Source organism: Marinomonas transparens, assembly GCF_016463975.1.
Taxonomy (GTDB): domain Bacteria; phylum Pseudomonadota; class Gammaproteobacteria; order Pseudomonadales; family Marinomonadaceae; genus Marinomonas; species Marinomonas transparens.
In genome coordinates this window covers 1-46487 of record NZ_JAEMNX010000029.1, presented here as the reverse complement: position 1 = coordinate 46487, position 46487 = coordinate 1, and the positions used below count along the sequence as shown (strand labels likewise).

The 46487-nt window shown below is 43.4% G+C and carries 48 protein-coding genes and 1 pseudogene; 36 read left to right on the top strand and 13 right to left on the bottom strand.

Translation table 11 applies throughout. The annotated features are described in order from the left end of the window. The 3 genes from I8J31_RS18725 to I8J31_RS18715 form a co-directional block, all read left to right on the top strand. On the top strand, positions 1–552 hold a 552-nt coding region (locus I8J31_RS18725; protein ID WP_199470109.1), incomplete at its 5' end, for an IS110 family RNA-guided transposase. 561 nt (positions 553–1113) lie between these two features. After that, entirely contained in the window at positions 1114–1836 is a 723-nt protein-coding gene (locus I8J31_RS18720; RefSeq protein WP_199470108.1) for a Coq4 family protein, read from the top strand. A 2-nt stretch (positions 1837–1838) separates the two neighbouring features. After that, a complete protein-coding gene (locus tag I8J31_RS18715) occupies positions 1839–2348 on the top strand; it encodes a DUF4442 domain-containing protein (protein ID WP_199470107.1) in 510 nt (169 codons plus the stop codon). A 359-nt stretch (positions 2349–2707) separates the two neighbouring features. Here I8J31_RS18715 and I8J31_RS20935 read toward each other — a convergent pair. The 4 genes and pseudogenes from I8J31_RS20935 to ppsA form a co-directional block, all read right to left on the bottom strand. After that, positions 2708–3280, bottom strand: a pseudogene (locus I8J31_RS20935) (transposase); the annotation flags it as partial. 12 nt (positions 3281–3292) lie between these two features. Continuing rightward, entirely contained in the window at positions 3293–3613 is a 321-nt protein-coding gene (locus I8J31_RS18700) for a VOC family protein (RefSeq protein ID WP_199470105.1), read from the bottom strand. A 103-nt stretch (positions 3614–3716) separates the two neighbouring features. Then, entirely contained in the window at positions 3717–4169 is a 453-nt protein-coding gene (locus I8J31_RS18695) for an RDD family protein (RefSeq protein WP_199470104.1), read from the bottom strand. A gap of 1070 nt (positions 4170–5239) precedes the next feature. Beyond that, positions 5240–7639: a phosphoenolpyruvate synthase gene (gene ppsA / locus I8J31_RS18690; RefSeq protein WP_199470103.1), complete on the bottom strand. Its 2400-nt coding sequence runs from the start codon at positions 7637–7639 to the stop codon at positions 5240–5242. A 204-nt stretch (positions 7640–7843) separates the two neighbouring features. On the opposite strand from ppsA, the gene I8J31_RS18685 reads away from it, so the two are divergent. The 16 genes from I8J31_RS18685 to I8J31_RS18610 all read left to right on the top strand — a co-directional run bounded on the left by I8J31_RS18685 (position 7844) and on the right by I8J31_RS18610 (position 20837). Then, entirely contained in the window at positions 7844–8683 is an 840-nt protein-coding gene (locus I8J31_RS18685; RefSeq protein WP_233402905.1) for a pyruvate, water dikinase regulatory protein, read from the top strand. A 403-nt stretch (positions 8684–9086) separates the two neighbouring features. After that, complete coding sequence (gene rnr, locus I8J31_RS18680; protein WP_199470102.1) at positions 9087–11687, top strand: ribonuclease R; 2601 nt, start codon at positions 9087–9089, stop codon at positions 11685–11687. A 31-nt stretch (positions 11688–11718) separates the two neighbouring features. After that, a complete protein-coding gene (gene rlmB, locus I8J31_RS18675; RefSeq protein WP_199470101.1) occupies positions 11719–12486 on the top strand; it encodes a 23S rRNA (guanosine(2251)-2'-O)-methyltransferase RlmB in 768 nt (255 codons plus the stop codon). A 13-nt stretch (positions 12487–12499) separates the two neighbouring features. Continuing rightward, entirely contained in the window at positions 12500–13561 is a 1062-nt protein-coding gene (cobT, locus tag I8J31_RS18670; protein WP_199470100.1) for a nicotinate-nucleotide--dimethylbenzimidazole phosphoribosyltransferase, read from the top strand. Positions 13562–13590: 29 nt separating this feature from the next. Then, positions 13591–14364, top strand: a complete 774-nt coding sequence (locus I8J31_RS18665) for an adenosylcobinamide-GDP ribazoletransferase (protein WP_199470099.1) — start codon at positions 13591–13593, stop codon at positions 14362–14364. Further along, a complete protein-coding gene (locus tag I8J31_RS18660; RefSeq protein ID WP_199470098.1) occupies positions 14361–14951 on the top strand; it encodes a histidine phosphatase family protein in 591 nt (196 codons plus the stop codon). The genes I8J31_RS18665 and I8J31_RS18660 overlap by 4 nt, the downstream gene beginning before the upstream one ends. A 26-nt stretch (positions 14952–14977) precedes the next feature. Beyond that, positions 14978–15592: a trimeric intracellular cation channel family protein gene (locus tag I8J31_RS18655; RefSeq protein ID WP_199470097.1), complete on the top strand. Its 615-nt coding sequence runs from the start codon at positions 14978–14980 to the stop codon at positions 15590–15592. 3 nt (positions 15593–15595) lie between these two features. Further along, positions 15596–16219 (top strand): cob(I)yrinic acid a,c-diamide adenosyltransferase, encoded by a 624-nt coding sequence (gene cobO, locus I8J31_RS18650; RefSeq protein ID WP_199470096.1) that lies wholly within the window; start codon positions 15596–15598, stop codon positions 16217–16219. Further along, positions 16209–16691, top strand: coding sequence for an endonuclease/exonuclease/phosphatase family protein (locus I8J31_RS18645; protein WP_199470095.1), 483 nt, complete (start codon positions 16209–16211; stop codon positions 16689–16691). The genes cobO and I8J31_RS18645 overlap by 11 nt, the downstream gene beginning before the upstream one ends. A 118-nt stretch (positions 16692–16809) precedes the next feature. Further along, on the top strand, positions 16810–17253 hold the full coding sequence (locus I8J31_RS18640) for a DUF2753 family protein (RefSeq protein WP_199470094.1): 444 nt from the start codon (positions 16810–16812) through the stop codon (positions 17251–17253). 24 nt (positions 17254–17277) lie between these two features. After that, positions 17278–17499, top strand: a complete 222-nt coding sequence (locus tag I8J31_RS18635; RefSeq protein WP_199470093.1) for a hypothetical protein — start codon at positions 17278–17280, stop codon at positions 17497–17499. After that, positions 17489–17992, top strand: coding sequence for a superoxide dismutase, Ni (gene sodN / locus I8J31_RS18630; RefSeq protein WP_199470092.1), 504 nt, complete (start codon positions 17489–17491; stop codon positions 17990–17992). Before I8J31_RS18635 ends, sodN begins: the two co-directional genes overlap by 11 nt. A 92-nt stretch (positions 17993–18084) precedes the next feature. Further along, positions 18085–18399: a S24/S26 family peptidase gene (locus I8J31_RS18625; RefSeq protein WP_199470091.1), complete on the top strand. Its 315-nt coding sequence runs from the start codon at positions 18085–18087 to the stop codon at positions 18397–18399. Positions 18400–18533: 134 nt separating this feature from the next. After that, the gene (locus tag I8J31_RS18620) at positions 18534–19154 is read left to right on the top strand and encodes a YitT family protein (RefSeq protein ID WP_199470090.1); all 621 of its coding nucleotides are present in this window, start codon (positions 18534–18536) and stop codon (positions 19152–19154) included. A gap of 410 nt (positions 19155–19564) precedes the next feature. Further along, positions 19565–20203 carry a LysE family translocator gene (locus I8J31_RS18615; RefSeq protein ID WP_199470089.1) on the top strand — a complete coding sequence of 213 codons (639 nt, stop codon included), beginning with the start codon at positions 19565–19567 and terminating at the stop codon, positions 20201–20203. Between the two features lie 463 nt (positions 20204–20666). Next, the gene (locus I8J31_RS18610; protein ID WP_199470088.1) at positions 20667–20837 is read left to right on the top strand and encodes a hypothetical protein; all 171 of its coding nucleotides are present in this window, start codon (positions 20667–20669) and stop codon (positions 20835–20837) included. Between the two features lie 18 nt (positions 20838–20855). Here I8J31_RS18610 and I8J31_RS21240 read toward each other — a convergent pair whose 3' ends face one another. The 3 genes from I8J31_RS21240 to I8J31_RS18595 all read right to left on the bottom strand — a co-directional run bounded on the left by I8J31_RS21240 (position 20856) and on the right by I8J31_RS18595 (position 22034). Beyond that, on the bottom strand, positions 20856–21071 hold the full coding sequence (locus tag I8J31_RS21240; protein ID WP_199470087.1) for a BrnA antitoxin family protein: 216 nt from the start codon (positions 21069–21071) through the stop codon (positions 20856–20858). Between the two features lie 171 nt (positions 21072–21242). Further along, the gene (locus I8J31_RS18600; RefSeq protein WP_199470086.1) at positions 21243–21683 is read right to left on the bottom strand and encodes a helix-turn-helix domain-containing protein; all 441 of its coding nucleotides are present in this window, start codon (positions 21681–21683) and stop codon (positions 21243–21245) included. A 9-nt stretch (positions 21684–21692) separates the two neighbouring features. Next, the gene (locus tag I8J31_RS18595; protein ID WP_199470085.1) at positions 21693–22034 is read right to left on the bottom strand and encodes a DUF4258 domain-containing protein; all 342 of its coding nucleotides are present in this window, start codon (positions 22032–22034) and stop codon (positions 21693–21695) included. A 775-nt stretch (positions 22035–22809) separates the two neighbouring features. On the opposite strand from I8J31_RS18595, the gene I8J31_RS18590 reads away from it, so the two are divergent. Genes I8J31_RS18590 through I8J31_RS18575 form a run of 4 tightly spaced genes read left to right on the top strand, consistent with a single transcriptional unit; the run spans position 22810 to position 25145 of the window. Then, complete coding sequence (locus tag I8J31_RS18590) at positions 22810–23340, top strand: GNAT family N-acetyltransferase (protein ID WP_199470084.1); 531 nt, start codon at positions 22810–22812, stop codon at positions 23338–23340. Between the two features lie 27 nt (positions 23341–23367). Then, on the top strand, positions 23368–24057 hold the full coding sequence (locus I8J31_RS18585) for a pseudouridine synthase (RefSeq protein WP_199470083.1): 690 nt from the start codon (positions 23368–23370) through the stop codon (positions 24055–24057). Positions 24058–24101: 44 nt separating this feature from the next. Continuing rightward, a complete protein-coding gene (locus I8J31_RS18580; protein WP_199470082.1) occupies positions 24102–24473 on the top strand; it encodes a DUF2750 domain-containing protein in 372 nt (123 codons plus the stop codon). Positions 24474–24518: 45 nt separating this feature from the next. Continuing rightward, on the top strand, positions 24519–25145 hold the full coding sequence (locus tag I8J31_RS18575; protein WP_199470081.1) for a TetR/AcrR family transcriptional regulator: 627 nt from the start codon (positions 24519–24521) through the stop codon (positions 25143–25145). Positions 25146–25166: 21 nt separating this feature from the next. Here the strand turns inward: I8J31_RS18575 and I8J31_RS18570 are convergent, their stop codons facing one another. Next, on the bottom strand, positions 25167–28637 hold the full coding sequence (locus I8J31_RS18570; RefSeq protein WP_199470080.1) for a PAS domain-containing hybrid sensor histidine kinase/response regulator: 3471 nt from the start codon (positions 28635–28637) through the stop codon (positions 25167–25169). Between the two features lie 308 nt (positions 28638–28945). On the opposite strand from I8J31_RS18570, the gene I8J31_RS18565 reads away from it, so the two are divergent. From I8J31_RS18565 to I8J31_RS18545, 5 genes are all read left to right on the top strand, one after another. Then, positions 28946–29320 carry a DOPA 4,5-dioxygenase family protein gene (locus I8J31_RS18565; RefSeq protein WP_199470079.1) on the top strand — a complete coding sequence of 125 codons (375 nt, stop codon included), beginning with the start codon at positions 28946–28948 and terminating at the stop codon, positions 29318–29320. A gap of 7 nt (positions 29321–29327) precedes the next feature. Beyond that, the gene (locus I8J31_RS18560; RefSeq protein ID WP_199470078.1) at positions 29328–29765 is read left to right on the top strand and encodes a GNAT family N-acetyltransferase; all 438 of its coding nucleotides are present in this window, start codon (positions 29328–29330) and stop codon (positions 29763–29765) included. A gap of 144 nt (positions 29766–29909) precedes the next feature. Then, complete coding sequence (locus I8J31_RS18555; protein ID WP_199470077.1) at positions 29910–30218, top strand: DUF1272 domain-containing protein; 309 nt, start codon at positions 29910–29912, stop codon at positions 30216–30218. A gap of 249 nt (positions 30219–30467) precedes the next feature. Beyond that, the gene (locus I8J31_RS18550) at positions 30468–30950 is read left to right on the top strand and encodes an FKBP-type peptidyl-prolyl cis-trans isomerase (RefSeq protein ID WP_199470076.1); all 483 of its coding nucleotides are present in this window, start codon (positions 30468–30470) and stop codon (positions 30948–30950) included. Between the two features lie 224 nt (positions 30951–31174). Then, positions 31175–32017, top strand: a complete 843-nt coding sequence (locus I8J31_RS18545; RefSeq protein ID WP_199470075.1) for a DUF6279 family lipoprotein — start codon at positions 31175–31177, stop codon at positions 32015–32017. Positions 32018–32127: 110 nt separating this feature from the next. Here the strand turns inward: I8J31_RS18545 and I8J31_RS18540 are convergent, their stop codons facing one another. Next, entirely contained in the window at positions 32128–32499 is a 372-nt protein-coding gene (locus tag I8J31_RS18540) for a glutathione S-transferase N-terminal domain-containing protein (protein ID WP_233402904.1), read from the bottom strand. Positions 32500–32572: 73 nt separating this feature from the next. Between I8J31_RS18540 and I8J31_RS18535 the strand changes: the two genes are divergently transcribed. From I8J31_RS18535 to I8J31_RS18525, 3 genes are all read left to right on the top strand, one after another. Beyond that, complete coding sequence (locus I8J31_RS18535) at positions 32573–32926, top strand: TRAP transporter large permease subunit (RefSeq protein WP_325101225.1); 354 nt, start codon at positions 32573–32575, stop codon at positions 32924–32926. Further along, a complete protein-coding gene (dctP, locus tag I8J31_RS18530; RefSeq protein WP_233402903.1) occupies positions 32874–33896 on the top strand; it encodes a TRAP transporter substrate-binding protein DctP in 1023 nt (340 codons plus the stop codon). Before I8J31_RS18535 ends, dctP begins: the two co-directional genes overlap by 53 nt. A 641-nt stretch (positions 33897–34537) precedes the next feature. Further along, positions 34538–36253: a hydrogenase maturation protein gene (locus I8J31_RS18525; RefSeq protein WP_199470074.1), complete on the top strand. Its 1716-nt coding sequence runs from the start codon at positions 34538–34540 to the stop codon at positions 36251–36253. A 345-nt stretch (positions 36254–36598) separates the two neighbouring features. On the opposite strand, the gene I8J31_RS18520 is transcribed toward I8J31_RS18525, so the two are convergent. Then, the gene (locus I8J31_RS18520) at positions 36599–37012 is read right to left on the bottom strand and encodes an acyl-CoA thioesterase (protein ID WP_199470073.1); all 414 of its coding nucleotides are present in this window, start codon (positions 37010–37012) and stop codon (positions 36599–36601) included. A gap of 140 nt (positions 37013–37152) precedes the next feature. Between I8J31_RS18520 and I8J31_RS18515 the strand changes: the two genes are divergently transcribed. Next, entirely contained in the window at positions 37153–37779 is a 627-nt protein-coding gene (locus I8J31_RS18515) for a uracil-DNA glycosylase family protein (protein WP_199470072.1), read from the top strand. Here the strand turns inward: I8J31_RS18515 and I8J31_RS18510 are convergent. Beyond that, complete coding sequence (locus I8J31_RS18510) at positions 37761–38228, bottom strand: GNAT family N-acetyltransferase (RefSeq protein ID WP_199470071.1); 468 nt, start codon at positions 38226–38228, stop codon at positions 37761–37763. The two genes, I8J31_RS18515 and I8J31_RS18510, sit on opposite strands and share 19 nt — an antisense overlap. A gap of 64 nt (positions 38229–38292) precedes the next feature. Between I8J31_RS18510 and I8J31_RS18505 the strand changes: the two genes are divergently transcribed. Next, on the top strand, positions 38293–38649 hold the full coding sequence (locus I8J31_RS18505; RefSeq protein WP_199470070.1) for a MerR family transcriptional regulator: 357 nt from the start codon (positions 38293–38295) through the stop codon (positions 38647–38649). Positions 38650–38709: 60 nt separating this feature from the next. Then, positions 38710–39090, top strand: coding sequence for a carboxymuconolactone decarboxylase family protein (locus tag I8J31_RS18500; RefSeq protein WP_199470069.1), 381 nt, complete (start codon positions 38710–38712; stop codon positions 39088–39090). 302 nt (positions 39091–39392) lie between these two features. Here I8J31_RS18500 and I8J31_RS18495 read toward each other — a convergent pair whose 3' ends face one another. Both I8J31_RS18495 and I8J31_RS18490 read right to left on the bottom strand, forming a co-directional pair. Next, entirely contained in the window at positions 39393–42653 is a 3261-nt protein-coding gene (locus tag I8J31_RS18495; protein WP_199470068.1) for a LamG domain-containing protein, read from the bottom strand. 594 nt (positions 42654–43247) lie between these two features. Then, a complete protein-coding gene (locus tag I8J31_RS18490) occupies positions 43248–43460 on the bottom strand; it encodes a hypothetical protein (RefSeq protein ID WP_199470067.1) in 213 nt (70 codons plus the stop codon). A 360-nt stretch (positions 43461–43820) separates the two neighbouring features. Here I8J31_RS18490 and I8J31_RS18485 point away from each other — a divergent pair, with 360 nt between their 5' ends. Both I8J31_RS18485 and I8J31_RS18480 read left to right on the top strand, forming a co-directional pair. Next, positions 43821–45530, top strand: coding sequence for a ShlB/FhaC/HecB family hemolysin secretion/activation protein (locus I8J31_RS18485; RefSeq protein ID WP_199470066.1), 1710 nt, complete (start codon positions 43821–43823; stop codon positions 45528–45530). A 32-nt stretch (positions 45531–45562) separates the two neighbouring features. After that, on the top strand, positions 45563–46487 hold a 925-nt coding region (locus tag I8J31_RS18480; protein WP_199470065.1), incomplete at its 3' end, for a filamentous hemagglutinin N-terminal domain-containing protein.

Below are 46487 nucleotides of genomic sequence, written 5' to 3'. Positions count from 1 at the left end.
TTTAAGCAGCATGTTTCCCTTTTACTTGACCCAGCTGAATCACGTTTAACGTCTCGTATGAAATTGCAGTTAGCGGAGGCCAAAGAAGAGTTTGATAGTCTGAGTCGACGAAGTTTATCGATAGAAAAAGAGCTGAAAAACTACGTACAAGATAACCCATTGTGTCAACATTTAATGACCTTACCCGGTATTGGTGTTCTTAATGCTACAGCCTTATTTTCCTCCATTGGTAACGGCAGCCAGTTTGGTAAACCAAGAGATCTGTCTGTTTGGCTTGGCGTCACACCTAAACAATATGCCAGTGGAGAAAAGTCATTTAATGGTGGAATTACGAAACGAGGAAATCGGTATTTACGCAAACAACTGATTCACGGTGCTCGTACCTTGCTGCACAGAACAAAAGGCAAAACAGACAAGCTGTCCGTATGGATTCAACAGATTGTTGAGCGTCGAGGAAAAAATAAAGCCGTTGTCGCCATTGCCAATCGCCTTGCTCGATTAGCATGGATACTACTTCAACGAAACGAAGATTATCGAGCTACCACGGTTTAATGATCATAAATAAAAAAAGAAATAGATAAACTGAAAACGATTTACCTATGTCGATGAAAGCATGATGTAAAAGCGGGTTTTCCGCACTTAGCAATAGTCTGTACAGGCCAAGACTCTAGTAAGTCGAGTGGGTGTTTGAGACAGCTAAGTACGGATCTCATTAGGGCCAGAAAACCGACAAAAAGGTGTTTTCATAAATAGGCCGGATATATGGCAGTACGACCCTTCATCAACGATGATCGACTAGAAAAGATCCAGATCGGTTAATAAGAAAACAAAAAAAATCACCCTAAAAAGAGTGATTCGATTGAGTGCGGCCTTGACCTAGCCGGAGCATCCATATATGGCCTGTTTAAATACCAGCCTGTTTAAATACCATTCACTCACTCTTCAAAAGAAAAACGACTTAAAAGCACAAAGTAACGCATGAATAAACACACAAGCGGCGGACTTTAAACAGGGGTTGACGGAGTATAGAATTTGATGTAGCGTTTTAATGGTTCTATTAACACATAAATAACACACAAATCAACTCTACATTTTGAAAATAGAAGTATTAAAATGAGCGACGCGATAAGTGCTATACCAAATAGAATCTTTGCCTATATAAAGCGGACTATCGCTTTCTTTAAACTATATAAATTTATTTTTCGAGAAACCTCAGATTTTTCAAATGCACTGGGTAATTTTATCTTGCCCCATACATACCCAAAATGTAGGAAAACATTTATCGATTGGCTTCGGCAAGACGACAGAATGGCCGATACTATACGTTCAAAGAAGAATATTGATATCGATATCGAGGCATTGAAAAAACTACCAGAAAACACTCTTGGTCATCATCTGTATAACATACTTAAAGACAATGAAGATTCAGTTGATCAAATACAATCATTAAAATCTAATTCTGATTATTCATACTCAGTTAAAAGAATAGTACTAACCCATGATATTTACCATGCATTGCTAAATGCGGATACTTTATACGTTGGTGAAATTAAAGTAGCGGCATTCACAACGGCTCAAATTGAGCACTATTACCCTTCTACTATTTCCATCTGTACCGGAATTTTGTCAGCCTGCTTCACAAAACAGCATTATTTACATAGCATTTTTGAAGCCCTCATAGAAGGCTTTTACCTAGGAAAGAGTACTAAACAACTATTTATAATTGATTGGGAAAAATACTGGGATAAAGATATAGAGGAAGTCAGGAAAGAGCTGAATATCGACCTTAACGCTGCAAAGGAAGTCATGTGTTCAAAATTTAATTATAAGGGTTGATAATGAAAAATAAGGACGCGATATCTAGCTTTAATTTCTTTGAAAAGCTATCAGACAACCTAAAAATCAAATTATATAGTTTTTTTACAACCCCGTTATTACTCAAAGTGTCACCAAGAATTGATAGCTTTGACAAAAACGTTGCCATTGTTAGCATCCCCCTTAACCGATCCACAAAAAATATATACAAATCAATGTATTTTGGCGCCATTAATATAGGTGCTGAATTATGCGTTTTTTATATAATTCATAAACTAACTAAGAATCTAAAAACCTGCCGGGTAATTAGTCAGCACTATTCCATCGATTTTATTAAAAAGCCAAAAGGCAGAGTTTTCTTTTATTGTGATGAAGTTCAAAAAGTAGCGCAAACGATAGATAACACCATTAAAACCGGCAAAGAAAGTTCTGTTGCCATTAAGGGGCATGGCTATGTTCTAAGCAATGCAGAAGAGCAAACAGTATGTAGATTTACAGTAAATATTTATTGCAGTGTTCAAGTAAAAATCTAAAAACACGCTATCTGCCCACTAATAAAGCCCAATAACACACATCAAAACTGCTGAAATTTTACATGTTTCAGGCATAGGATTCAGCTGCAGAATCCCTCTATCGCTCACCATCTTTTTTTACTCATTCCCCCGAAAAAAACTCCCTCTTTGTAGTGGAAGTCGGTAGGGAATTAGAAAGCCCCCTACGACTAGGGGTGAAAGGTAGTTGTCCTGCTCAGCATGTTAAGAAAAGCCCCTTCCCAATCAATCTGAGCAGTCATTAGTGGCCACCACTTCTTTCTTTTTTGATTGACTTGTTAAGCGATTTTTTGCGCCACTATATATGTGTGTAACTCTGGATGCTGGTCAAACTCGGCACTTCACCTTTCATAGTGGGTTGGCTCCATTGCTAGTCCTCCAAAATGGAATAAGATGGCTCTCTTAAATCGCTCCTTATTCCGGTAACCATAAGCCTTCACCCGCAGTATTCGGATTTTGCTATTGATCGCTTCTGCTAAGGCATTGGAAACTTGGAAACGCATCGCATTCAATATCCCCCAAAGGTGCTTTTCTACCTGTTCGGCTGATGCTTAAAGCGCTGGAATCTTGGCCGCTTTTGCTAAGCTAATCCACTCTACCCATGACGATTTGGCCCCTCTGACTCTGTTTCCTTTCCAGATACTTCTAGCTCGCTCTTTGAAGTACCAGAAAAGAGTCGTGTTCACAAAGCTGTCCTTTAACTCATTAAGCTTTTTCCAATGATGTTCCTTCAAGTTCGCTGGATTCTTAAGCCAGTAATATCGTGTTTGATAAGCTTCTTTCTTCAAATTTTGCTCTAGCTTCAATAATTCTGCTTTGCGAGTTTCGTTCAACGCATCGGTCAAAGATTGAGCAATATGAAAATGATCAAAAGCAATCTTCTTTTCTGCGTGAGGAATATGCTGTTTTGTGGCTTTTTGATAGCTTTACTCACTGAGCTCAACCTTACGGCCATCAGGATCTGTGACTACAATAATAGTGTTACCCAAAAAGTCATATGAATCAGTGACCGTTATATTATTAATTATCTCTGTACGATTTAACACTTTAAAACCCAAACGGTTTCTGTCTTCAGGTGGTTCGCCTTTGTTAGGGTACAGTTCAAATACACAACCATCATATTCACATGAATAATGTGCGGGGCCACTCCCGTGCTTCTCTTTGACAAAAGTTAGTCCCAGCAATTGATAGAAGTCTTTACTGATTTCAATATCTTGGCATCTGAGGACTAGGAGCGAAATCTTCACTTTACCTCCATGAGGCTATAACGCCTAACATCACCGGAAGCAAAAAGCAGAGCGAGGAACGAGCGGCGCTTTTTGCTGTCCGAGTGCATGTGATTGTTATACCTTATTCTTCGAACCTTACTGGTTCTGATTCATTGCTTTTAATGACAACAGTGCCAGCCAATTTGTCATGCCACCCCTGCTTTTTTTTGTCTATACCAACCCAGATAAGCCCCAGACCCAAGGGCAACATTGCTGGAATATAGGCAAAGTATCTACCTATTGCTTGCCCCAGAGAAAGCTTTTTTCCAGTTTTTGCATCAACGACTTTTAGTTTCGTTGCCATTTTTCCTGGTGTGCCGAAAAACCGTAGCCAAAACCATATTGTCGCAACAATGGGAACAATATAGCCTAGCAGTACATCCCAAAAACCATAGATGATCTGCTCACCCAACCAATAATCTTCACCATAAATAAACGAAAGCGGGACATATAAAACGATAATCATTATCACTAAGTCGATTAGTAGTGCTCCAAATCTAATCCAGAATCCTGCGTACTCTTGCTCATTTTTCATGCTACTCAATTCTCCTTATGGGTATAACATTTTTAATAGTGCGCATGCGTGTTTAGACATTTTTCAAATCCTCTAAATAACCTTATAAATAATTGAATAATAATGGTTTTATAAAGCTAGTCACAAATTCAAGAACTGGAAAAACAAGCATACGCGTTTACACATTTATCCACAGCGCGTTATTTCTGGTACGCATATTCTTATTCATTGATACTAAAAGACTTTTCTATTTCCTGCCAGTGTAAAACGCGCGCAATTGGGTTATTTAAAATAGCTAAACGCGCACAAAAGCAACTTTTTGGAAAATAAACTGTATATCCATACAAAAATAGAAAGGTATCATTTAAAGGGGTCACCGCTTGCTGCCCCCGCAATACAAAACCCCATCTTCTGTCTTCCCCTTACTCTTTAATTCAGGTAACAGAAACAAGGGAAAGAAACTTTGGCCTTTGGTGTCATCACTTGCAGCACTTTATCCTCAACGAAAAATATTCGATTCAATCCTGATTGAACGACCATTATCACCTCACGTAACACAGTAAATTCGAACCTCAAAACACATGAAGAACGTATCAATACTTTACGTACTCCATCGTTGTGCTAAGAATCATGTTAAACAAAGCCAATGACACGTTTTGGGCTGAAAGTCCGACAAGCGAATTTTTGGTTACTTTTTGGGCGCTAGCAAAAAGTTACACGCCCAGCAGGGCGGAATAAAACCCATGGCTCAAAGCATTTGAATGGAACCCCAAGAAACTAGACAAAACTCCATCTTCCGTCTTGGAGAAAGGGGAAGAGGCTGACTGTCGGGGTCAAAGCCCTTTTTGATAAGCATTGTTAGTGTTTGATCTGCCTCAGGTCAAAAAGGGGTTCGACCCCTGAGGCGGCATTGGTGCGCTAGCACCAAGCAAAAAAAAGCCCCGCAAAGCGGGGCTATAAAACTAGAGAGTGACATTCCAATAAGGCAATGTCGCCGCTGTGACACGGCATTCTGACTTAATCGGATATGAAACATACCCCATTAAGGTGCAGTCGGTTTCCATCGAGTCTTGGCTCGTTTGGAAAGTTGGTTAAACCGCTTTATTGTTTAAAGCGGTGTTTTTCAATACTTCATCAAGGTGTAGCCAAGTTTCGACGACGGTGTCTGGGTTAAGGGACATGCTTTCGATGCCTTGTGCCACTAACCAGTCAGCGAAGTCGGCGTGGTCGGATGGGCCTTGGCCGCAGATGCCGACATATTTACCTTGTTCCAGACACGCGGTGATGGCCATTTTCAATAGTTTTTTCACCGCTGGGTTACGTTCGTCAAACTTGTCGGCGATGAGTCCAGAATCACGATCTAGCCCTAGGGTTAATTGGGTTAGGTCGTTGGAACCGATTGAGAAGCCATCAAAGTACTGTAGGAACTCGTCTGCCAATAGGGCGTTGGATGGCAGTTCGCACATCATGATGACTTTCAGGCCGTTTTCACCGCGTGCTAGACCTTGTTCCGCGAGCAGTTCTGTGACCTGCTGAGCTTCTTCTAGGGTACGCACAAAGGGGATCATGATCTGTACGTTGGTTAATCCCATTTCGTTACGAACGCGGCGGATGGCTTCACATTCTAGGGCGAAGCAATCACGGAAGGAGTCGTCTATATAACGGGCCGCGCCACGGAAGCCAAGCATTGGGTTTTCTTCATCTGGTTCAAACAAAGGGCCGCCAACGAGGTTGTGGTATTCGTTTGATTTGAAATCAGATAGGCGCACGATGACGGGCTTTTGTGAGAAGGAGCACGCCAGTGTGGCAACCCCTTCTACCAGTTTATCGACGTAGAATTCTACTGGGCTGTTGTAGCCTGCGATTCTATGGTCAATCTCTTCTTTTAAGGCTGGCGCCATGTCCGCGTAGTTCAATAGGGCTTTCGGGTGAATGCCGATCATGCGGTTGATGATGAATTCTAATCGCGCTAAGCCAATGCCTGCGTTTGGCAGCATGGCGAAGTCGAAGGCGCGGTTTGGGTTGCCCACGTTCATCATGATTTTTACTGGTAGGTCTGGCATGTTGCCGACTTCAGACGTGATGATGTCGAATGCTAGTTCGTCTTGGTAGACGAAGCCCATGTCGCCTTGCGCGCAAGACACGGTGACTTTTTGTCCGTCTTGCAATACCTCTGTGGCATCGCCACAACCGACCACGGCTGGAATGCCTAATTCACGGGCGATAATGGCAGCGTGACAGGTACGTCCGCCGCGATTGGTGACAATCGCAGAAGCACGTTTCATGATGGGTTCCCAATCTGGGTCGGTAATGTCGGTCACCAAAATATCACCCGGTTGGATGCGATCCATTTCAGCGATAGAAGACAAGACTTTGACTTCGCCGGTACCGATTTTGTGACCAATGGCGCGGCCGGTGATCAATACATTGGACGTTTCTTTTAGGTTGTAACGCTCCATGCTTTGGGCGTTGCCTTGGCTACGGACGGTTTCTGGACGCGCTTGAACTATGTAAAGTTTGCCGTCGATGCCGTCTTTCGCCCATTCAATGTCCATCGGACGCTGGTAATGTTTTTCGATGATGCAGGCTTGACGAGCAAGATCTTGGATCTCATCGTCGGTCAGGGCAAAGCGGTTTTGATCGTCTAGTGGAACCGGTACGATTTTGACAAATTCGTCATCACTGCCGACTTCGGCGTATTCCATTTTTTGTGCCTTGCTGCCTAGGCTCTTACGAACTACGGCTGGGCGGTTGGCCGCTAGGGTTGGTTTGTGAACATAGTATTCATCTGGGTTGACCGTGCCCTGTACAACCATTTCGCCGAGACCGTAAGCGGCGGTGATGAAAACCACTTCGTCAAAGCCAGACTCTGTGTCGAGTGTGAAGAGGACGCCAGAAGCGCCAATGTCGCTGCGTACCATTTTTTGAATACCAGCGGATAGCGACACGCCTTGGTGTTCAAAGCCTTGGTGAACGCGGTAGGAAATGGCGCGGTCGTTAAAGAGGGAAGCAAAAACCCGTTTGATAGAAGCTTTGATATCTGCCAAGCCAACGACGTTTAAGTAGGTTTCTTGCTGCCCGGCGAAAGACGCGTCTGGTAAATCTTCTGCGGTAGCAGAAGAGCGAACCGCGAAAGAGGTATCGTCTGCGTTGTCGTCGCATAAGGTTGCGAAAGCAGCTTCGATCTCTTGGTCAAATTCCGCAGAGAAAGTTGCGTCTTCTATCCATTGGCGAATTTTTATACCGGTTTCTGCCAAGGCGTGAACGTCGTCCACATCCAATGCGTTGAGTGCTTGATGGATTTTTTCGTCTAGGCCACTTTCTGTAATGAAGCTTTGATACGCATAAGAAGTAGTCGCGAAACCATTTGGTACTTGAATACCAAGGTCTGTCAGGTTAGAAATCATTTCTCCCAAAGAGGCGTTTTTACCGCCCACTTCACCGACATCTTCCATATGAAGATCTTTAAACCACTTAATAAACTTGCTCACAAGAGACTCCAGTTGTTGTTTTTCTTTTATTAAAGAATAGCAAAAAAATAGTTTTTTACGGGCTGTTTGCCCAAGGACATCAGGCTAGGGACAAGTTGCTGTGAGAGCTTGTCAAAGTGCTGTGTCTGGGTTCATTGTATGTAGGCTGGTTGCTTTGAATAAAATCGATTATTCGATGTAGTTTTATTTCAATCGAAAAAATAAATGTCGTTAGATAACAACAAATTGGGTGAAAAACGAATGAAAGTGTATTTTGTTTCGGATGGGACAGCGATCACCGCTGAAGTGTTTGGTTCGGCGATGTTGTCGTTTTTTGATGTGGCAGTGGAAAGAAAAAGTGTGCCATTTTTGATCACCAAGGACCAAGCCGAAGGGTTAAAGCAGCAGATTAATCTAGAAGTACAGCAAGGTGTTGCTCTGTTGGTTTTTTATACTATCGCGGATGCTGGACTTCGAGATATTGTGCAGTCCTGTGATTGCCATTGTTATAACTTGTTTGGGGAATTGTTGCTTCCTATTGAAAAAGCTTTGGGTGTTAAAGCGCAGCCAACGGCGCAAAAAGCCCATGGCATGAAAGAGGGGGTTTATGATGGACGCATAGACGCTATCAACTATGCACTGGCCAATGACGACGGCGCCTCTATCAAGAATTTTGATGAGGCGGACATTATTTTGTTGGGGGTTTCTCGTTCTGGTAAGACACCGACCAGTTTGTATTTAGCAATGCAGTACGGCATTAAAGCGGCGAATTACCCCATTACGGAAGATGATTTTTCTTCTCCCGGTGTGCCCAAAGTATTAAAAGCCCATAAGAAAAAGTTGTTTGGTTTGACCATAGAGGCCCAGCGATTGCACGAAATACGTACAGGACGTATGGCAGCAAGTAAATATGCGTCTGCTCGTCAATGCCGTTATGAAGTGGATGAAGTGGAGTCTTTATACCGTCAAGAACGTATTCCGTTTTTGAATTCGACAAAACTGTCTGTGGAAGAAATTTCCACCAAAGTGATGGATGAGATGCAATTGGTACGTCATCGCCAGTGATTTTGAGGCTAAAACCTATCGAGTAATTCGATAGGTTTACGGTTTTTGTTTAAAAAATAGTCTGAAAAGGTATAAAAAATTTTTGCTTAGTCTGAAAACCTATCTAAACCATGGGGTGAAAGGTCAAGATAACCTGTCAGTTTGGTTATTTTGTTATGAAATTACATAATAAAAGGCACGGAAGTGTGCTGATATAGGTGAACAAGGCCTGTTACTTAAAGAGTATTAGAGCGGAATGCTCTATAATGTCGGCTAATTGAACGATTTAGCGACTTGGCTTAGCGTGACGGTAATAGGCTTAGAGTGACGACAGGGCGCTGCAAATGTTCGAAATAGTAGAGTGTTCATAACTCCATCATATAAAGAGTGCATTCTATTAAAAAAAACCAAGGAAAATTAAACATTGAGTAATAAAAAAATTAACGACCCACACAAGCAGCGCGAAGCGTCCAAGTACGATAATCCCGTCCCGAGTCGTGAGTTCATTCTAGAGTTTCTAGCCAGTCAAAATAAAAGCCTAGGTCACCTTGATCTGTGTAAAGCATTTTCCCTAGCGGGTGAAGATGAAATTGAGGCATTACGCCGTCGTCTTATCGCCATGTGCCGTGATAGCCAGTTGGTCAGCAATAGGCAAGACGAATATACGCCACTATTGGAAAGTGACCTGATTGAAGGGTATGTACAGGGTAATAAAGAAGGCCACGGTTTCTTATTGCGTCAAAGTGATGACGATATCTTCTTATCGGCTCGTCAAATGCAAAATGTCATGGATGGTGACAAGGTCAAAGCGCGTCTTTCAGGCCGTACTGTAAAAGGTCGTCTTGATGGGGTGGTGGTGGAAGTTTTAGAACGTAAGCACAGCCAGCTTGTCGGCAGATTTTATCAAGAAAGTAATACCGCTTTTGTCACCCCAGAAAACCCTCGCATTGCCCAAGATCTCCTAATCACGAAAGAGTCTGGCTTAACTCCGACCCACGGCCAATATGTGTTGGCTGAGATTGTTTCCTACGCGGAACGCGGTAAGCCAGCGCAAGGTATCGTGAAAAAGATCCTCGGTGACTTTATGGCGCCGGGTGTCGAAATTGACGTGGCCATGCATCGATACGAAATTCCTAACGAATGGCCTGCGGTGGTTGAGACACAAATTAAACACTTCACCGCAGAAGTAGCGGAAGAAGATAAAGCTCATCGGGTCGATTTGCGTGATACGCCCTTCGTTACCATTGATGGTGAAGATGCCCGTGATTTTGATGATGCTGTGTATTGTGAAAAAACGCCGGGTGGGTGGAAGTTATTTGTAGCCATTGCTGATGTTTCTCATTATGTGAAAAAAGACACGGCCTTGGATGAAGAGGCGATTGTTCGTGGTAACTCTGTGTACTTCCCGGGCAAGGTGATTCCTATGTTGCCGGAAGTCTTGTCGAATGGTCTGTGTTCTTTGAATCCTGATGTGGATCGTTTGGCCATGGTGGCGGAAATTTCCTTGACCACCAAAGGCAAGATGCGAGGCTATAAATTCTACGAAGGCTTAATCCGCTCCCATGCTCGTTTGACCTATTCTAAGGTCGCGAAAATGATTGCCGCTGAACCAGAAGAACAAGGTGTAGAGTTGCGCGAGCGCTATGCCGCCATCGTTTCTCATATCGATGACTTGAACGGCCTTTATCACACCTTAAAAGGTGCCCGTGATGAGCGTGGCGCGATGGAGTTTGATACGGTTGAAACCCGTATGGTGTTTGATGAAAACTCTAAGATAGAACATATCATTCCGGTTGAACGTAATGATGCCCATAAATTGATTGAAGAATGTATGTTGTGTGCCAACGTGGCCACAGCAGAGTTGTTGATCAAGGCGGATCTACCGGCCTTGTTCCGTGTTCATGAAGGGCCAAAAGAAGATCGCTTGTTAACCCTGCGAACCTACTTGGGTTTATTGGGCTTGGAATTAACAGGGGGCTTGAAGCCAACACCAGACGATTACGCCGCATTAGCGGAACAGTTAAAAGACCGTGCCGATTCTCGCAGCATTCAAACCATGATGTTGCGCTCCATGTCTCAGGCGGTGTATCAAGCGGATAATATGGGCCACTTTGGTTTGAATTACCCAGCTTATACCCACTTTACTTCGCCCATTCGTCGTTACCCAGATCTGCTGGTGCATCGGGCGATTCGTTACCTGATTCGTGGGGAAGGACGCCCTGTGGTTCGCCAAGCGCATCGCGTGACCGGCAGCCCAACGTTGAAACAGCGCAAGATTTATGGCTATGACCACGCGGACATGGATAATTTCGGTGATTCTTGTTCGATGACGGAGCGCCGAGCAGATGAAGCCACCCGTGATGTGGAAGCTTGGTTGAAATGTCAGTACGTTGAGCAACATTTGGGTGAACCCTTTGATGGTGTGGTGACGGCAGTCACTTCGTTTGGTTTGTTTGTCGAGTTGCAAGGTTTGTTTGTCGATGGCTTGGTGCATATTTCGGGTCTTGGTCAGGATTACTTTGTTCATGACATAGAGCATCAGGCGATTATTGGCGAACGCACTGGCCGTGTTTTCCGTTTAGGAGACACTTTGAAAGTACGTGTTGCCAGTGTGAATCTTGAACAGCGTAAAATCGATTTGAGCTTAGATAATACTGGTGCTTCCCGCCCTCGTAAAAAGGTTGAGCGTAATGATCAGACGGAACTGGAAATGCAATTGGCTCAGCTTCCGCCGATTGAATTAGGTGGTCGTCGACCTAAACCTAAAGCGCTAGTAAAGGCCGAAGGCAAGGGCGAAAAAGCGGCCCAAGAAGGTAAGACAGCCAAAGATGCGAAAGAACCAGATGGCAAGGCGAAGAAAAAGCGTCGTTCTCCTATTTCGAAAGGCAAACGTATTAGACAGAAAAAAACGGCTTCGGCCGCAGCCGCAAGCGGTAAGCCTAAGTCTGCTTCTGCTGCAGCAAAAAAGCCTAAGAAGCCAAAGAAAGCGAAAAAGAATAACGCTAAGCCGAGAGCGAAAGATTAATGAACGACTTACTGAATTTATAGAGTAAATAATGTCAGATTTAGAATGGATATACGGCATGCATGCCGTGGAAAATGCCTTGTCACAACAACCAGATCGCGTTAAAGAAGTACGCTTTCAGGAAGGCCGTGACGATAAGAAAAGCCAGCGTTTAATACAGCTTTGTAAAACCAATAAAGTACGTTATAGCACGGTTGCCCGTCGCGATTTAGATCAGTTGTTTACTAAAAACAAAGAGCGTGTCGTGCATCAAGGTGTGGTGGCGTATACCACCATGACCAAAGCCGGTAACGAAGCGGACTTACATAGCCTAGTTGAAGGCTTAGAGCAAAATCCGCTGATTATCATTTTGGATGGCATCACAGACCCACATAATTTAGGGGCTTGTTTACGCAGTGCGGACGCCGCCGGTGCCCACGCTATCGTCATGCCAAAAGACAATTCAGCGCCCCTTAATGCGACGGTCAGTAAAGTGGCCTGTGGCGCGGCAGAAAGTATTCCTGTTTATTCAGTGACTAACCTTGCTCGCACCATGAAGAAGCTGCAAGACCAAGGGGTGTGGATCTTCGGCACCGCAGGCGAAGCGACGCAAACTGTCTACGAGCAAGACTTCACCATACCAACGGCGATTGTTATGGGAGCAGAAGGCGACGGTATGCGTCGTTTGACCCGTGAACAATGTGATTATCTAGTAAAATTGCCCATGGCTGGTGTGGTGTCCAGTTTGAATGTGTCGGTAGCGACTGGGGTTTGTCTGTACGAAGTGGTACGTCAACGTGCTGCTAAAGTATCCGCTTAAGGGGTAATAACCGGTGTTTAAGCAGTTTAGCATCTCGGCGCCGTCCGTTTCGATTAAGGTAGATTTACAGCATAAAATTGATAATAAAACCAAGCCACTCGGCTCGTTGGGCCAGCTAGAAAGTATCGCCCTTCAACTTGGGCAAATTCAAAATACGCTTATGCCTGATGTGTCTAAGCCAGCGATGATCGTTTTTGCGGCAGATCATGGTGTTGTCGAACAGGGCATTAGCCTGTTTCCCCAAGAAGTGACACCGCAAATGGTGATGAACTTCTTAATGGGGGGCGCCGCTGTAAGCGTTTTTTGTGAACAACATAAGGCACCATTGCGTATTGTGGATGTGGGGGTGAAAGTTGACCTTGAAGATCACCCTTTATTAAGTCAGCGTAAGGTGGCGTATGGCTCGCAAGACTTTAGTCAGCAAGCGGCGATGAGTTCTGCCGAGTTGGCCATGGCGATTGAAGCGGGTGTCAACGAAGCGAATTTAGCTATTGATGAGGGTGTGAATTTGTTGATGTTTGGTGAGATGGGCATAGGCAACACCTGTGTATCTTCTTGCATGATGACAGCAATCACAGGCATCACAGCACAGCAAAGCGCAGGCCGTGGCACGGGGTTAGACAATGCTGGGGTTTCCCATAAGGCGCAAGTGATTGAAGCGTCATTGCAGCGCGCTGAGCGAGAAACAGGGCAAGCGATGGCGGACTGGAGTCCTGAAACCCTTGCCCAACAAGTGGGTGGTTTTGAGATTCTTGCTATGGCAGGCGCCATGTTGCAATCCGCACAACGTCAAACCGCCTTTGTGGTGGATGGCTTTATTTGCACCGTGGCTTTGTTGTTTGCACAAAAAGTGGCGCCACAGGTGCGTGAATACGCGATTTTCGCCCATCAATCCAATGAAAGCGCTCATCGAATTCTGTTAGATAGCCTGAACGCGGAGCCTATATTGTCACTGGATTTACGTTTGGGGGAAGGGTCGGGTGCTATTTTGTCCTATCCTCTTATTCAAAGTGCGAGCTTGTTTTTGAACAAGATGGCGAGCTTTGAAAGCGCTGGAGTGAGCGGCAGTAACTAACCTTGTCATTCTAAAAAGGTATGTGAAATATGAACTCTTACTATCTACAAGGCTTTAAACGCAGTCTTGTGACCTACACCAGAATCCCCCTAAAAGTGGATTGGAGCGACCATATAAAGCACACCCCAGCGGTGTGCTTTTTACCATGGGTTGGTCTGATAGTGGCTTTGCTTAGCAGTTGGCCGCTGTGGTTTGCTTGGTCTGCGCCCCTGCAAGCCTTGTTTATGCTGTTAACCGCTGTGCTGATTACCGGTGGTTTCCATGAAGATGGTTTGATGGATGCCTGTGATGGTTTAGTAGGGGGGTGGGATAAAGAGCAGCGCTTAACCATTATGAAAGATTCCCGCCTTGGCAGTTATGCTGCCTTGTCTATTTGGTTTTCCTTGGCCATTAAGTGGTTGGTGTTAAGCGAGTTGCTGGCGGCCTTGGACGATTCTGTCTTTGGTTTGCTGTATGCATTAATAGGCTGGTGTGCGGTCCATAGCATTGCTAGATTTGTGCCACTGGTATTGATGAATACCTTGGACTATGTGAGTGCGGGACAAAGCAAAGCTTCTAGCATGATCACGAAATTAGCATCACAAGAGCTGGGGCTTGCTGCCTTACCCTGTGTGCTGGTTGGCGTGTTGGCTTTTGGTATGTTTGATTTGATCGGCGCCATATTGTTATTGGCCGTGCTGGTTTTTTTGCTGCGTTTGTATTTGCTGAAAAAGATAGAAGGCTTTAATGGCGATACGCTTGGCGCCAGCGAGCAAGTAGCTGAGGTGTTAATGCTTTTGTGTTGGCTGGGTAGTTATACGTGAAGTTATATTTAGTTCGTCACCCCAAACCGGATGTTATAAAAGGCCTGTGTTACGGGGATCGAGATGTGCCTTTAGCGGATGGTTGGCAAGTTCCGGCGCAGTCGTTAAAGAAAGCTTTATCTAAAGATGGTGATGGCGCGTCAATGACTTATTATCACAGTCCATTAAGCCGTGCCGCTCAGCTTGCTGAGTTTATCAGCGATGGTCAATCTGTTGTTGTCGATGCGCTAACCGAGTTGGACTTTGGCGAGTGGGAAGGCTTGTGTTGGCAAGACATTCCAAAGCAGGAGATTGACCTGTGGATGGAGGATATTGTGCACTCGGCACCCTACCATGGTGAGTCTCTGCAAGTGGTGGCGGATCGCGTTTGGCAATGGTGGTTATCGATTAAAGATAATCCGACAGAAGCTTGTGTGGTGGTGGCTCATTCGGGGGTGATCAAGGTATTCGTCAGCTTGTTATGTCAATGGCCTCTGGCGCAATGTCATCGCATTGATGTGGGGTTTAATAGCCTGACCGAGCTTTATGTTCAGGGTGATTTCGTGACCTTGAAAAGGTTAGGCGCCGGAGATTGGGTTCTTCCTTAATATTTTTTATAGAGATTGAATAAATAATGTTGCTATACATTTTAGGCATGATAGGTATTGCTGCCTTTGCTATTACTGGGGTTATCTCCTCGGGCAAAAAGGATATGGATCTTTTTAGCTTGGTATTTTTAGGTATGGTGACTTCCCTTGGCGGCGGTACCATTCGCGATACTGTGTTGTCTGTCGAGACGGTTTATTGGGTAGAGGATACCTCTTACCTTTGGGTTGCCTTTGCCTCTTCGGCGTTTGCTTTTTTCACTGTGCGCCTGATCGAAGATAGACAGACGGTATTTGAATATGCCGATTCTTTTGGTTTGGCCTTGTTTACCGTGGTGGCAACGGAAAAAGTACTGAATTTAGGGTTTCAACCGACGATTGCGATCACCATGGGCATAGTCACTGGAATTGCAGGTGGCATTATTCGCGATGTATTAAGCCATCGTCCGCCTTTGGTATTAGGGAGAGAGTTCTATGCAACGCCTGCTTTTTTAGGGGCTTCTCTGTTGGTTTTGCTAGAAAAAAATGTGCCTTCACATGAATTTAACGCGATTTACGCGGCGGCACTAGTCTTTATACTAAGGGTGGTTGCTATCCATAAGGGCCTTTATTATCCAAGTTGGCTCCTCTACAAAAAGAGGTAAAAAATGACCGAATTATCGCAAGAAGAAAAAGCACAACAAGCGGCAAAAAACGAAGCGCGTTTGTTGAAGAAAAAAGCTGTGGTGGATGGGCGTATTGCGGCCGCGACGCAAGAGCGGGGCGTGACCATCTTGCTAACAGGCAATGGTAAAGGCAAAAGCTCTAGCGCTTTTGGCACCATGGCGCGGGCTTTAGGGCATGGCCAAAAATGTGCCGTTATTCAGTTTATTAAAGGCCGCAAAGCCACGGGTGAGCAGTTGTTTTTTGGTGAGCACCCGCAGGTCGATTTTCATGTCATGGGCCATGGCTTTACGTGGGAAACCCGTAACCCTGAATTGGAAAAAGAAGCAGCGGAACAGGCTTGGGCGTTAGCGAAGAAAAACCTAGCTGACCCTAGTATTGACTTTGTCCTATTGGATGAAGTGACCTACATGTACAAATACGGTCATCTCGATGAGGCGGATTTGGTCGCGGCGTTAGCGGCCCGTCCCGCCCATCAAAATGTAATGATGACAGGGCGAACCGCACCTCGTGTTCTGCTTGATAGTGTGGATACTCACAGCAAAATTGGCAACGAACGCCATGCCTTTGCTAATGGGGTAAAAGCCCAAGCCGGTATTGAATGGTAGTTCGCGTTGCGAGCTACATGATGGGGCAGAACAGCGCAATGTTTGCCGTAATCATGATGAAATTCGTTTTTGGTCAGACTACCTTTCAGCAGCGGATTATCTTGTGGATGATCAAGGTCGTGGTGGTGGATTGGGTGAGTCGCCTTTTGTCCTACTAGGGGATTTGAATGCTTCACCCTATGAAGGGGATGCTTCTCGTACTGCCATTACGGGGTTATTGCGGCATCCGAAAATGGCGGCGATTGATTTCCCTCAAAGTCTTGGTGGTATTGAGCATTCCCCTAAAGTGAACCAGCAGCATAGTGCTTTGCATACGGCAGTATGGCGAATGCAGGTGGACTACGTGAGACCAAGCCGTGCATTACCGATATTGCAACAGGCGGTGTTTTGGCCGCACTCCAATGATAGTCAATTCTCTCTTCTCAAAAATACCTCTGATCATCTTCTTGTTTTCCTAGATTTAACGCTTTAACAGAATTTCTAATACATAATGAGATTTATTCTCAAATAAGCTGGATTTATTTCGCTTTCTTTACGATAATGATTCTCATTAGTTTTCTAATTTAATCACTTGTGGTGATGGAGGAGATATGCAGAACTGGGAACGCTTAACAAGACAGGCAAACAGAGCTTATTCAAATCATGCTTTTTCTGATGCAGTAGAGTTAAATCAACAGGCATTAACGCAAGTTGAGCAATCGTTTGATGATGACTTTCATCGAGATGCTGAATCTGCCGTTGCAGCGGCTACCGTGAGTTTTCTAAATATCGCTGAATCCTATACCGCACTGGGGGATTTTATTTCCGCCAATACTCAGTATGAAAGTGCCGTTAATTTTTTACAGGCCGCGATTGCGCGCCCTGATGTCAATGACGAGCAGCGTGGTCTTATTATGCGAACCGCCACTCATATTCGTTTTGAATGGGAGCTGTTTACGCAAAGTCATGGCAAGGAATTTTCTTCTCAGAGTCGAGCCTTGATGCAAGCGTTGTCTCAGGCCGTGTCTTATTCAAAGTCTGCAATACATCATTAATCAAAGATAACTAAGGATAATGCAATGAAACAAATACTAACGACTTCTATTCTATTGGGTCTGCCATTGGCGTTTAGCCAAGTCGCTCAAGCTCACCCAGGTCATGACCATAGCCATTGGACCAGTGAACCGATTCATATCCTTACTATGGTTGCCATTGGTACTGTGATTGTTGGTGGCTTGGCATACAAGCATATGACTCGCCGCAAAAACTTGAAACAAAAGGAGATGAACCATGATGCATAGCCTCATTAAAACCCTAGATAAGGTGATTGGTTTTCAAACGGCGCAAGCTCACTGTGATATTCCGTGTAAAATTTATGACCCTTCAACGGCTCAGCTTGCCGCGCTAAGTTGCGTTCGCTTGATGGATTTAATTAAAGAGATTGAAGACAAAGGCACCTTGAGTGTGGCGGATTACGCGCAACTTGCTCGCCTAGTGGGTGAAAAAGAATCCGCTAGTACCGAAGTGAAAGACGCAGTTCGTGTTATTTGGGGGGATTACTTTAAAGCCCCACAATTTGAACAGTTACCTAACGCCAATGAGCTGACCCACAGCATCATGCTGCAAGCATCAAAGTGCAAACAAAGCATCGATCGCGCAGAAGGAGAGAAGCTAGTGGCTTTGGTCAATGAATTTGCTGAGGCTTTCTGGTTAACAAAAGGGGTAGCGACATACCGTGCGGCTTGCCCTTATCCTCCAATGTTAGAGGCGGTTTACCCAGACCTAAAAGGTTAATTGCTAACAAGCGACCTTTGCACAAACGCTGTACTCATAACGGCATGGTGTAAAGAGTGCAAAGGTCTCAATGACAAGGAGGAGTAACGATTATGTTCCGTCTGATTAAGGTGAAAGGGGATAGCATGGTCCCTAGATTACAGGATGGGGACTTTGTGTTTACCAGTCGTTTTTATCGCCAGTTAACGGTTGATCAGTTGGTGGTAGTCGACCATGCTTTGTATGGTTTTATCGTTAAGCGAGTGCTGCATATCGCCCCAGATGGCCAGCTTTGGTTGGGCGGTGAAAACAACAAAAGTCTGCAATCTGAACGCATTGGCTGGGTTTCACCCCGTCGGGTGGTGGGCAAGGTGATTTGGTGTATTCGATCTAGTGTGAGTCGTAGTGATCAGGCACACATTAAATAACTGTACAGAAAACGAGACACTTTTAATAAATACCTTCAAAATGCTTATTCGCTTGCTATTGGTCTCGCTCTTCGTTTTCTCTAAAATCCACGCCCAATGAAATTCTTATTATTTTAGCGTTAATAGAGAGCATTATGTCGACAGAAATTCCAGCCACAGTAAAAAAACACACACGTCTTGAAGACATTCAAGCCATCATATTAGGCACCATGATCATCGCGCTTGGCGTAAACTTTTTTACTCACACTGGATTATTAACAGGTGGCTCCGCTGGATTGGCGTTTCTTATTCAATACTCCACGCCTTTTACCTTTGGTCAGGCTTTCTTTGTGATTAATCTTCCTTTCTACCTTTTGGCGATACTGCACTTTGGTTGGGAATACACACTTAAAACCTTCATCTCCGTTTTTTGTCTTTCGGTATTTGCAGACTTAACGCCGGTGTTTGTTACTTTTGATACCTTAAACCCTATTTATGCGAGCATATTCGGCGGCTTCTTAATGGGCGTGGGTTTCTTAATGCTATTCCGTCACAATGCTAGCCTAGGCGGTTTAAACATATTGGCACGCTACCTTGCGGAAAAATACGGTATCTCAATGGGCAAATTCCAAATGGTCGTAGACTGCGGTATCGTACTGCTCTCTATCTTCGTTGTAGACTTCTACCTAATCGCCATTTCCATCGTCGGCGCCGTTGCTTTAAACATGATTATCGCGGTCAACCACAAACCTGGACGATACATGGGGAACATCTAGTTTTTCTTTAAAAGAAATTTTGAGAAGGCGGCTTAGGTCGCCTTTTTGTTATCTTTAAAGACAGTTTTTATTGTCTTTTTTAAATAATATAAATTGTTATTTTAGCGCTTAGGAATCATCGACCTTGTTCCCTGTCTTTTCTTCAAGGGGAGATACAAGGGCTAGGGGAGGTTTATGGTGTGTAATCCATTCTTTTGTACAGCGTTGTCGAATTGACTTTTTGGGGAGGTATAGGGTACAAAGTGTGGGGAAATGTCGTTATTTATGAAAAGTACACCATTATTTTTTGACCTGAGCAAGCCAAAAGGACAGGTCAAAGTTGGCTTTCGTTTGCTTCTCACGAATGTTGGTTAGCTATTTTGTGTCGTTAATGACGACGTTGGATTTCTTTACAGTAGGATGATTGTATTATGAGTTTTGAAACTTGGTTATTATTTTTTATTGCTTACCTAGTGGTGACCTTGTCACCAGGGCCAAATGTCTTATTGGCGATAAAAAATGCCGTTAAATATGGTTATAAAGTAGCAATTATCACCATCCTAATGAATCTTGTCTGTCAGCTTTTGATTATCACCTCTGTAGCATTTGGCGCTGGTGCATTATTAGAAAAATCCCCAATGCTGTTTTTTGCTTTAAAGCTCATTGGCGGAGCGTATCTGATTTATCTTGGTATTACAGGCCTTCTTAAAAAAACACCAACCAGTCATATAAAGGGCGTTGAAGAGGTATCAGCTGTACCGTTTTCCTATATTCAAGTCTGTAAAGAAGCTTTCCTCGTTTCCGCTAGCAATCCTAAAACGGTTATTTTTCTTTCGGCTTTTTTACCGCAATTTATATCAGAAGAGGCCGCTATTGGTTGGCAGTTTACAATAATGTTTTTAACAATTTGTTTGATTGTTATGTCTGTGCATTTAGTCTATTCATATATCGCGAAAAATATAAATAAAAAATGGTCAGGGCTAAAAGCAAAACCTATATTTTCTAAAATAACAAACAGTGCGTTTATCGTTTTTGGTTGTGGTGTGCTATCAAGTAGTCGTACCGCGTAAATAGAGTGAAACCTTTGCACTTAATAAAGACAGTGTTAGAAATAGACTCAAAATGCTCAACCTCATAAACGTGGCTGTGACGGTATATGGGGAGCGTGTAGATTTTTTAAGAAAAGCTTTAAGAAAAGTTTTGAGAAGGCGGCTCAGGTCGCCTTTTTGTTATCTTGAAATACAATTTAAGTTGTTATTTTGGGTTGAGAAGTTGTGCCTTTCACTCAAACGCTTTGTATCCATGAGCTTTATTCCGTCCAGCGGGCGGGTAACTTTTTTCAATCGATGCAAAACTTTTGTTTAAAGGAAAGCAAAAAATCTCTTGTCGGACTTTCAGCCCAAACGTGTCATTGGCTTGGTTTACCGTTGCGTTTAGCAAGACGCTAGATAGCGTAAGGTGTGGAATCGCTTTTGTATGATTTTGGGAGGGGATTTTGAAAGGATCCTGAGACTCTGAGTAGTCGAGCAATCAGTGACTTTCACTGGGTTAAGTATCAGTGCAAATTCAACTACTGTTGATAATATTCCGTGTTTAGGCGAAATAGAGTCGATTACTGAATCGGATCTAGGTTTTAGCTTTGAAGGCGATATGGGATTTATTGAAGTTAAAGCAAATCAACACAGTGTGGAAAAAGCCTCTTAACGAGGCGTTAGCATTTCATCATGAATTCCGGCTTTCTTTAACATCATTGGCAAGCCAAGATTTGATGAGAGCCTGATAAGGCATCCCCCGCTTATTCGCTTCAATTTTAATGTTATCCAATAATCCTTCGGGCAGTCTGAGTGAAATGGTTTTAGTTGAAGGCTTTAGGTTTGGCATTGAAACAGATTGGGCTAGCTTCCAGTCTAGGTAGTTACTGGAGTCATGTTTTCTCAAAAAGCTCGTTCCTCGGCTTCAGTTTTAAATTTAGGTATGGTTTTAATTTTGCTCATAAATGTTCCTCTCTTTCCGGTGCATGTCACGAGCGGAAATAACACGTATTAATGTTTCATCGAAGCGCAAGGGCAGTAGTCTGGTGGAATCCATCCGCCTATCAGGGTGGAGTCGTTAAACTGCTATTCCCCAATGGTTTTCTATTTCCTCCAGTAGTATTTTCTGTGCCGCTTGTTGAGCTTCGGCATCCGATAGTAGGTCTAGGAAGTAGCTTACAGAGCTATTTTTTTCTAGTTTTTCCATATACAAAGAGCGTAGCGCAGCGTCAGTTGTTCGTGGAATGTCGGATTGTCCTTTTTCGTAGCGGGCGATGGTTTGCTCGGAGACGCCAAAACGATGGCCGAGCATTTTTTGCGATAGGTTTAATTCGATCCGTAAAAATTTGAATTCAACAGAGCGCAATCCCAAAGGGCTATCGGTAATGGCTTGGGCAATGGTTTGATGAAGGTCGTTCATTGCATCAATGCTGGTATATTCTTCCCCATCTATCTGTTCAACTTTAAAGCCGTTTTTTAGATAGACATTAGGTAATCCGCATTCTGAATAGTGGTACATGGTTTACTCCTAATGAACCCAAACTGTTATTAATACTGAGCTTGGACTATCGTGGTGATTCTTGAGGGCGACGGTTAACTCAATAATAGAGCCTGCCGCCATGCCTTTTAAGTTAAATTTCCAGTCGCCATTTGGTTCAGGGTAAGGCCCTTCGCGAAACACAGAGCGTTTACTTTTAAGTAAGGTTAAAACTTGGCTAGTGGTAATACCTCGTTGAACCATCCTTGCTTTAATATGATGACTCCAGCGAATTCTATCCGTGTAATTTTCTGCGAGATCATTGATGATCTTTCTCGCTGTGAACTCGCTAAGAGGAATTTCCATTATTCCTTTAGGTTTATTTTCGTCCATGATGTTCATCCATTGTTACATCACCTATCATATTGATAGGTTGTTCGTTTTCTGTCAATCAATTTGTATGTTTTATATACATTTTGAATAGATGGAAAATACGATTTTAACTCTGCTGTATTTCCGATCGTTATAAGGCCAAAGCTAATTCACACCTTCGGAATTCATATTTTCAAAGAACAAACTTTGATTTACTTTTATGAAGGAACGGATTGAACGACTACGAGAAACTTCTGAGTCACGGTAATACAGAGCCTTTATATCTAGAAAACTAATTCCATTTTCCGAATTATCAACGTTGAGAAAGTGGCTTCGACGACTTTTTATAAAAGAATGGATTGCGCGACCATGAGCAGTCTCAGAGTCCGTTAAAAAGACCCTTGCTAGAAAATACAAAAATATTTCTATACCTTACGCTATCGAGCGCCTTGAGAAACCTTGCGTTTAACAAAGCCAATGAGACGTTTGGGCTGAAAGTCTGACAAAAGATTTTTTGCTTTTTTTTAAACTAAAGTTTTGTGTCTCTGTTCTTTATTTCAAGGTAAGAAGTTACCCGCTCAGCTTTTCCTGAATTAAAAAGCGGAATAAAACTCGCAGCTCAAAGCATTTGAATGAAAGCTAAAAGCTTGTAACCCCTCCTTAATCCTCCCCTTGAAGAAAGGAGAGGATACTAAGCCCGTTCAGTAGGACGAAAGGCATCTGATTGGAAGCTCCGGTTCCTAAATTTTCCCCTCTCAGGTATGATTACGCCAATTAAAATACTGAGGAAATACGTTTGGAGTTACTTAAGGTAGACAATCTTAATCCTTACCTAGAAGACTTAACGGAATTGTTGTGTGATGCGGTGGATTCCGGTGCGCCGATTGGTTTTTTAGCACCGATCAGTGAGCCGGAAGCTAAGGCGTATTGGTTGTCGGTGAATGATGATTTGCTAGAAAATGCCCGCCAAGTGTTGTTGGTCCGCGAGGATGAAAAGATCGTTGGCAGTGTGCAAATTAGTATGTCGCCAAAGGCGAATGCGTTGCATCGTTGTGATGTAGAAAAGCTGATGGTGCATACCCAAGCGCGTGAGAATGGCCTTGGTGGTATATTGATGCAGGGCGTGGAGCGGGTGGCCGCTTCGATGCAAAGACAGCTGCTTATCCTGGAAGTCAGAAGCGATGATATTGCCCATGATATGTATGTGAACATGGGTTATGTTCCTTTCGGTGAGGTGCCGGGGTATACCCGTAGCGCGAATGGTATGTTGCACAACTCTACTTTTTTCTACAAAGAAATTGAAACCACCCACGAAGTTTTCTCTTAATCGACACTAAAGCCATAGGCGACTCTCTTGAGACTTGATTTTTATTTATCCCATGTAACGGATTTAGCACGTAAAGCGTCGAAAATTGCGGCATCTAAAGGCCGTGTTACGGTGAATGGCGAGGTTGTTAAAAAAGCCAATCATCCCGTGGTAGAAACCGATGTTATTTGCTTGGATGACATGCGTTTGGCTTGGCCATCGGAAGGGTATTATTTGCTGCATAAACCTGCGGGTTACATTTGTGCAAACCAAGATGCTGAACATCCGACTGTATTGGAACTGCTGCCTTCGCATTTAGGTCAGTCGTTGAATATTGTCGGGCGTTTAGATAAAGACACCACAGGTTTGCTGTTGTTGACCACAGATGGGCAATGGTTGCATCGCATTACTTCACCTCGTAATAAATGTAACAAACGTTATCGTATGCTATTGGCAGAAGCGATTAGTGACGACGCACTAAAGCAGTTAGAAGAAGGCGTTATGCTGAATGGTGAGGCGCAGCCTACCTTGCCTGCGGTGGTAGAACGCATTGCTGAAGGTGAGATCTATTTGACCATTCAAGAAGGCAAGTACCATCAGGTAAAACGCATGTTGGCGGCGGTGGGGAATAAGGTCGAGACCTTGCATCGCGATCAAATTGGTCCCTTGTCATTGGATGGCGAGTTAGCCGCAGGCGAGTTTCGTGAATTGACCGAAGAAGAAGTGGCCTATTTTTAAAGCGATGGCTGGCGATAAAGATTAACCTATTTAAGATGAGATGTATGATGAAAGAATTATCGATGGACGAGCGCGTACAATTACTGGTCGCACCTGACAGCGAGCGTTTGAGCTATTTTGTTGAGCAAGCAAAAGCCACTGACTTGGTTTGGAGTTTGAGCAATGAAGAAGGTTTTGTGATGGTTGAAACCGATGACGGCGATTGCGTGATGGTTTGGCCTGATGCGGAGTTTGCCAGCCAGTGGGCCATTGACGATTGGGATGATTGTGAACCTGTTTCTGTTTCTCTCGAGGTCTTTAAGAGTGAGTGGTTACCAAGCCTAACGGCAGATAAGATTACCGTGGCAGTATTTCCTAATATCGAAGACGAAGGCAAGTTATCTACGGCGGAAGAATTAACGGCATTATTGGCTTAATCGTCTTTCACTGAATGCATTTATTAACAAGGATTGAATAAGAAAATGAGCAAACGTCAAAGTAACCGTGAAGAAGTCGTCGGAAATATTCTGGCAGCGGCAGAGGTTGAGTTTGGGTTAAAAGGGTATTCTGGTGCTAGTTTGCAGTTCATTGCAGAGCGTGCGGGTTTGCCCAAGGCCAATATCATTTACTACTTTCAATCGAAAGCGAATTTATACAAGCAGGTATTAAATCAGATTTTAACCGGCTGGAACGATTTATTTGACCGTGCCACGGTTGAGGATGATCCAGCGGTTGTGCTAGACAGCTTTATTCGTGAAAAGCTAAAGCAAAGTTTTGAAAACGGTCGTTCCTCTCGTATATTTGCCATGGAGGTGATTGGTGGTGCGAACCATATTAGCGAGTACCTTAGGGAAGAGTTGAGACCTTGGCTTGTTTCTCGAATTGCGGTTGTTCAAGCTTGGATAGACGCAGGAAAAATGCGCAAGCTTGACCCTCAGACTTTGATTTACATGATCTGGGCAACCACTCAGCACTATGCGGATTTTGAGGCGCAGGTTTTTGCTTTAAGCGATATGACTCAATTTGATGCAGAGGATCTTCAGCGTATTGGCGATACAGTGAGTGCCATTATTCTTGGCGGTTGTGGCCTGAGCTTAAACACAGATTAGCCTTCTGTAATTCTACTCAGCTTAAAGAGTCGTTTCGTCTTGATTTTCTCTAAGCTGATGTATGTGTTGGATCAGGGCTCTTAGCTTTGCGGGTTTGGCGGGCTTTGCCATATAAGTCACATTTTCTCTTTTACATTCTTCGACTAAGCTTGCATCACGCATGGCGGTAATCAATACCGCTGGAATGTTTTTCTCCGCACGGGTTCTTAATTCACGGATCAAAGACAGTCCATTTTGATTGTTATCAAGGTGATAATCCACTAGCAATAATTCCGCTTCCCCTGTGGCGTTTAAAGCCTCGTCAAAACGACCAAAGGTGCGACAATCACATTGCCAGTGGGTTAATAATTCGCTCATGGCGGTGAGGTTATTGACTTCATCATCAATGCACCAGACGTTGCAATGGGATAGTTTATCGTGGCTTTTGGCTGAGTTTTTTGGTGTTGGTAATGCGGTAACAAGATCACTTTTTGCCAAGGGAATGCAAATACTAAAACAGCTGCCTTTACTCGGCGTTGAGTGGATTTCTGTCGCCAAGCCTAATTGTTTTTGCATTCGGCGTACTAGGCCAAGGCCCAACCCCATGCCCGGTTCTTGAGTGTTTTCCCAACGGTAAAAGTCATCAAAAATCTTTTTTTGTTCGGTGAGCGGAATGCCGACGCCGGTATCCCATACCTGTAAATAAACGACTCCGTTTCTAGGCCTTGTACTTAATAATACGCGGCCTTTTTGGGTGTACTTGACGGCATTTGAAACAAAGTTTTGGATGATGCGTCGTAAATAAATAGGGTCTGTATGCACCCTGAAGGATCTTAAGCGAGTCGTGAGCTTCAAGTTCTTATTTTCGGCAATGACACCAAATTCGGCGATGATAGGCGCAAGAATGTCCTGCAAGTCACAATCAATTAGCTTAGGAGTCACTGCGCCTTGATCAAGGCGAGCAATCTCTAATAGGGTTGAAATCAGCGCCTCGGTGGACTCTAAGGTATCAGATAATTTATTGATGACTTGGCCTGTCTCTGGCGGTAACTGAGTGGATTGCAGCACGCCCATATAAAGCTTGGCGGCGTTTAATGGCTGTAGAATGTCATGGCTGGCAAGGGCGAGAAATTCCGTCTTCGACGCATTGGCGCGCTCGGCTTCGGCCTTGGCACTGGTTAAGGCTTTTTCGGCCTGATTACGGCGTTCGATTTCTTGCAGCAGTTCGTGGTTAACGCTTTGTACTTCTTCGCTGCGTGCTTCGACGCGCTTTTCTAGGTCAATATTGGCATCTTTTAAGGCCTGTTGGCTTTCAATGTGATCGGTGACATCGGTAAAACTAGTGACAAAACCGCCGTCTGGTAATGGGGTGCCAACCATTTCTATCACTCGACCACTGCCTCTACGGCGTAGGAAACGATGGGCGGTGCCTTTGCGCAAGTGATCTAAACGTTTATGGATCAGCTCTTCGATTTCTCCCGCACCACATTCGCCACGCTCTGCATTAAAGCGAATAAGTTCTTCAACTGGCAGGCCAACCTTGAGTAGGCCTTCTGGATAAGGGTAGAGAGAAGAATAGGTTTTGTTCCAGGCAACAATACGTAGATCTTTGTCAACCACGCTGATGCCTTGGTCCAAATTTTCCATGGAAACAAATAACAGGTTTTGGCTGAACTGGATGGCTTGGGTGGTTTCGTCCAAATAGGTCATCATTTCTTCTACCTTGATTTGTTTATCGATCAAGATGGAATTAATGATGGTACGGGCGGAAGAACCGCCGAGTACACCGCCTAATATTCGTTCGCAGTAATCGACAAAAAGGCGGTTTGGCGTGGTGCTACTGGATAGAGTTTGGCTGTAGTCCTGTTCAAAACTGTGCAGTACCTGTTGGCATTTTTGCTTGCCTAAAAAGGTTTCTAATAGCACAAAAAAATCACCATTTGTCGCCTTGCTTTTGGGCTTGAAGAAACGATTTTCTAACTCCGCCGTTGGGCTAACAAAAGCAGTGGATTGGATGCGATCAATTAACCGTTCGGTGGATAATAAGGAGCCCACCACATAACCGATGACATTTGCCAATAAACTAATAAATGAACCGTAGCTAATGAGTTCAGAGCGCGATTGGGCGTCTTCTATTCCCCAGCTCATGTTGCCGGTGAGTGGCATCATCATTAATAATACCCAGCACAGAAAGCCGAGGGTTAATCCCGTATAAACCCCATAGGCATGGCCGCGTTTCCAGTAGAGTCCACCCAATACCGCTGGCATGAGTTGTAAGACGAGCGAAAAGGCGACCAGCCCTGTTCCCGCGAGGGGTTCGTTATTGGCCATTTTTTGATAATACAAAAACGACAGGGTCAAAATCCCCATCATGGCTAAGCGGCGAATCATTAATATACGACGGCGATATAATGGCAAACCCTGTTGCTGTGCGCTGGCTCTGGCTAACATTAAGGGGAGTATCACATCATTACTGATCATGATGCTTAGGGCAAAGGTGGCGATGATGATCATGGCGGTGGTTGCTGACATACCGCCAAGGAAAATGAGCATCTGCAAGGGCAGATTGTCCGAGGCAAGGGCGAATTGAATTACATAGGTGTCGGCATTCACATCGGCAGAAAATAAGCTTTGTCCTGCAATGGCGATGGGCGGAATAATCACCGCAAAAATTAATAGGTATACGGGAAACAACCAACGCGCCATATTGGACTGTCGATTATGCTGATGGTCGACCACGGTGACATGGAATTGGCGCGGTAAGCAGATTACGGCCGCCGCTGACATAAAGGTTTGCATGAGGAAGGTGAAAGACAAAAACTGCTCAGGTTGCCAGACACTCAAATCCACACTGCTACCAATGGACTCTAAACTGCTGTCTCTGGTCATAATGATCGCCACCAGACCCACAGCAATAATGGCGATAAGCTTGAATAAGGACTCGGCTCCAATTGCCAACATCATGCCGGAACGGTACTCAGTGACTTCGACTTTGCGAGTACCAAAGAGCATGGCAAATATGCCGATCAAAACGGTAGCACTAAGTACGACAAGGCTGGTGGCGGATTCATCTTGATGAACAAATAGGGCGAAGTTTGAGCCGATGGCTTTCAGTTGTAGGGCAATATAAGGGATGATGGCGAGCATGCAAATTAGGATGACTAGGGGCGCAGTCATTGGGCGTTTGCCGTAGCGTGAAGAAATAAAGTCAGCGATGGAAGTGATGTTTTGCTTATGGCTCACCGTGATCATCTTACGAAGAAAAGGGAAAGCGAACAGGTACAAAAGCACCGGCCCTAATAGAATGGGCAGATAACTCCAACCATTTCGGGATGCTTCACCAATGGAGCCATAGAAGGTCCATGCAGTACAGTAAATCGCTAACGACAAACTGTAGACTAGTGGATGGTGGGTAAGCTTTTTAGCAGTTGGGCTTTCTTTATCTCCCCAAATGGCGATCCAGAACAGTCCTAAAACATAAAGAATCGCTAACAGAACCCAGAAAACCGTCATTGAATTATGTACCTGAATATCAGCTTGTTTGTGTATGAGCCCCTTGCACGACTATTGGCTAGTAACATTAACATGGCAGGCTTCATTGTTAAGTAAGACCTTTTTGTCGCAAGTATCAATAGCTTGGCCTCACCATGAATGTAGCACAGCTAAGTCGGTAATCCTCTACGACTTAGGTCTTGTTGGGCAAGCGGAGATTCTTCACTATTGTAAAAGAGTGCTTTTCAGAAGGTGCTGTCTCTATCTTTTGAGTCTAATGTTAAACTCTATGACATAACGTAGACGACAGAACGAAGAGACGGATTATTATGAGCCAATTTTCTTACAGCGAAAATATTAAAGCCTTCCATGCGCACCTTTATTATCGTGATGAAGCAGGTACCGAGCTTGCCAAACAAATTGCTAAACAAGCAGAAGCGTTATTTGAAATCAAAGTAGGGCGCTTTCATCAAAAGCAAGTTGGTCCCCATCCACTTTGGAGTTGTCAATTGTCTTTTGCAGCGGAAACGTTTGGTAAAATTATTCCTTGGCTAATGTTTAATCGCCAAACACTCGACGTATTTGTGCACCCATTAACCGGTAACGATTACGTGGATCATACCCAAGGCGTTAGTTGGTTGGGCAATTCGCATACCCTTAATACGGCTCAATTTACCCCTCCTAGTGACTACCCTTCAGAGTAAAAAAGCCATGCTGATTCGTAACGCTAAGATTCAAGATACTCAAGCGATTGCTAGAGTGGCGGAGGCATTAGGCTATAAAAAGACACAAGAGAGTCAGTCTGATGGTATTTTTCATCAACGATTAACGCATTTACTGGATTCCATTAATGACCAAGTTTGGGTCGCAGAATTAGATGGTCAGGTGATAGGTTGGCTGCATGCGCAACACGCTTACCGCGCCGCATCTGCTGACTTTATTGAAATATTGGGACTGTCGGTGGACTCAAACGCTCGTCAACAAGGGGGCGGTCGGGCTTTAGTTGAAAAGGCAAAGCACTGGGCAGAGACCGAAAACATCACCTTGCGAGTACGAACGAATGAAACCCGCGAGGTAGCGAAGGCGTTTTATGCTGCCCTTGGCTTTTCTCTCTCTAAAAAACAGGCCGTGTTTGAGGCTGGTGCATGATTTTTTCTGAGGTAATGGCCATTAGATTGGCGTTTTTCACCCTTTGACCGGTCGTTGAATGCCCTGTTGCACTGCTCGCATATGCCATAAAGTGGAGAGACTTATTATGAGGTTCTCTTAACCGGAATAGTTCAGGAGCAAGCCATGTTAGACATTCGACCCAACTGTGAATGCTGTGACAAAGATTTACCGACAGACTCAACAGAAGCCATGATTTGTTCCTATGAGTGTACCTTCTGCAGAGACTGTGTGGCGGACCTACTCAACAATGTTTGTCCCAACTGTGGCGGTGGTTTTAGCTTAAGACCCGTTAGACCTAGACACAGTTATCGTGACGGTGTCAGTGTCATTCACCAACCGGCTTCTGAAGAGAGAGTCCATACCCGTTACTCAACACCGGAATTGCAATCTTTTAGTGATGACATTAAGCATATTAGTCCCGCAGAAAGGTAGTGGGGTAATGGCGACATAAGGTTTAAAACGACTGAAATACGATTTCTTTTTTTAATTAATTTAAAAACTCCCCTATAAAAATCGTCGATCATCCCAAACTTGATGCTGTATGGTAGTTATTGTGTTTATGGGACGTTATCATGACACCACAAACTATCGCTGGGTTCGTACCGTGTCGGTGTTACATAACATCTGCTGGCTTTTATTAAGCGCTCGTCCCCTCACTCATTATTTTAGCTGGAGAACAGGATGCAAATCGCAGAAAATACCGTTGTAAGCATGCACTACACATTGACCGATGAACAAGGAGAGACGCTAGACTCTTCAATTGGTCAAGATCCTCTTGTGTTTTTAAGTGGAGCGCAAAATATTATCGACGGTCTAGATAAAGCGCTTCAAGGTAAAAAGTCAGGTGAAAAACTCACCGTTGCGGTTTCTCCAGAAGAAGGTTACGGCGAAATTCACCAAGAACTTATTCAAAAAGTACCTCGTGAAAATTTCCAAGGCGTTGATGATATCCAAGTAGGTATGCAATTCATGGCACAAACGCCAGATGGTCAACAGCCAGTGACGGTTATCGAAGTTGAAGAAGACGGCGTTATGTTAGATGGTAATCATCCTCTAGCAGGAAAAATGTTGAACTTCGATGTTGAAGTGCTTGAAGTGCGTGAAGCGTCTGCGGAAGAGTTGGAGCACGGGCATGTACATGGTGAGGGCGGTCATCAGCACTAGGCTCCATAAGGCCTCTTTGAGTCATTAAGAACAACCTAAAAAGCGGCTTCGACTTGTTTTAGATGCAAGTAGAAGCCGTTTTTTTATGTTGGAAGAAAGTAAATCTGACGTGAGAAAGGGGTTCTAGCTATATCTCTTATAAAATAATCCACTTGACGGATAAGCCCGTACAACCTCAATATAAAATTCTCTTATAGAATACAGTTCAACATTCGGAGCCGGATATGAAGAAGGCAAAGATTACACTGATACTATTGCTTAGCTTTTTTTTGAACGCCTGTACGTCGTCCTTTGTGTATAACAATATTGATTGGCTACTCTATTGGTATGTTGGTGATTATGTTGACCTAACGTCTGATCAAAAGGCAACCTTGGATGAGTATGTCGCGTCATGGCACCATTGGCATCGCTCCACGGAGCTTAAAAAATATCAGGCTCAACTCAAAAATCTGCAAGCAAAATTGCCGTCTTCACCGCTCAATCAGGAGCAATGGTTAACCGAGTTTTATCAAGCACAACAGCACTTCTATCGCTTTCGTAATGAAATTGCCCCTGAACTTGCGGCGATGGCACAGCAATTATCCGCTCAACAGCTAGAAGGATTATTGGTCACATGGAAGAAAAAAAACCTAGAAAGACAATCTGAGAATGGAGGGGAAAGTAAGGACGAGCGGTTAATCAGCCGACAGAAAGATCTCGCAGAACAGCTTGAGGAAAACATCGGCAAGCTAACGCCATTGCAAATAAAAATGACTCAGCAGTATGCGCAGCAATTTGCCTCGACTTCCGAGCAACGAATGCTTTACCAATCGACGCTTCAACAGGTTGTTAGAAAGCTCTTTGCGAAGCAAAGTGCACCAGAGTTTCAACAGCAACTCACTTCTATCATTAGCAACCCTGATCAATACAAAACACCAGAATACAAAGCAGCTTCTGAGCAGAATAAACGTTTATATGCCCAAATGCTGGCAGACCTGAATCTCTCTCTCACTGAAAAGCAGAAGCAAACGCTCAACGCCAAGCTCGAAGACTGGATTCGTCTTATTGATAAATTAATTTTAGACTAGTATTCCACGGTAATAATCTTTCTAGGGTGAGCAAAGATAAAGAAACGGCTTCGGGCTTGTTCTCAATGCAAGTCGAAGCCGTTTCTTTATGTGCAGGAGTTGAATCAGTGTTAAGCAAAGCGTGTTTGAAGGTAGCGGATAATCTCTGTGGAGTCATATAGCCATTCAACTTTGCCGTCTTGTTCGATACGTAAACAGGGGACTTTTACTTGGCCACCACCGGTCAATAACTCGTCACGAAAAGGCGAGCCTTGTGAAGCACTGCGCTTGTCAATCGGTAGGTTCAGCTTGTACATCGCACGGCGAGTTTTGATGCAAAAAGGGCAGGCAAAAAACTGGTAGAGCGCTAGGCTTTTTACTTCGTCATTAACTTGCTGCTGCTTTTCTAGCGAACGCTTTAACTTTGTTCCCCGTGTTGCCAGATCCATGATCGCAATAATGACGCCCAGTAGATTACGGATAAATTTAACCAATATTTTCATTTATAGCGCTCGATGATGATTTTTGGAAGATTAATAACAAGGCTATTCTAACGGCAAAGAGTGGACTTTTTAAGTGCTTATTTTGGGGGCAGCGATTGCCTTCAAAACCGTGGTTAGCTTGTCACACAGTGCTGAGATTCTGGCAAATTGGGTATTAACCATCAGTGAAAACCCACTGTTTCTTTTGTTTTTGATTAACATTTTGCTGTTCATCGTTAGTATGTTTCTTGACGCTGGTCCAGCCATTATTATTTTGGGACCCATTCTAGGTTCTATCTTTATCAACTTTGGTATCGATCCTATTCATTTTGCCATCATTATGAGTGTGAATTTAACGGTTGGTTTAGCAACGCTGCCCATGGGGCCGGTGTTATTTGTGGCCTCCAGTGTGTCTGCTGAGTGGAGCGGTACAGGCCGAAGACTTTAATCTGCGTGCGGTCGCCAATTCGAATGAAAACGATGAAGATTATGATGGTTTGGTGGTATTCAAAGACTTCATTGAGTCTCACTCAAATGGTCGTATTGCTGTTGACATTTATATGGGGACGCAACTTTGTGGTAAAGGTGTGGAATGTCTTGAAGCATTGGAATACGGCTCTGTCGACGTTTATATCTCTACTTCTGGTAGTGCCGCTTCCATGCTCCCTTATGTGCAGGTATTGGATTTGCCCTATTTATTACCGGATGACCGAGTGGCAGAAAAAGTCTTGGAAGGGGATTTTACCCGCCAGCTCCGTACACAGATCTTAGAAGACTCTGATAATAATGTGCGCTTGATGACAGTGGGTAATACTGGCGGCTGGCGTAACTTTGCGAATACCAAGCGTTCGGTGAAAACACCGGATGATTTGAAGGGCTTGAAAATACGTACTGTGGTAGCAGATTTGCCACAGGAGCTAGTACGCTCAATGGGAGCGAGCCCAGCACCGATTCCATGGGGGGATTTGTTTACTTCATTCCAAACGGGGGTTGTAGAAGGTTCTAAAAATGGCATCACAGATATTATGGGCATGAAGTTCACCGAAGCGGGTTTGAAGTATCTTACGCTAGATGGCCATGCGTATATGTCGGCGCTTTGGTATATGAATAACGAGGTCTTTATGAATATGCCTAAAGACTTACGTCGTGTGATGGTGGATGGCTTTAGTGCTTTGCAACAGGCTACGTTTGCTTCACCAAAACCTAAGTCAATTAAGGCTTACCAAGAGTTTGTGAAACAGGTGGGACTACGTATGTTCCGACGCCAGCTGAAAAAGCGGAATTCAAGAGATCTGCTGAGCCAGTTTATCGCTGGTTTAAAAATAACATTAAAGATGGAGATAAGTGGTTCAACTTGTTGTCTGCATCGGTTAGTAAGGCAGAAAAAGAAATTGCAGCAGAATACGAGCAAGACTTGAATTCGCGAGTGATCAAGACTAAAGAGGCCATTTGGTCTCTTTTTTTGACAAATTTTTATTGAATTATTTTAATAAATTGGCGGTGGCTACAGCTTTATTTTATTTTGGCGCTAAGGAGGGAGAGCGGGTTTGATATTTTTTAAAATGAATAAGATGATATTTTAAATAGTCTTTGTTTATCTGATTTGATTTATTTAATAGGGTTTCATTATTTTAATTTGTCTCAATTATCTCAAATGTCTCTTAATTTTTAATAATTTCTATTTATTTTTTATTGATAAATAGACAGCCTATATTCTGGTTGTTACTATTTTTCCGTTTATTAATATATAGAAAGGATTTGTCTAGCCTTACCCTCATTTGTTCGTTTTTACTCTTTGGTTATTTTTTAACTCATTTTATATTTAAATGATAAAGTCCTGTCAATTTATTTTGTAAAAAAGAGTTTTTTATTTAGACTGATGTGTTTTATATATTATTATTTTTAGGCTTTTCATAAAACCATAATGGTTGATGGTTAAGGAAGGTGATGGGTTTAGTAAATTTAAGAGAATGGAAGTGAAAGGTTGTTTTGGCGTTTTTGAAAACTTAAACCTTTATACGATCATCGTATGAATGGTTAAAATGGAGGATGGAAAAGGATGAGAATATTATTTATTACAACGAGTCATAATGGGCTGAGTCAAAGAGCATGGAGTGAACTTCTTGCGAAAGGACATGATATAAAAATTCAGTTAGCCACATCGGATGACGCAATGCTTGATGCGGTAGAAGCATTTAGACCTGAGCTGATATTAGCGCCATTTTTAAAGAAAGCTATCCCCGATATCATTTGGAAAAATCATACGTGTTTAATCGTTCATCCCGGAATTAAAGGGGATCGTGGTCCATCATCATTGGATTGGGCAATAATGCGAGGCTACAAGGAGTGGGGAGTTACGATATTGCAAGCCGCAGAAGAGATGGATGCTGGAGATATTTGGTCTTCTAATAATTTTCCTATGCGGGATGTGAGCAAAAGTAACCTGTATCGACACGAGGTAACAGCGGCAGCTCTTAAGGGAATACACGACGCCGTGTCTAAATTCGAATCATTGGATTTTGTTCCAGAGGCGTTGAATTACTCAAATCCTGACGTGAAAGGGTGTTGGAATGATCCAATAAAAAGAGTGGACCGTGCAATTGACTGGGCTTCGTCATCACAAGATATTATCGCAAAAATTAAAGCCGCTGATAGTACCCCCGGAGTCTTAGAAAGCCATATTTTTCCTTTCCCTTGTTTTATGTATGGTGCACACCTTGAAGATAAGCTAAAAGGAAATGCAGGCGAGATATTAGCACAACGAGATAGCGCTATTTGCATTGCAACAGGAGATGGCGCGATATGGGTTTCGCACCTTAAGAAAGAACTCTCAGGGGGCTTTAAACTTCCTGCAATGAAGGTTCTTGCAGGGCATATTGCTGAGCCAATGTTTTCTGCTAGAGATATTTTCAATGACGATTTATCGATAAAAACATTTAGGGAAATTTGGTATCGAGAAGAAGACAATGTGAGTTACTTATATTTTGATTTTTACAATGGCGCAATGAGCACAGAGCAATGTCTTAGGTTGAGAGAGGCATTTTGGAATGTTCAAAGTCAAAGAAAAACTCAAATCATTGTATTAATGGGGGGGCATGATATTTGGTCCAATGGAATTCATTTAAATGTGATTGAAAATGCAATAAGCCCTGCTCAAGAGTCTTGGGATAATATTGTTGCCATGGACGATTTTGTATGTGATGTGGTTTCCTGTACGTCCCATTATATTATTTCTGCTTTGCACGGTAATGCCGGTGCTGGAGGTGCTGTCATGGCGTTAGCCGCAGACGAGGTAATTGCCAGAGAAGGGGTGGTTTTTAATCCGCATTATAAAAAGATGGGATTATTTGGTTCGGAGTATTGGACTTATTTACTACCCAAAAGAGTTGGTGTGGATAAAGCGAATCAATTAACCTCGGAGTGTTTACCGGTGGATACAAAAAAAGCCTTAGAAATTGGGCTTATTGATGCGGCATTTGGTCAAAATGTGAAAGCGTTTCGGGATAATCTCAGCAAGAGAGTGGAGGCAATAAAAAATACAATTGACTTTGAAAAATTTACTTCTGAAAAAAGAAAAAAATTATTAAGTGAGGAAGCGATAAAAAGTTTAAATGATTACCGAAATGATGAGTTGAGAGAAATGTGGGTGAATTTCAATAGCCTTAATAGTCCATACCATATTTTACGCTACTCATTTGTACATAAAATAGATTGTGTAAATCAACCAAAAACTTATCAGCCTGATCGTTTAGAGTCTATTCCGAATGTCAATTAAAATGGTGTTCACATAATTTAGAAAGGTATTAACTAGGGAAGGTGCGAATAAGTCTACTAAACCTCACAGGGCATGACCTAGAAGCTGAATTCTTTGTTGAGTACCTCGAAAGTAGGCCAACTATTTACATTCGGTACTCACCTCGAATAACTGGCTTTTATCTACGTGCTGATGCCTATATGGATATAGGCTATTAGGGCAATGCAGGAGCAATTGCCGAGATAAGAGGACTTGTTCGCACCTTCCCTAGAGGGAATCTAAGCGTCATACGCCTACATGGATATAGGCAATGTAGAACAGGAGATAAGCTAGTTTTTTTATGCCTTACAAGGCCTTCTCCTTGTTCTATTCTAATGGCTCGATGGCTGCTTCAACCTTGATTTTATAATCCTCAGGTAGAGGAATGGCTGACTTTAATGTTTTTGAAAAACATACATAAGTTACTTCTGCGTCAGCGACTAATGCCTGTGTATCGGCGTTAACCACTCGCTGCTTCATAGTGATGCTACGATTACCCAGTTTGGCAAAGGCAGTTTGTACTTCTAGCGTATCGCCAAAATTACCTTCTGAGCGAAAGTTAATATTGATATTCACCACAGCCCAAGCGAACCCTTGCTTCATCATGTCAGAGTCAGCACTAAAATCATCAAAAAATGCCCACCGCCCTTCTTCTAAGAACTCTAAATAGCGGGCGTTATTGACGTGTTGAAAAACATCTAGATGGTAGCCCCTAACTTTTATTTGTGTTTTGTTGATCATTGGCTGCTTCTTCATGATTGAGAGTTTAAAGAGATTACTTATCCTGATGGCAGAAGCAAAGAACAAATTCATTCAATTCTACTGGCATAAAGTGGGTGAAAGCATTTGATAATCGGTAGTTTGTTTCATAGGCTGGGTAGATGATAGAAGACACTTTTACTGTATTACAAAGCAAAATTTTGAGCTGTCAGTACTGTGCTGATTCTCTTCCTTTGCCTCCCAAACCTATTATTCAGATCCATCCAGAAGCGAAACTATTGATCGCAGGCCAAGCACCGGGACAAAAAGCCCATGATATGGGGAGACCGTTTGATGATTTGAGTGGCGATCGCTTACGAGATTGGCTAGGTATTACAAAAGATGTTTTTTATGATGCCGAGCAGGTGGCTATTGTGCCCATGGGCTTTTGCTTTCCCGGCAATAGTTTTTTTAAAAACGGTAAATCAGCCAGCAATAAGTCAGGTGATTTACCGCCGAGACCTGAGTGTGCCATTCAGTGGCGTGAGGACCTGTTGAGTCAGTTGAGCAAGATTGAACTGACCATTGTATTGGGCGCTTATGCCCAAGACTACCATTTAGGTTGTTCTGGTAAGGTTACAGAACAGGTGAAAAAGTGGTCTTTTTGGTTAGAACAGGGCAAGTTAGCATTACCCCACCCAAGCCCAAGAAATAATCGCTGGCTAAAGCAAAACCCTTGGTTTGAAGTTGATGTTTTGCCCATACTTAAAGCGCGAGTGAAGACGTTGCTTCAGGTGTCGGTTGGATAGGTTAAGGTCATAAGGTAATGCTCTATATCGTCTTCCATATAGGGAGCAGAGCAAGTCAAAAAGCCATGGCTTTTATAGAAGTTTTCAAGACGTGATTGGGCGCCAATTTTAATATCAGTATTGGGCCATAAGCTAAAAGCTTGTTGAATGGCTTTGCTGATTAATACGTGGCCTATTTGGGCTTTGCGGTGTTTCTCTGCGACGACAACACGTCCTATGCTGCAATGAGAAGAGTAGCAATCGCCCTTTGCTAAAAGTCTGGCGTAAGCAATGACTTTATTGTCTTGTAGCGCATACAGGTGTCGAGTGTCGGCAAGGGGATCCAGACCATCTAATTCGGGGAAAGGGCAGTTTTGCTCTACCACAAACACATCGCAACGTAGTTTGAGCAAGTCATAGAGGGTGTGGGTGGATAGTTCACTAAATGACTGGCAGTGCCATGTGATCATGTTTTTCTCTTTATCAGTAATGTGAAAGGATGGACTGTTAATATTATGCCTAGGAAATGGTGCTATGAACATGCAAGCGTTCTCGAAGCAAGTTGGGTTATCGGCTTATACGCTTCGTTATTATGAAAAAATAGGGTTACTGAAAAATATTCGACGTAATGCTAGTGGCCATCGATCCTATTCGAATAAAGATCGAGAGTGGGTGGGTTTTATTGTGCGCTTGAAAGAGACTGGTATGCCCCTAGAGAACATTTTGCAATACGCTGAGTTGCGAGAAATAGGCAAGGGTACCCTAGTTGAGCGTCAGCAGCTTTTAGAGCAACATCAAGCCTATTTAACAAGGCATATCGCTTTGCAGTTAAGCCACTTGGAGGCCTTGGAGAGTAAAATCAATTGGTACAAAAGTAACAAAATGAATTGACTTAGAGGGAACTCTAACTTGTAAGGTGTGGCTTCTAACAAGATTGATGGGAGTATCGCGATGGGCAATTCAAGATTTGATTTAGGTTTAGAGCGGCTGGCTAGTATTGATGGGGAGGCGGGCTACAAGGTGATAGAGAGCCTACAAGACATTTGTCCAGACTTGGCTAAGTTTACTATTGAGTATCCATTTGGAGATATTTATTCGCGGCCGGGGTTAGACCTCAAGTCTAGGGAGATCGCCACGGTGGCAGCGCTGACCGCATTAGGCCATTGTCGGCCTCAGTTGAAAGTGCATTTAAATGCAGCGTTAAATGCTGGCTGTAGCGAAGAGCAAGTAAAAGAAGTATTACTACAAATGTCTGTCTATACGGGTTTTCCTGCAGCATTAAATGGCATGTTTGCTTTGAAAGAAGTGTTGCTGGAGCGACAGGTCGAATAGCCTATTGAAGTGCTTTGTTAATAGGTTTTTATCAAAAAAATACTGTCGGTGTGGTCATGTTGATATTAGACATGGAGCAAGAGAAAAGAAGCGCTTGTGGTTAAGTCGGAAGGCGTGAAAGGGAGGTCGGCAGGAAGCCAATAGCATCATTAAACCATTGATACTGTAACAACGGGAATGCTCTAAAAGGATATATCAATTGACCATAAACCCTTTTAGCAGCATTGCTCCGTTTTACAGTGTTATCGCTTTACTTTCATCGTTTTCCAAACGCTTGTTATTAACCTGAGCTTGATAATTAACTATGGTACATGGGGCACAAATTCAAATTCACAAACCTGTGAATGACAATCTTCTGTTGGTATGGTTTTAAGGCGACTATCATTTTCAAGTTTAGCAATAGAGTAACCTTCTATTGCTTCAATTCTGAATTTATCTTGGCCTAGTGGGACAATGTTAAAGTCACAATCATTGTCGGTGCAATTTTCTATCAACCTTGCATTTCTTCTGAGGATGACGTGCGATAGATCTTGCCCATTGTAGATTCTTGCCCCTAGTCCTAATACTCCCAACGCTCTTGTGATGACCCCGTTTGTGGGGTTTATGGACTGCTTACCATCATTAAGCGTTTTTACTATAAAATCACATTCAGCACTGTCACATGCATCAAGCCCTCCTGTTTCAAGTGTGACTGGAAAACCTTGTTGTGAATGTTTTGCTACTGTGTCCCAGGTCTCAACACGAACAGGGTAGCCAGTACCCACATGAATAAGTCGATAGAGAATATTAGACTCAAGGCTAGGCCGTTCTTTTGGTAAGTCACATTGGTCAACCAAGGTCCCTAGTTCGCCTAAAATTGACTGATTATATTCACACTCAGAAAATATATTGGGCGCTGTACCAGTCATCCAACGTGGCGGTTGCATGGGTTGACGACGTAAATCATCTTGTGTGTTTATTGTCGTATCTATCGTTAATGCCGCCACGGAAAGAGGAGCAAAGTTAGTGTCGTTGACGTGACACTCTAGACAAAATGCATTGTTGCTACTATCGGGTCTAGGTTGGTTCCAATGTAAAGGCCCTTCTGGGAAGATAAATGGCTGTCTTAACGTTGTCTTGTTTTCTGCGGTGAATAGGTCTGGGTTAGCCGCTTTCTCTTTTGCAAAACCTCGTTCTTCTGTGTAGTTGTGTACACAAGCATATTGTGGATAGGTGCCATATTGTGTTTGGTCTATCGCGTCAGATATACGTTGATGACTGGTTGCTGAATATTGGGATGCTATTTGTGACCATTTAGTATTTTGAGAGTCCGCTGGGATACCGACTAGTGTGCCATAGCCATGATTACAAGTGGATTCTAAGTCAGGACGATAGGCGAATACTTTAAAGTCATCTAACCAGCCTCGAAAACCATTGTCGCTACTTTCTGTTAATGCTCCAAGCACGATAGGCCCTGTTATAAATGCCTGATGCTGTGGGGTTGTCCATTGCGTGAGTAAAAATCCATTAAGGAAAACATCAATTTTTACCGTTTCTTGGTCTACTGGGTGGAACTGTAGGGCAAGGTGCCGCCATGTTTTGTCGGTCAAAGCAAACCCTGATAGGTCAGCTTCAAATAGCATATCTTGCTCTGAACTGCCTTCTACCTGGTAGCGTAGTGTCGAATGAGACACATCTAGAGTAGAGCCATCCGCAAAGTTTAATATGCGTTTGCTTTGTTGATCATCGACCTGGCGAGGGTCTAAAAATACACTGACGAAAGCTTGATCCAGTGGTTTACCAATGTCAAAAGAGACACCAGACACACCATCTAACCATAAGCCTTTACCAATAATGCCTCCTTTAGCAATGGGTTCAATACGTATATTACCGTGAGTGACTCCATAATTTGGGGTGAATTCGTTGGGCCCCGTGGCTGCATTTTGAATACGAGGTGCTAGGGTGAAACCTCTTCCTCCATGTGTGTAGGTACTGTCAAAGCCATCGTTATGACGCATATTGAGATCGTTTCTAGTGTAGCTCTGCTTGATCGGCCCTTCGTCACCAACATCGTGGGTGATTGAGGCATTCATATTGGCAATAATAATACTATGTTGGTTTAGGAAATCATCAAAGGCCACATCTGCAGTGGCTCTGCCTGTGCTAAATCGCCATACTACATCTCTAGGAGTGCTGGGTACTAAATTGGGATTGTAATTAAAAATATTTTCTATTGAGTCAATGAAGGTTGTGTTTTTAGCCCCCATGGGAGGAAGTACAGCATCCCGTGTATCTCTTGATGCACCGACTCGCTCCCATACAGAATTGCCTTGTTCGTCTATGTAGAGACTGACTTCTTTCTGAGCGTCTGTTGTGCTGGCCAAGCCAGAGTCTGCGTTGGCATACGCACCATCTAGCAAAACCATTTTACCGTTGGTCCAAGCCCCCATTACTAAAACACCTTGGGCATGAAGGCCATCTTCTGTATTCGCTGGGCCAGCACAATCTTCAAGGCAGCGCGAATCATATCGAGCGCGCCATCCAATGCCAGCATAGCCTGTGTTATAAAATAGCCTTGAACGTATCGCGGTAAAAAAGATATTGCTGCCTTCACGGTCAATCCATGGATAGGTTCCTTTTAATGGTTCACCATTGACTAAAACATTGCCTTCCGAATCCCGGAATGGCTGTTTCGCAAAGCCATATTTGTTATTCACCTTGGCATCGAAGGGAGCATGTGTAATTGGGTAAGGGCCTTGCATTTTAGTGATATCACAGGCTTCCGCATCGTCAGGAATAACGCCATAAACCATATCGTAGGAACCGCTTTTAATCGTTCCATCATTGGTCTGCCATTCAAACTCGATAGGCTGTCCTGCTGGCCGCATCCGAAATACTACGAGTCGTCCATCACCTGTAAACATCGGCTCAAGAAACCTATGTACATTAGGCATAGAAGGGCCAAAACTGTCTCCTTCTATTTGAGTGATATTAACGATATTGGCTTCTGGTGTTTTAGGGGAGGCAATTTCTACGCTGAATTTACTACGGATAAGTCTCATGCCATCGGCAGTGCTGCCAGAACTAATTAAAGACAACTCGTAGCAATCATTGTCTCCACATTGTTTGGGGTTAATAATGGCATTTTCATTGATACTGTCGGGAAATACCGAACTGCCATCGCACAAGGTGGTGTGATGTCCTCCTCCCATGTTATGGGAGACAATATCGCTTAAAAAACCAGGCGGAATACCGGGCTCTAATAGATCGAAGTCGGTGGTGATTGCCTCCGGTCGGATTGCTGTAAAAAAGCGCGTGTTCCCGCCAGGGCGTTTAATATAATGCCCTACTCTACCATCGTTACTGGTACGAATTGCCGGGATGTGGGGAGCAGTATATTGACCATCTTGTATGCTAGCGGTGGTGATATCTAATGCCGGAACATCTGGTATAACAGTGATAGGGTAAAAAGCCGTTAGCTCTGGATGGATTGTTGCTGCGTGTGCGCTACTAAATGATATCAGCAGACCTATTAGGGATGAGTGTAGGGATGTGTGTTGGTAATTTAGAATTGATTTTTTCATGATTGCTTCTCCTTTAGCATTCAGCATCTCTTCGTAACGTTTGCTTTGTATCAAAGTGCTGTTTCAAGAAAAGATTTAAATTTCTGTTATCCAATTGTTCTGAATCAAGCAAGTTCTATTTGTCAGGTATGTGTAAATATTACGACTAATTGTAGGTCAGTATGAGGAGCTTTTCGTATCTTTCTGCGCTCATATTTTTTGTTGGAAGGGGTTGTACAGCCTTTTCTTATATAAAACTAGATGTTACCTAGAATTGTTGCTTGTTATCTTTTTTTACTTGCTTTGCCATATAAGTAGAGTCTTTTCAGTGACAAGTAATTTAGTTGCTGACAATAGGGTCTATTGTTGGCCAATAGGCAAAGCTGTGCTTGATGAGTGAGATAGGATTGGCTTTACTCGGGGCGGTTTATTGAGTGTTCTGGGCATGAAAAATTGGCGAGCACATGCCCATCAATATTGCAGGTAAAAGTAGCGAATAAACGGAATAATAGAAAGAGGGGGTTGAGTAGAGAGTCCTTGTGGTTAAGCAGGATGCAATAAAATGGCGTTGTTAGCCTATTTTAAGCCCTGCGAAACCTCTTAGGAGCAATCGTATTAAGCGTGCTGAGCAAAAGAAGGCACTAGGTTTTTCGTGATTGATACAACTTTTTTAATCGTTTTGTTAGTGCCGCCAACAACAAGCGCCATAACATCAGCGATAAATTCAGCACGTTGAGCGTTTGCAAGTGCTGTGATTTTGTCCGCTTCGCTCATGTAAGAAGTATTGATGTTGTCTAGTAAATCAGTAGCAGGTTTGATGTTGTTCATGATGTAGCTCCCTTATTTGTATTGGGTTAAAAGCGCTAAAGCGAGCGCTGTTTCAATGCTTTGTATAATAGAAACCAAGGCCGGTTAAGACAAACGATAAAAAATACTCCATTAGGTGAAAAAAACTAATCAATTGCTCGTATTGTTCCATATTTGATCAGAGCTTTATTCTGATTTAGGCCAAAGTTCGTTATAAACATCAGACGTTGATTCTCTTGTATATGGTGGCGCTTACATTTGTTTACATAAAACGAAATGAAAGAGCCTCTTCTGTATAGAGAAATGTAATGTTTATGTGGTTTTATGTAGTCATCAAAGTGTAGTTTCCTACATCATATTGCCTTAACCATGGAGGGGGTTGTGCCATCGTGTCCCATAAGAGTTAGAAGTTGTCTAAATCTATTTATTATTATTTTTTCTTATTATGGTATGGCGTTACCCGTTAAAGCAGCTGATCCCATACCTTCGTCTACTACTTCTAGTAACGCAACGGAATTTCGGCTACGAGACAAGGCAGCACAAGAAAGCTTAGATAAAAAATTGGAGAACACTTCTCCACCGATTCAATTGCCCGAAGTAGAACCTATTACCGAATTACCTGAAGAGACACATTGTTTTTTTATTAAGGAAATTCAGATCGAAGGCCTACTGTCTGAATGGGCTAAATTAAATGGCGAGGGTTATATTGGCCAATGTATTGGTCATGAGGCGATTTCTGCCTACGTACGTTTGATTGATCAAAAGCTTTTGGCAGAGGGGTATGTGACATCGCGAGCAGTATTGCCAGAGCAAAATATTGCTTCTGGCTTACTGGTAATAGAAATACAGGCTGGTGTTATTGAAAAAATTGTTTTCCCAGATGATTACTTATTTATCTGGGAAAACGCACTGCCCATGTACCCCGGAAAGGTGCTTAACCTTAGGGACATGGAGCAAGCTGTTGATCAACTGAATCGACTGCAATCACAAAGTGTTGAATTTAAGATAGAGCCGGGCAGTTATGGTGGGGCCAGTATTTTGGTGGCTGAAGTGGTTTCTAAGAAGCCGTGGACAGTGAACGCCTCCATTGATGACAGTGGTAGCGCACAAACAGGAAGGTATCCGGTGTCGTATGGAGCAACCTTAGACAATGTATTGGGTGTTCAAGACAGTTTGAGTTTTTCTGGGTCAAGGGCTCGACAGGCAGAAACAGGCGCGTCAAATAGCACTTCATTCGGTTGGAGTTTACCCATGGGCTATTGGCTACTAGAGGCGAATACTAGTTGGTTTGACTATCGTCAAAAAGTTACCGGAGATGTAATAGATTTTGAATTGAGTGGTTTGGGGAAAGATAAAAAAATATCCTTGAATAGGGTGGTGTTTAGAGATAATAAAACAAAGGCCAATTTATTTGCTTCCCTCAAAACGCGTAAAAGACGCAGTTTTAACAATGATACAGAGATTCAGAATCAGAGTCGTAATCTTACTGAACTGGAGTTTGGAGGATCTTATAGACGCTATATTAAATCAGCGGTACTTGATGTTTCTCTGAGTGCCCATCAGGGAATTGCGGGAGTGCTTGGTGCAACAGAAGTAGACCCTGATGCAGATCCGAGTAGTGCGCAACCTGACTATCGCTTTTATACCATGGTGGCTTCCATTAGCTCGCCTTTTTCCTTGCTGGAAAAGCCGTTGAATTATTCTGGCCGCTTTTTTATGCAGTATGCCGATACGCCCATTTATTCTCTTGATTGGTTTTCTATTGGAGGGCGCTATACCGTTAGGGGGTTTACTGGCGTTGAATCACTCAGTGCTGTAAATGGTTGGCGATTAAGAAACGATTTAGCGTTACCTTTCGAAATGGAAGACTTGTCTAGTACGGTCTATTTGGGGTTGGATATTGGTCAGGTAGAAAATGAAGAAGACGAAGAAGGCTTAAGCAATACACTGATGGGAATTAGCTTAGGGCTTAAAGGGGAATTACTTGGCGTTGGCTATGACTTCTTTATTGCTGAACCTTTTTTGGCTCATGGCCCTTATGCTAAATCACATGATTCTAAAGTGAGTTTGATGCTGTCAGCCGCATTTTAGTCTTTTATTAAACGTTATTCAGGGATGGGAAAATGATGTTACCTGTGATTCGGTTGTTTAAAATATGGCATGTGATTGTTGGTCGTTTTTCTTTCAATAAAAAGGCTTCTCTTTTTATTTTTTCTGTTCGTCCTATTCCGCGTTATTCGTCTCATCAATCTTTGTTGGCACCTTGTCGTAAACACCAAAAACATATTGCCTTAATTCTGCTGTCTTCGTATTTTTCTATGCCGGGTGTCTTGTTGGCGCAGGGCGTGTCGGCGGCGAATACCGCCCATGCCCCTGCGTTTGATACGGCGGCCAATGGTGTGCCGATCGTTAATATCAATGCACCGAGCGTCAAAGGCGTGTCCCGTAATCAATACAATGAACTGAATGTCGATGCTAAAGGTTTAATCTTCAACAACTCGACGGCCATAGTGCAAACCAAATTGGCAGGTTATGTGGATGGCAATAAGCGCTTAGGCGGTAAAAGCGCGGGTATTATTCTGAACGAAGTACTGGGCAATAGTCGCAGTGCTTTGAATGGGTATATGGAGATCGCAGGGCAAAGAGCCCAGCTGATTATCGCCAACCAAAGTGGCATTACCTGTAATGGCTGTGGCTTTATCAACACCAGTCGCGGCATGTTAACCACTGGCGCATCGGTGTTTGATGCCTTTGGTAACCTAAGTGGCTTTGATGTGTCCCGAGGGGATGTGGACATCACAGGGTTAGGGTTTAACGACACGGACACCGACGAAGTAGACATACTGGCTCGCAGTGTCAGCCTAAACGCAGAAATGTGGGCCAACCAAGCCACCATCATTACCGGTGATAACCTCATTGATTACCAAGACAAGTCCGTAAAGGCTCGCTCTACTGGGGAAAAAGAAGGCTTCTCACTGGATGTCGCTGCCATCGGTGGCATGTACGCCAACCGTATTCGCTTGATCGGTACTGAAAAAGGCCTAGGGG

What these genes read in the sequence shown, in the direction of transcription:
- I8J31_RS18720 (WP_199470108.1), top strand. Translation starts at nt 1,114, where the DNA reads ATGAGCGACGCGATAAGTGCTATACCAAATAGAATCTTTGCCTATATA.
- I8J31_RS18715 (WP_199470107.1), top strand. Translation starts at nt 1,839, where the DNA reads ATGAAAAATAAGGACGCGATATCTAGCTTTAATTTCTTTGAAAAGCTA.
- I8J31_RS18695 (WP_199470104.1), bottom strand. Translation starts at nt 4,169, where the DNA reads ATGAAAAATGAGCAAGAGTACGCAGGATTCTGGATTAGATTTGGAGCA.
- I8J31_RS18685 (WP_233402905.1), top strand. Translation starts at nt 7,844, where the DNA reads ATGTCGTTAGATAACAACAAATTGGGTGAAAAACGAATGAAAGTGTAT.
- rlmB (WP_199470101.1), top strand. Translation starts at nt 11,719, where the DNA reads ATGTCAGATTTAGAATGGATATACGGCATGCATGCCGTGGAAAATGCC.
- I8J31_RS18665 (WP_199470099.1), top strand. Translation starts at nt 13,591, where the DNA reads ATGAACTCTTACTATCTACAAGGCTTTAAACGCAGTCTTGTGACCTAC.
- I8J31_RS18655 (WP_199470097.1), top strand. Translation starts at nt 14,978, where the DNA reads ATGTTGCTATACATTTTAGGCATGATAGGTATTGCTGCCTTTGCTATT.
- cobO (WP_199470096.1), top strand. Translation starts at nt 15,596, where the DNA reads ATGACCGAATTATCGCAAGAAGAAAAAGCACAACAAGCGGCAAAAAAC.
- I8J31_RS18640 (WP_199470094.1), top strand. Translation starts at nt 16,810, where the DNA reads ATGCAGAACTGGGAACGCTTAACAAGACAGGCAAACAGAGCTTATTCA.
- I8J31_RS18635 (WP_199470093.1), top strand. Translation starts at nt 17,278, where the DNA reads ATGAAACAAATACTAACGACTTCTATTCTATTGGGTCTGCCATTGGCG.
- sodN (WP_199470092.1), top strand. Translation starts at nt 17,489, where the DNA reads ATGATGCATAGCCTCATTAAAACCCTAGATAAGGTGATTGGTTTTCAA.
- I8J31_RS18625 (WP_199470091.1), top strand. Translation starts at nt 18,085, where the DNA reads ATGTTCCGTCTGATTAAGGTGAAAGGGGATAGCATGGTCCCTAGATTA.
- I8J31_RS18620 (WP_199470090.1), top strand. Translation starts at nt 18,534, where the DNA reads ATGTCGACAGAAATTCCAGCCACAGTAAAAAAACACACACGTCTTGAA.
- I8J31_RS18615 (WP_199470089.1), top strand. Translation starts at nt 19,565, where the DNA reads ATGAGTTTTGAAACTTGGTTATTATTTTTTATTGCTTACCTAGTGGTG.
- I8J31_RS18600 (WP_199470086.1), bottom strand. Translation starts at nt 21,683, where the DNA reads ATGTACCACTATTCAGAATGCGGATTACCTAATGTCTATCTAAAAAAC.
- I8J31_RS18595 (WP_199470085.1), bottom strand. Translation starts at nt 22,034, where the DNA reads ATGGACGAAAATAAACCTAAAGGAATAATGGAAATTCCTCTTAGCGAG.
- I8J31_RS18580 (WP_199470082.1), top strand. Translation starts at nt 24,102, where the DNA reads ATGATGAAAGAATTATCGATGGACGAGCGCGTACAATTACTGGTCGCA.
- I8J31_RS18575 (WP_199470081.1), top strand. Translation starts at nt 24,519, where the DNA reads ATGAGCAAACGTCAAAGTAACCGTGAAGAAGTCGTCGGAAATATTCTG.
- I8J31_RS18570 (WP_199470080.1), bottom strand. Translation starts at nt 28,637, where the DNA reads ATGACGGTTTTCTGGGTTCTGTTAGCGATTCTTTATGTTTTAGGACTG.
- I8J31_RS18565 (WP_199470079.1), top strand. Translation starts at nt 28,946, where the DNA reads ATGAGCCAATTTTCTTACAGCGAAAATATTAAAGCCTTCCATGCGCAC.
- I8J31_RS18560 (WP_199470078.1), top strand. Translation starts at nt 29,328, where the DNA reads ATGCTGATTCGTAACGCTAAGATTCAAGATACTCAAGCGATTGCTAGA.
- I8J31_RS18555 (WP_199470077.1), top strand. Translation starts at nt 29,910, where the DNA reads ATGTTAGACATTCGACCCAACTGTGAATGCTGTGACAAAGATTTACCG.
- I8J31_RS18550 (WP_199470076.1), top strand. Translation starts at nt 30,468, where the DNA reads ATGCAAATCGCAGAAAATACCGTTGTAAGCATGCACTACACATTGACC.
- I8J31_RS18545 (WP_199470075.1), top strand. Translation starts at nt 31,175, where the DNA reads ATGAAGAAGGCAAAGATTACACTGATACTATTGCTTAGCTTTTTTTTG.
- I8J31_RS18540 (WP_233402904.1), bottom strand. Translation starts at nt 32,499, where the DNA reads ATGAAAATATTGGTTAAATTTATCCGTAATCTACTGGGCGTCATTATT.
- I8J31_RS18525 (WP_199470074.1), top strand. Translation starts at nt 34,538, where the DNA reads ATGAGAATATTATTTATTACAACGAGTCATAATGGGCTGAGTCAAAGA.
- I8J31_RS18520 (WP_199470073.1), bottom strand. Translation starts at nt 37,012, where the DNA reads ATGATCAACAAAACACAAATAAAAGTTAGGGGCTACCATCTAGATGTT.
- I8J31_RS18515 (WP_199470072.1), top strand. Translation starts at nt 37,153, where the DNA reads ATGATAGAAGACACTTTTACTGTATTACAAAGCAAAATTTTGAGCTGT.
- I8J31_RS18510 (WP_199470071.1), bottom strand. Translation starts at nt 38,228, where the DNA reads ATGATCACATGGCACTGCCAGTCATTTAGTGAACTATCCACCCACACC.
- I8J31_RS18505 (WP_199470070.1), top strand. Translation starts at nt 38,293, where the DNA reads ATGAACATGCAAGCGTTCTCGAAGCAAGTTGGGTTATCGGCTTATACG.
- I8J31_RS18500 (WP_199470069.1), top strand. Translation starts at nt 38,710, where the DNA reads ATGGGCAATTCAAGATTTGATTTAGGTTTAGAGCGGCTGGCTAGTATT.
- I8J31_RS18495 (WP_199470068.1), bottom strand. Translation starts at nt 42,653, where the DNA reads ATGAAAAAATCAATTCTAAATTACCAACACACATCCCTACACTCATCC.
- I8J31_RS18490 (WP_199470067.1), bottom strand. Translation starts at nt 43,460, where the DNA reads ATGAACAACATCAAACCTGCTACTGATTTACTAGACAACATCAATACT.